Here is a 56577-nt window from a genome sequence, read left to right on the forward strand (position 1 = left end):
CGAGCGTTTCGGCGAGCGCAACGGCCTGAATCTTGAACTCATCGGTGTAGTTGCGGCGAGTGGTTGGGTACATGGCAACCTCCAAGATAGCGATGTAAGTATCGCTTCTTGGCGTCCGTTGTCACGGGGCAGGCCCACCAAAAAACGCTGCGCTCCCATCATCCGGCCCCTACGCTGCGCTCCGGGGTTCCCTCGCGCCGGTCTTGCTCCCGGGAGTACGCGCTGCAGGCCCCATCCATGGGGCCTCAGCGCTTGACGGGCATCCATGCCCGTCACCTCCCTCCGCAAGACCTCTGCTCGGCCTCCTGAAGTCGCGAAGATCAAGATCAAGATCAAGATCAAGATCAAGATCAAGATCAAGATCAAGATCAAGATCAAGATCAAGAGCCAAAGCGGGGGACTTGCCTGGGTTTCGGGTTACTTCACTTTGCATGCACCGTAATCGCCACCAACCGCACTACCACCGGCCTGACCATCAACACACATACGAACGCCACAGGCATCGCCAACTGGTACGCCTTCAGCACATTACCGAGATATTCGGGGTTGACCCCCGCATTCGCTGCCGTGATCACGAAACACATCAATAGCGCCATGATCGACGACATGTAGAAAGCAAAAACGTAGGGCGTGGCCCCCGGGTGCAATTTCCGTCGGCTGCGCGCCTGGGACAAGTTGCTCATGCGAACTCCTGGAAGGTGAGTAAAGGCGCAGGTTAGCAACGCACCGGGCAGTAGCTGTAGACCAGCCGTACTGAGTTCTTTATAAAGAGATTCTTACGAATCCAAGGGCTCGGCATGGACCTGCTCAATGCCATTCGCAGTTTCATCAAGGTGGTCGAAGCCGGCAGCATCGCCGCCGGTGCCCGCAACCTGGGCCTGAGCCCGGCCGCTGTCAGCCAGAACCTGGCACGCCTGGAAGGCCACTTGCAGGTTCGCCTGCTCAGCCGCACTACCCGCAGTATGGCGCTGACACCCGCCGGTACCCAGTATTACGAACGCGTCAGGCACATCGAGCGCGACCTGGCCCTGGCCGAACAGGCCGTCACCACACCCGACAGTGAACCCCAGGGGCGGCTGTGCATTGCCTCGACGTCCGCCTTCGGTCGCCACGTCCTGGCACCCTTGATACCCGCCTTCAGTGCTCGCTACCCACTGCTTTCGATAGAGTTGGTAACGACTGATCGCCGAGTCAACCATGCGCGGGAAGATGTGGATGTGAGCCTGCGCATTACCCCGCAACTGGAAGACCAATTGCTGGCCCGGCACATCGCCCGTATCCCGTTCATTTGCTGTGCTTCGCCCGGTTACCTGCAAAGCGCCGGCGTACCGGCCACGCCCGAAGCCTTGCGTGACCACCGTTGCCTGGTGTTCCGCTACCCGGTGGATGGGCGCTTCCTGCGTTGGGGGTTCGTGCGCGACGGGCTGCGGTTCGAGGCAGAGTTCGGCAGTGTCCTGATCAGCGACGACATCGATGCCCTGACCCAGATGGCACTGCACGATGGCGGCATCACCCGCCTGGCCGAGTTCATCGTGCGGCCGCACCTGGCCGCTGGAGCGCTGGTACCGTTGTTCGAATACAGCGATGACGGCCAGGCCTATGCCCAGACCGAACCGATGGATATCTACCTGTGCCTGGCCGACCGCTTCGCCATGACCGCTAAAGTGCGTGTGTTCATGGACTACCTGCGCGAATGCCTGGGCGACAGCTGGCAGGTACAGGCCTGAAAAAAACCGCCACGAGGGCGGTTTTTCAGGTAACGCGTACGTCTCAGAAACGGTAGGTGAGGGATGCACCGATACCGTGAGCGCTGTTCTCGTACTTGGTCTGGTAGGTGCCTTTGGTAGCGCTGGCCAGATTGACCTTGACGTCTTCTTCCCACAGGTAGGAGTAAGCGACGTCGATGGTCATGTCGTCGTTCGGGCTCCAGCCTGCACCCAGGCTGAAAATCCGGCGGTCGCCGGTCGGGATACGCGGCGAGCGGTCATGGTTGTTGGTTGGCGACTGGTCGACAGTGAAACCTGTACGCAGCACCCACTCCTTGTTGACCTTGTACGATGCACCAATGGCGTGAGCCCAGGTGTCATGCCAGTTCTGCTCTTCGGTAATGGTCTGGAACGCCGAACCTGCCAGTGGCGCCGGAACATCGTTTTGCACGGTGATATTTTCCAGGCGGCTCCAGCGCGTCCAGGTACTGCCTGCGTACAGGGTCCACTGGTCGTCCAGTTCGTGCGTGACCGAGAGGTCTACCGATTCCGGCGTCTTGATTTTCAGCGTGGCATCGAACTTGTTGCCGTTGAACGGCCCGATCAGCGGCGTGCTGACGCGGGTCTTGCCCTCGAGCTTGTAGTCGACCATCGAGTGGTAGGTCAGGCCGACACGGGTACGGTCGGTCGCCTGCACCAAGATACCGATGTTGTAACCAACGGCGGTATCGTCACCCTTGATCTTCACTTCGCCGTCATTGCGGCCTGGGGTGAACGGGTTGATCAGGTTCGAACCCAGTTCCCCTTCGATGCGGTTGATGGTCGGACCAAAACCGATCGAAACCTTGTCGTTGAAGGCATAGCTGACAGTCGGCTGGAACGTCACAACCTGTACGTGGCTCTTTTTGCCCCAGTAACGTGCGGCGTCATCGCTGCCGTAGTCGGTTACCAGGCCGAAAGGTACATAGACACCGAAGCCGACGCTCCAGTGGTCGTCGATCGGCTTGACGTAATAACCCATGGGTACGCCAACTACAGGCACCATGTCACCATCGGTTTCCCCCCCGAGATTGCTGCCCGGGCCCGAGATGTCGGTCTTGGCGATGACGGCTGCGCCGCCCACGGTGAACTGTTCGCGCTTGAGGCGGGACATGCCGGCCGGGTTGCCAAAGACGGTGCTGGCATCTTCGGCAGAGGAAGAACGTCCCGCGAAACCTGTCCCCATGCTGCTGATGCTCTGTTCGTTCAGCGCGAAGCCGCTGGCAAGCAGTTGGCTGGAAGCAAGTGCAACGGCTACGCCGAGGGAGGCTTTGAGCATTACTTTTTTCATTATTAGAAACTCCTTGGGATCTCCGGGGCGAAAAGCTACCAACAATTCACGCGCCGCGCTATAGCCGCAATCGCCGGAGATAGAGCGGTTTTGTAGGACAATCCGACCAAAATTCCCTTTTTTCCGGGTACTTTGTAGGACACGTCTCAAGATGCCTGCGGCAATCTCTGATCTATGCAGGTATGCCAGGCGTGGGTGAAGTCGCGCAGGCGACCCTGGGGGTTGAAAATCTGCCGCCAGATCCGTGCCAGCGCGAGCAGATCGTCAGCAGCAGGCAATGGCGTGGCCTGCTCTTCGACGAGCATCCAGGCGATGGCTGTGGAGTAGCGCAGGTTGACGGCGAGTTCCAGATGAGGCCCGCCCAGGAAGGCGTGTTGGCTGGCCAGGCCGCGGACCAGGCTGGCCAGGTCGGGGTCACGGGCGAGGTAGTCGTCCCAGATCGCCTGGTGTCGGTGTTCGCCGATGCGGTACAAGCCATGCCCTCGGCGGTCGTGCAGGGCCGACCCCAAGGCCGACTGGCTGGCGGCGATGCCCAGCAACAAGGCTTCGGCGCTGGCGCAGTGACGGTTCAGGTAGACCAGGGTGGGTCGTATCACATACTGACACAATTCATTCGCCGCGATACCCATGATGCCCTCGAGCAGGTAAGGGCCGGACGGGCGCTGGAGCTTGGCAGCTGGTGAATGATCAGGCCCGCCGGAAGCGGTAAGCACCGCTCGAGTTGAAGTGTAGTGTGATAATCGTGGTGTAAAGGGCTGTTTTTAAATCGATTACTGCCTGAGGTACCGGGCTATATGCCTTAAGGCAATTACGCCGGGAACGTTCAGGCAGGCTTGTGATGGGATGATTCAGCGCATGAATACCGCGGTATTCGCCGCTCACGCGGTGAGCGACTGGCGGGTTCGGGCGATGACCGCCTGCAACGGTTCGCTGCGGCTGTACTGTTCAGGGTACAGCCGCTCGGTGTGGCAGGCGACGCCGTGTTCGTCTACCAGGGTGAAGCTGAAGCTGCCCTTGCGAGGGGCAACGATAAGGCACTTCAACGGCGAGAAGGCCTGGGAGAGGGTGCCAATGGCAGCCTGAATCTGATGATGGGTTTGCATATTGTTGGAGGTTCCTGCTTTAAACACGGGGTTATGATCCGTGCATGATAGAAACGTTCCAGTGACGCCTTTATTAAGGGACGAACGAACCTGACTGGAACAGGGCAGCCAGAGGGAGCGCAATCAAAGGTGGGCGCGTGGGCTGACTGGTAGGTACTTCAGAAGGCAGGCAGCACATCGGGGCCAAGGTTCTAGGCCGTCGGGGTGGGATCCTGATCAATCTGTCACGTGATTCGTGCTTGAACAGCGCAGGGCTGGCGAGTGAATCATCGAATAGGCCGGTCCTGGTTTCAGCAGCACCACTCTTGGGAGGAGGGACTGCAAGGACGCTTGAGGCCAGAATTGACTTTCAGCTTGGTACTAACGAGGCGCACCTTACCGAAAAAAAAGGCGCTTGGCAAGCCTTTGATGTTGTTCAGATCAGCCGAATAGTATGGCGCGTATTTGCCCGACTGGGAAGAGGGGTGGAAAGGGCCGCAACCGGCCTTATGTACCGATTCAGTGCACTCAAATGAAGGTTCAGGGTGCACTTGTTCACATTTCGGGCAGCGCTTGTAACTGCTCGGCAACACGCCCCGGCAGCCTCGCCAATGCCTTGACTGGGCGGTTAAGTCAATGAAAAAAAACACTATTTTCAGCTGGTGAAAAAATCGTCAGTTTGACCGAAACCCCCAATTCACGGGGGTTTGCGGGGTATGAGAGGGGGTTGTCCACCGAGTTATCCACAGGAACTGTGGATTGTCCCGTGCGCTTGCTCTAGGACGGGCGTGCCAGCAATACGGCGAACTGTCCGACAATCGACATGCTCGGAGAGACCGGTTGGTCATCCACCTGAAAACGTCAAGAAAAGATCGTTGAAAATTTTTTCAATCCGCCAGAAATCGAAAGGCCAGTGCGCTAAAAAAAGGGTAGAGTGGCGCGCCTTTCGAGTTGCCAAACCTGTTGCCCATGAAGTTTCGCGGTAAACACCTCGCCAGCCCCACTGCATCGACGCCTGCGCCTCCCCCCGAACGTTTCTCCCTGAAAGTGGCCTTGTGGCTGCTCGACAACCCGCGCCTCGGTGACAAGCCGCAGGTCAAGCACCTGGCCGGGCACCTGTTGAAGCAGCCGGCGCGCCAGGGCGTGGTCGTGGCGCAAAGCCGCCTGGGCCAGATGTTGTGCCGCGATTGCGGCAATGCCCGTGACCGGCGCATTGGCCATGAACTGCTGCGCCAGGCCGCCCGCGCCGGTGATCGGCGAGCGCAGCTGGAGTATGCGCGGCTATGCCAGCACAACGCGCCGGAGCAGGCGCGGTACTGGCTGGAGCTAGCGGCGGGGCAGGGGTCGCAGGAGGCGCGGCGGCTTCTGAGGCAGTGGTTTCCTGCCTGAGTATGTTGCCTGTACGGGCCCTTTCGCGGGCAAGCCCGCTCCCACAGGTACTGCACAGACCTGAAGATAGAGGTAATCCTGTGGGAGGGGGGCTCCAAGGGCGAAGGTCCTCGCCCTCATTTTTCAGAAAACGGGACAGCAATCGAGCATCGGAAGGGTCAGTTTTAACCCGGCCTCCAACGCTTTTTCGGTAGTTGCTCAGTTGGAAGCCATCAATGACATAAACCTCGAAACCCAGGCTATGGGCCTGCTCAACCAAGTCCAGGTGGTAGACATTGGTCGCCTCAACAGCAATTGCAGTATTGAGGGGCTGCTGTTTCAGCCAGCGTTTGATTTCGAGTTTGGAGTTTTTCAGTCTGATAATTTCATCGCGATCATCGTGGTGGATAACCAGTTCAGCTTTCGCGACATCCGCACCCACGATCAACTTACCTGCCTGCATTGCCATGGGCGGCTCCTCACGTTATGGTTTTTCGGCTTGAAGGGGTTTCACCAAGAGGCGCTGGCTTGCTTCTATCGTCGCTTGCAAACGATGCATTCTTTATCGGCGCTTTGGTGGAAGGGGTGGGGCGATGTCTCCCACGGTCTGTACTGCTGCGAACAGTCAGAATCGGGCATTTAGTCCCACCACCCCTTCAAGTCTAACCATACAAGCGGGCTTGCCCGCGAAGAGGCCCGCACAGGCAACACGTCGCTTTGGCTGATAAGCTGCACCGCAATCATCAGGATCATTCGGGGTAAGCATGACAGTGGATCTGGCCAGCATTCTGCTGGGCTTGGTGGCAGGTGCATTACCTTGCCTGGGTTGGGTCATGCAGGTGCAGCGCCGCCAGGGCGTGCGGCAGGGCGAGCAGGCCTTGCTCGAAGAACGCCTCAATGCTGCCCTGCTGGCCCAGGCCGGCCTGCAGGCGCAACTGGACGCCAGCCGCGACGAGGTCAGCGACCTCAGCGAAGCCAATACGCTCAAGCAGACCCAGCTGGCCGCCCAGGGCCGTGAGCTGGAACTGCTGCAGATCGACCGCGACAATGCCCGTGATGCCGCCCATGCCTGGAGCATCGAGCGGGCCAGCCGCGAAGCCGAGTTGCGTCGGCTGGAGGCCCAGTCCGCGCGCCTGGAGGCCGAACTGCGCGAGCAGCAGGAAAACCACCAGCAGCGCCTGGAAGACCTGCAGGAAGCCCGCGACACCCTGCGCGCCCAGTTCGCCGACATGGCCACCAAGATCTTCGACGAGCGCGAGCAGCGCTTCGCCCAGACCAGCCAGCAGCATCTCGGCCAGTTGCTCGACCCGCTCAAGGAGCGTATCCAGGCCTTCGAAAAACGCGTGGAGGAAAGCTACCAGCAGGAAGCCCGCGAACGCTTCTCGCTGGGCAAGGAACTGGAGCGCCTGCAGCAGCTCAACCTGCGCCTGTCCGACGAAGCCACCAACCTGACCCAGGCGCTGAAAGGCCAGAAAACCCAGGGCAACTGGGGTGAGCTGATACTCGAGCGGGTATTGGAGCATGCCGGCCTGGAAAAGGGTCGCGAATACCAGACCCAGGTCAGCCTGAAAAGCGCCGACGGCGAGCGCTTCCAGCCTGATGTGCTGATCATGCTGCCCGGTGACAAGCAGGTGGTGGTGGATGCCAAGGTCAGCCTCACCGCCTACCAGCAGTTTGTCGCCGGTAATGACGAGGCCGCGCTCAAGCAGCACGTGCAGTCGCTGCGCAGCCATGTCAAAGGCCTCTCAAGCAAGGACTACAACCGCCTCGAAGGCCTGCACAGCCTGGATTTCGTGCTGCTGTTCGTGCCGATCGAGGCAGCCTTCTCGGCAGCCTTGCAGGCCGAGCCAAACCTGTTCCAGGAGGCTTTCGACCGGCAGATCGTGATCGTCAGCCCGACTACATTGCTGGCCACCCTGCGGGTCATCGACAGCCTGTGGAAGCAGGAACGCCAGGGCCAGAACGCCCGTGAGATCGCCGAGCGTGCCGGCTGGCTGTACGACAAGTTCGTGCTGTTCATCCAGGACCTCGACGAGCTGGGCAACCGCCTGCAGCAGGTGGACAAGGCCTATGCCGCCGCGCGCAACAAGCTGTGCGAAGGGCGCGGCAACCTGGTCAGCCGCAGCGAACAGCTGAAGCTGCTGGGCGCCCGCGCCAGCAAGAGCCTGTCGGCCGACCTGCTGGAGCGGGCGCTGTCCGACGAGGCGTTGGCGGATGAAGCGCTTACTGAACCAGGCTCAGATGGCGATTGAGCATGGCGCGCAGGGCCGCCGGCTTGACCGGCTTGGCCAGGTAGTCCAGGCCAGTGGCATGCACCATGGCGATGGTTTCCTTGCTGCCGTCGGCGCTGATCACCACGCCTGGTACCGGCTCACCCAGACGCGCGCGTAGCCAGCCCATCAGCCCGGTACCGGTCTCGCCGTCGTCCAGGTGGTAGTCCACCAGTGCCAGATGCGGGCGCATGCCCTCGGCCAGCAGGGCCTCGCATTCGACGCGGTTGCGCGCGGTCCACACCTGGCAGCCCCAGCGGCTGAGCAGGCTGTTCATGCCGATCAGGATGCTGTCTTCGTTGTCCACGCACAGAACCTGCAACCCGGCCAGTGGCTGGCCGCCCTGTTCCACCGGGGCGCTGGGCGCCGGGGCGGCCTGGCGGGCAATCGGTACGCTGACGCGGAACACCGTGCCCTTGCCAGGCCACGAGCGCACTTCCAGCTTGTGCCCTAGCACCCTGCACAGGCCGTCGGCGATCGCCAGGCCCAGGCCCAGGCCCTTCTCGGCACGGGTCTGGTGGCTGTCCAGGCGCTTGAACTCCTGGAAGATCTCCTGCAGCTTGTCGTCGGCGATGCCTGGGCCGCGGTCCCACACTTCAAGCCACAACTGTTCGCCCTGGCGCCGTGCGCCCAGCAGGATCGGGCTCTTGCCATAGCGCAGGGCGTTGGTCAGGAAGTTCTGCAGCACCCGGCGCAGCAGCTTCATGTCGCTGTCCACCCGCAGGCGGCTGCCGCGCAGGCGGAACTCCAGGCCTTTTTCGGCGGCCAGCACCTTGAATTCGGCGCCCAGGGTGTCGAACAGTTCGTTGAGGGCGAAGGGCTTGGCATCCGGGGTGATCTTGCCGTTTTCCAGGCGCGAGATGTCCAGCAGGTCGCTGATCAACTCTTCGGCCGAGCGCAGCGAGCTGTCCATGTGCTGCACCAACTGCCGGGCTTCTTCATTCATGCCCTCGGCCTGCTGCGACAACGCGGCGGAGAACAGCCGGGCGGCGTTCAGCGGCTGCATCAGGTCGTGGCTGACTGCGGCCAGAAAGCGGGTCTTGGACTGGCTCACCGCTTCGGCACGGCTTTTTGCTTCGGACAACGCCTGGTTCAGTTGCGACAGCTCTTGAGTGCGCTCCGCCACCCGTTGCTCCAGGCCTTCGTTGGCATCGCGCAGGGCCTGTTCGGCCTCGCGGAACGGCGTGATGTCGGTGAAGCTCATGACGAAACCGCCGCCGGGCATCGGGTTGCCGATCAGTTCGATTACCCGGCCATTGGGGAACAGGCGTTCGGAGGAGTGCGCACGGCCCTGGCGCATCCAGTGCAGGCGCCGCGCTACATGCACCTGCGCCTCGCCCGGGCCGCACAGGCCGCGCTCGGCGTTGTAGCGGATGATGTCGGCGATCGGTCGACCCACGCTGATCAGCCCGTCGGGGTAGTTGAACAGTTCCAGGTAACGGCGGTTCCAGGCCACCAGGTGCAGGTTCTGGTCGACCACGCTGATGCCCTGGTTGATATTCTCGATGGCCCCTTGCAGCAGGGCGCGGTTGAACTGCAGTACCTCGCTGGCTTCGTCGGCGATACGCACCACGTCTTCCAGCTGCATGTCGCGGCCTTCGATGGCGGCCTTGACCACGGCGCGGGTCGACGAGGTGCCGAGCACCCCGGCCAGCAGGCGTTCGGTATGTTCGATCCAGTCGCCGTCGGCGTTCTGGTTGGGGTTGAAGCCCTTGCCCTGGCGGTAGGCGAAGCGGATGAAGCTTTGCCTGGCGCGTTCTTCACCGACGAAACGCGAGGCCAGGGTCAGCAGGTCGTCGATCTGCACCGCCAGCAGCGGCTTGCTGCTGGGCCTGGCGCTGGTCTGCTGGCCGATGAAGCGGCCGGCCTGCCAATGCTCGGAAACCCGCGTGCGCGACAGCACCGAAACCCAGGCGAACAGGGTGAAGTTGCCCGCCAGTGATAGCACCACGCCCTGGGTCAGCGGGCTGATCGGCAGGTTCAGCGGGTTGCCGTGCAGCCACGCAAGCCCTGGGAACAGCTGCAGCGGCCAGCCCACGCTGTGCGCGGCAATCGGCAGCACCAGGGTGTAGAACCACAGGAAAATACCTGCGGCCAGGCCGGCGAACACACCACGGCGGTTGGCCTGCTTCCAGTACAGCGCCCCGAGCATGGCCGGTGTCAGCTGGGTCACGGCGGCGAAGGCGATCTGGCCGATGGTCGCCAGGCTGGCGGTGGAGCCCAGCAGGCGGTAGCTGACATAGGCCAGCAGCAGGATCACCACGATGGTCACCCGGCGTACCGAGAGCATCCAGTGGCGAAACGCTTCGAACGGCCGCTCGGCGTTGGTCCGGCGCAGCAGCCAGGGCAGCAGCATGTCGTTGGAGACCATGGTCGACAGCGCCACGGCCTCGACGATGACCATGCCGGTGGCCGCCGAGGCGCCACCGATGAATGCCAGCAAGGCCAGGCTCGGGTGGGCCTCGGCCAGCGGCAGACTGATGACGAACGAGTCGGAAATCACTGTGCCCGGCAGCAGCATCTGCCCGGCCAGGGCGATCGGCACCACGAACAGCGCGGCCAGCGCCAGGTACATCGGGAAAACCCAGCGTGCCAGGCGCATGTCCTGGGGCTCGATGTTCTCCACCACGGTGACGTGGAACTGCCGCGGCAGGCAGATGATTGCCATCATCGCCACGGCGGTCTGTACCACCATCGACGGCCAGTTGATGGTTTCCTGCCAATAGTCCTGCAGGTGGATCGACTGGCGGGCCTGGCTGAACAGGTCGTCGAAGCCGTCATACAGATTGAAGACAACGAATATGCCCACGGCCAGGAAGGCCAGCAGCTTGATCAGCGATTCGAAGGCAATCGCCAGGACCATGCCGCGGTGGTGTTCGGTCACGTCCAGGCTGCGGGTACCGAAGACGATGGCAAACAGTGCCAGCACCAGTGAAACAACCAGCGCGGTGTCCTGTACGCGGGTGCCAGTGGCGTCGGCATTGGCGCCGATCAGCAAGTTGACGCCGAGCACGATGCCCTTGAGCTGCAAGGCGATATACGGCAGCACGCCGACCAGGCAGATCAGCGCCACGACCACCGCCAGGGACTGCGACTTGCCGTAGCGCGCGGCGATGAAGTCGGCAATCGAGGTGATGTTCTGTTGTTTGCTGATCAGCACCATCTTCTGCAGCACCCAGGGCGCGAAGATCAGCAGCAGCACCGGGCCCAGGTAGATCGGCAGGAAGGCCCAGAGCTGTTCGGCGGCCTGGCCGACCGCGCCGAAGAAGGTCCAGCTGGTGCAGTACACGGCCAGCGACAGGCTGTACACCCAGGCACGCAGCTTCGGCGGCAACGGCGTGCTGCGGCGGTCGCCATAGAAGGCGATGGCGAACATGATGGCCATATAGGCCAGGGCGACCACGGCGATCAGCCCGCTGGACAACGACATGAAAACTCCGAAGCAAAAAGATAACGCGGTCCCGATCAATCAGTCTGGCACGCAGGTGCCGCTTCGTCAGCGCAGACGATGGTCGCAGTGGCAGGTGGTCGCAGGGGGCATCCTGTACCGGCCTCTTCGCGGGCGCGCCCGCTCCCACAGGTACGGCGCTGCCCTCAAGGCATGTGATATCCCTGTGGGGGGAGCGGGCATGCCCGCGAAGAGGCCGGTACAGCCAGCATCAATTAGTGCGGGTACCCAGCCAATAAAACACCCCTGCCAGTATCACCGACAACACCAGCAGGTAGAAGATCGCCCCCGGCCACAGGTGGACCAGGGCAAACCCCACCATCACCGGCCCCAGCGCCGCGCCGAGGTTGGACAGGTTCTGTGCACCGTAATACACCCCACGCAAGTGCTCCGGCGCGATCAGGTCAATGAACATGTACTCGGCCGGGATCACGATGATCTCGCCCAGGGTGAACACCAGCATCGCCAGGCACCAGGCCAGCGCCGAGCCGGCCAGGGCAAAGCCCAGCAGCCCGGCGATGAACAGGCCCATGCCGGCCAGCAGCCAGGGCATCAGGCGCTGGCGGCTGATACGGCGGCCGATCAGGTATTGCAAGGCAATCACCGTCACTGCGTTGGTGGTCACCAGGTAACCGATCAGGCGCGCCGCCTCGGCCGGGCTGCTGGTCACCACCAGGTACTGCGAAAGGTAGGCGGTGAACTGGCCGAACACCACCGCGCTCAGCACCCCGCCCAAGGTGAAGCATACCAGCCGCCGGTCACGGGCCAGCCTTAATGCCACCTGGCCAAAGCCGACCCCGGGCTTGTCCGGCACACTGGCCTGCAGGCTGCGGTCACCCAGGCGCCAGTAGGCCAGGCACATACCCAGGCCGAGCAGGGCGGAGGCGATGAACGGCATATGCTCATTCAGCTCCAGCATGGCCACGCCAAGCAGCGGGCCGGCGGCGTAGCCGACGTTGCTGAGGGTGTACTTGATGGCGAACACTTCGGCCCGTTCCTCCACCGGGAGCAACGCGCAGAAGCCCGCCTTGGCGGCGATGTCGACCACTGCCAGGGCCAGGTTGATCAGCACCAGGCAGAGAAAGAACAGCAGCGCCGAGTGGCTGGCGACTGCGCCGACGAAGGCCAGGGCAAACAGCAGGGTGCTGGCGCTGACCAGTGTGTGGTTGCGCAAGGTATCCACCAGGTGGCCGCCATACAGGCTCAGCAGCGAGGCGATGATCAGCGCGCCACCGATCAGCAGGCCGATCTGGCTGATCGGCAGCTGAAAGTTGTCGGCCAGGTACACCACCAGGTAGGGCAGGGTAAGGGCACGGGCGACGGTGAGGGTAAAGGTGGTGGTAAGCAGCAGGCGTACGGTGTGCGGGTAGCGTTTTATGGCGGCGAGCATTGCCACATCCTTGTTGTTCTGTTTTGCCGGGGGCCAGCATATGCCAACAGAGGCCTGCTGCGCAGGCCTTTCGCGGGCACGCCCGCTCCCACATGCCCTCAAGGCATGTGGGAGTGGGCGTGCCCGCGAAAGGGCCGGTACAGCCCTGCAAAGTCCTTGAGCGCTTGCCAGCCAGCGCATTTCCCATGCAGATTTGTGGCTTGTTGCGCCCGGCGCGCCTCCAATCGAAAAGCCCTCAGGACCAAGGACGATGAGTCACTCCTCGCAATTCACCTTGCTCGGCAAGCGGCGTTTCCTGCCGTTTTTCATCACCCAGTCGCTGGGTGCCTTCAACGACAACCTGTTCAAGCAGTCGCTGATTCTGGCGATCCTGTTCAAACTCAGCCTGGGCGACGGTGATCGTTCGATCTGGGTCAACCTGTGCGCCTTGCTGTTCATCCTGCCGTTCTTCCTGTTTTCGGCGCTGGGCGGGCAGTTTGGCGAGAAGTTCGCCAAAGATGCGCTGATCCGGGCGATAAAGCTGGCCGAGATCGCGATCATGGCGGTAGGCGCGCTCGGCTTCATCACCAATCACCTGGCGCTGATGCTGGTGGCGCTGTTCGGCATGGGAACCCACTCGGCGCTGTTCGGCCCGGTGAAGTACTCGATCCTGCCGCAGGCCCTGCGCGAAGAAGAACTGGTCGGCGGCAACGGGCTGGTGGAAACCGGTACCTTCCTGGCGATCCTCGCCGGCACTATCGGCGCAGGAGTGATGATGTCCAGCGAAAGTTATGCCGCCGTGGTGGCCGGTGGCGTGGTCGGCACTGCCGTGCTCGGCTACCTGGCCAGCCGCTGGATCCCGCGGGCCGCTGCTGCGTCACCGCAAATGCCGCTGGACTGGAACATCTTCAAGCAGTCGTGGGCGATCCTGCGCATGGGTCTGGGGCAGCCCCCGGCAGTGTCGCGCTCGATCGTCGGCAACTCGTGGTTCTGGTTCGTCGGCGCCATCTACCTCACGCAGATCCCGGCCTACGCCAAGGACTGGCTGCACGGTGATGGCACGGTGGTGACCCTGGTACTGACCTTGTTTTCGGTGGGGATTGCCCTGGGTTCGCTGCTATGCGAGCGGCTGAGCGGGCGCAAGGTGGAAATCGGCCTGGTGCCGTTCGGCTCGTTCGGCCTGAGCCTGTTCGGCCTGCTGTGGTGGTGGCACTCCGGCGATGTACCCGCTGCGGCGGCGCCGCACGATTGGCTGGCGCTGCTGGGCATGGGCCAGGCCTGGTGGATCCTGCTGTCGATCGTCGGTCTTGGGGTTTTCGGCGGCTTCTACATCGTACCGCTGTATGCACTGATCCAGGCCCGCACGGCCGAAGACCAGCGCGCACGGGTGATTGCTGCCAACAACATCCTCAATGCCCTGTTCATGGTGGTGTCGGCAGTGCTCACCATTATCCTGCTGGGCCTGGCCGATTTGAGCATCCCGCAGCTGTTCCTGGTGGTGTCGCTGCTCAATATCGCGGTCAACGCTTATATCTTCAGGATCGTGCCCGAGTTCACCATGCGCTTCCTGATCTGGCTGCTCAGCCATTCGATGTACCGCGTGCAGCACCGCGACCTTGAGCGCATTCCCGACGAAGGCGCGGCGCTGCTGGTGTGCAACCACGTGTCGTTCGTCGATGCGCTGCTGCTGGGCGGGGCGATCCGGCGGCCGATACGCTTTGTCATGTATTACAAGATCTATAACCTGCCGGTGCTCAATTTCGTGTTCCGCACCGCAGGCGCCATCCCGATTGCCGGGCGCAACGAAGACCTGGCCATCTATGAACGTGCTTTCGCGCGCATTGCCGAATACCTGGCCGATGGCGAGCTGGTATGCATCTTCCCGGAGGGCAAGCTGACCGGGGACGGCGAAATCGATGTGTTCAAGGGCGGCGTCAACCGCATCCTCGAAGAAACCCCGGTGCCGGTCATTCCGCTGGCCTTGCAGGGGCTATGGGGCAGCTTCTTCAGCCGTGACCCGGCCAAGGGCTTTTTCAAGCGCCTGTGGTCGCGGGTGACCATCGTGGCAGGCGCCGCCATCCCGGTGGAGGCGGCGCAGCCAGAAGCGTTGCGTGAGCAGGTCAGCCGCCTGCGCGGTAACCTGCGCTAGTGGCAAGGGGTTAGCTGGCGCTGACTTTCAGGCCGACCAGGCCTGTAATGATCAGCGCCACGCTGACCAGGCGTACCAAGGCCATGGACTCGCCGAACAGGATGATGCCGGCGATCACCGTGCCGACGGCGCCGACGCCGGTCCAGATGGCATAGGCGGTGCCCAGCGGCAGCTCTTTCATGGCCAGGCCCAGCAGGCCCAGGCTGATGGCCATGGCGGCGACGGTGAGGACGGTGGGCAGTGGCTTGCTGAAGCCGTCGGTGTATTTCAGGCCGACGGCCCAGCCGACCTCGAACAGGCCGGCGAAGAACAGGATGATCCAGGACATGGTGCGTCTCCATCGTTGTGAAGGATGGGGCCGTCCCCGGAATGGTCACGCGGTGCGTCGTGAGGTCGTCCTCACAGTGGAATGCCATGGTGCACATATGCAGCCCTCTGGGCAAGCCTGTGCGGGCGGCTTCGCGGGTAAACCCGCTGCCACAGGGATCTCCACAGTTTTCAGACCTGTGCGGTACCTGTGGGAGCGGGTTCACCCGCGAAAGGGCCGGTGCAGGCGAAAAATGATTTTCAGGCCAGCACCGGCATTTCAGACCACTCAAACCCCTTGCGGAATCTCTTCCCCGCCCAGCGCCTCGAACAGCACCGGCAGGAATTCGGCAAAGGTCATCATCATCAACTGGAAGCTGGCATCGAACTGCTGGGCAGCCTCATCGCCACCGTCCTGTTCGGCCTGCTCCTGCAGCAGTTCTTCGAACTTCAGGCGCTTGATCACCATCTTGTCATCCAGAATGAACGACAGCTTGTCCTGCCAGGCAAGGGCCAACTGGGTGACCACCTTGCCAGTGCTCAGGTGCAGCTGGATTTCCTCGCCGGTCAGGTCCTGCCGCTTGCAGCGTACGATGCCGCCGTCTTCGGCGGTGTCGCGCAGTTCGCATTCGTCCAGCACATAGAAGCCTTCGGCAGCTTGCTGCGACTTGACCCACTCGGTCATGGTAGCGACCGGTGCGATTTTCACGGTGGCCGGGCGCACCGGCAGCGAGCCCATCACTTCACGCAGGGTCGACAGCAGGTCTTCGGCACGCTTGGCGCTGGCGGAATTGACCAGGACCATGCCCAGGCGCGGGGCGATGGCGGCGAAGATCATCGAGCGGCGGATGAACGCGCGCGGCAGGAAGGCCTGGATGATCTCGTCCTTGATCTGGTCGCGTTCCTTTTTATAGACCTTGCGCATCTGCTCGGTCTCGATCTCTTCGACCTTTTCCTTCACCGCGTCATTGACCACGCTGCTGGGCAGGATGCGTTCTTCCTTGCGCGCGGCAATCAGCAGGTACTCGCCGCTGACATGTACCAGGGGAGCGTCTTCGCCTTTGCCGAACGGCGCGACGAAACCATAGGTGGTCAGCTCCTGGCTGGCGCAGGGGCGGGCCGGCTTGCTGGCCAGGGCCGCTTCCAGCGCTTCAGGCTCGAACGGGACATCCTGGGTCAGGCGGTAGGTCAGCAGGTTCTTGAACCACATGAGGGGCAATCTCTCCTTAATGCATAAGGCGCGCATTATTCTCCGAGCGGCGGTCTCAGGCCAGCCCTGTCGGAGTGCCAGTAGCCGTTGTTGGATGCAAAGATGCACGAGGGAACGCTAGGTCTTTGAAAGGCCTGAGTTTTTTTTTGAAAAAAGTTTAAAAAGTGCTTGCCAGTGTACGGAGCCGTCCGTAGAATGCGCGCCACACCGAGACGAAGGGTGATTAGCTCAGCCGGGAGAGCATCTGCCTTACAAGCAGAGGGTCGGCGGTTCGATCCCGTCATCACCCACCACTCGATGTTTAGCGCAGCGGTAGTTCAGTCGGTTAGAATACCGGCCTGTCACGCCGGGGGTCGCGGGTTCGAGTCCCGTCCGCTGCGCCATATTTCACTTCCAGGGCCTACTGAACACCCGGGAGTAACAGAGAAAGCGACCTCATGGTCGCTTTTTTTGTGCCTGCGATTTGGTGTTTCAGCGAAATTTGCAAAAAGTTCGATAAGAGCTTGCCAGAGCGCCAAGTCGCCCGTAGAATGCGCGCCACACCGAGAGACATGGGTGATTAGCTCAGCCGGGAGAGCATCTGCCTTACAAGCAGAGGGTCGGCGGTTCGATCCCGTCATCACCCACCACTCGATGTTTAGCGCAGCGGTAGTTCAGTCGGTTAGAATACCGGCCTGTCACGCCGGGGGTCGCGGGTTCGAGTCCCGTCCGCTGCGCCATATTCCGCTTCCAGGGCCTACTGAACACCCGGAAGTCACAGAGAAAGCGACCTTAGGGTCGCTTTTTTTGTTTCTACATTGAGCAAAAAACTATCTTCTATTGCCTGTCAGGGCCTCATCGCCGGCAAGCCAGCTTCCACCTCGACCGCGTTGATCTCAAGCCATGCGCTATCCCTGTGGGAGCTGGCTTGCCGGCGAATGGGCTGCAAAGCAGCCCCGGCAATCTCAGCTGCGACGCTCTTCTTCCCGCAACGTCAGCACTTCAAAACCCTCCTCGGTCACCGCCACCGTATGCTCCCACTGAGCCGACAAGCTGTGGTCACGGGTTATCACTGTCCAACCATCTTTCAAGGTGCGCGTCCCGCGCCCGCCCTGGTTGATCATCGGTTCGATGGTGAACACCATCCCCGGCTGCAACTTCAGGCCCATCCCGCGCTGGCCAATGTGCAGTACCTCCGGCCCTTCATGCATCTGCTGGCCAATGCCATGCCCGCAATACTCACGCACGACGCTGTAGCCGGCCGCTTCGGCATGGGTCTGGATGGCATGGCCGACATCGCCCAGCCTTGCCCCGGGGCGTACCTGTTCGATGCCTTTCCATAGCGCGTCATAGGTGGTGTCGACCAAGCGCTGCGCCTCATCGCTGATCGGCCCGACGCTGTACATCTTCGACGAGTCGGCGATATAGCCGTTCTGTTCCAGGGTGATGTCGACGTTGATGATCGAGCCTTCCTTCAGCACTTCATCGACCTTGGGCATGCCATGGCACACCACATGGTCCACCGAGGTGTTGAGCGAATAGGGGAACCCGTACTGGCCCTTGCTCGCCGGGCGGGCCTTGAGCGTGCCGATGATGAACGCCTCGGCGCGGTCGTTGATCTGCATGGTGGTCACGCCAGGGCGGATGAAGCTGTCGAGGTCCGCGAACACCTGGGCCAGCAGCTGGCCGGCGCGGCGCATCAGGTCGAGTTGGGCGGGGGTCTTGATAATCACCTGGGACATGGTGGAGTGCAGTGGCTCGTGCTGGAATGTGCCCCAGCATAGCGCCATGGGGTGTGGGGTTGCCATCGCATGGTGCACAGCCTGTACCGGCCACTTCGCGGGCACGCCCGCTCCCACAGGTACAGCACTGCCCTCAGGCCTTGCGATATCCCCGTGGGAGCGGGCATGCCCGCGAAAGGGCCGGCACAGCTGGCCCATTAATTGCTGATCTACCGCTACCCAGGGCTATCAACGTCGACAGCCCACAAAAACCTCACGACAAAGGCGCCGTGTTGCCCCGCTTGCCCAGCAAGCAGGGGCAGCCGGCGCCTTTTTGCGTTCCCTACAGGAGCCCGCCCATGGTCAATAGCGAAGTGCGCAGCGTCTGCCCCTACTGCGGCGTCGGTTGCGGCATCGTCATGAGCGTTGCCGATGGCAAGGTCGGCAAGATCAGCGGCGACAAGCAGCACCCCAGCAACTTCGGCCGCCTGTGCACAAAAGGTCTCACCGCACACCTGCCGCTGACCGCCGCCGGGCGCATGGAAGATGCCTATGTGCGCCAGCAGCGCAGCCAGCAGCCAGCGCGAACCGGCATCGACCAGGCCATCGCCGCCGCCGCTGCGCGCCTGCGCGGCATCATCGACCAGCACGGCCCCGACGCCGTGGCACTGTACGTGTCCGGGCAGATGTCGCTGGAGGCACAGTACCTGGCCAACAAGCTGGCCAAGGGTTTTATCCGCACCCGTCACATCGAGTCCAACTCGCGCCTGTGCATGGCCAGTGCCGGCAGCGGCTACAAATTGTCGCTCGGCGCCGACGGCCCGCCCGGCAGCTACCAGGACTTCGAGCACGCCGATGTATTCCTGGTGATCGGCGCCAACATGGCCGACTGCCACCCGATCCTGTTCCTGCGGCTGCTCGACCGGGTCAAGGCGGGGGCCAAGCTGATCGTCGTCGACCCGCGGCGCAGTGCTACCGCCGACAAGGCCGACCTGTTCCTGCAGGTGCGCCCCGGCAGCGACCTGGCCCTGCTCAACGGCCTGCTGCACCTGCTGCTGCGTAACGGCCACACCGACCCCGGCTTCATCGCCCGCCACACCGAAGGCTGGGACGAACTGCCGGCCTTTCTCGATGCTTACACCCCTGACCGCGTGGCCGCTATCACCGGGCTGGCCGAGGCCGACCTCATCAGGGCTGCCGAATGGATCGGCAGCGCCAGCAACTGGATGAGCTGCTGGACCATGGGCCTGAACCAGAGCATCCATGGCACCTGGCACACCAATGCAGTCTGCAACCTGCACCTGGCCACGGGAGCCATCTGCCGCCCCGGCAGCGGGCCGTTCTCGCTGACCGGCCAGCCCAATGCCATGGGCGGTCGCGAGATGGGCTACATGGGCCCCGGCCTGCCAGGGCAGCGCTCGGCGCTGGTGGCGCAAGACCGCGCCTTCGTCGAGCAGCAGTGGCAATTGGCGCCAGGCAGCCTGCGCAGCGAAGGCGGCGAGGGCACAGTGGCGCTGTTCGAGCAGATGAAAAGCGGTGCGGTCAAGGCCTGCTGGGTCATCTGCAGCAACCCGGTGGCCAGTGTCGCCAACCGCCAGCAGGTGATTGACGGCCTGCGCCAGGCCGAACTGGTGATTACCCAGGATGCCTTCCTCGACACCGAAACCAACCGTTACGCCGACATCCTCCTGCCGGCCGCACTGTGGGCCGAAGGCGAGGGCGTGATGATCAACAGCGAGCGCAACCTCACCCTGATGCCGCGCGCCGTCGAAGCGCCAGGGCAGAGCCTGCCTGACTGGCAGATCATCGCCCGGGTCGCCTGCGCCATGGGCTACGCCGACGCCTTCGACTACCCCGATGCCGAAGCGGTATACGAGGAGATTCGCCGTTTCCATAACCCGGCCACTGGCTACGACCTGCGGGGTATCGGCTATGCCGAACTGCGCGAGCAGCCGCGCCAGTGGCCCTGCGCCCCGGGCCGCGAAAACCCGCGCAGCCCGCTGCGCTACCGCAACGACGGCAGTAGCCAGGCGCTGTTGTACGACGCCCAGGGCGAATGCCCGGCGTTAGCCTTCCCGACCGCCAGCGGCAAGGCCCGCTTCTTCGCCCGGCCCTGGTTGCCGGCAGCGGAGCTGCCGGATGCCGATTACCCCCTGGTGCTGAATACCGGACGCGTACAGCACCAGTGGCACACCCTGACCAAGACCGGCAAGGTGCCGGCGCTGAACAAGCTCGAGCCTGGCCCCTTCGTGGAAATCCACCGCGACGATGCTGCCCGCCTGGGCATCGCCGAAAAGGACCAGGTTGCCATTCGCTCGCGCCGCGGGCAGGCCGTGCTGCCCGCGCGCATCAGTGACCGGGTAAAGCCGGGCAACTGCTTTGCCCCGTTCCACTGGAACGACCTGATCGGCGAGCAACTGGCGATCAACGCCGTGACCTGCGATGCGGTCGACCCGCTGTCGCTGCAGCCGGCGTTCAAGCACTGTGCCGTGGCCCTTGAGCGGGTTGCAGGCGAGCGTATCGAAGCCGTTGATCTGAACACTGCCCTTCCGGAGCCAACCCGCATGCCCACCGCCACCCTGTCCCGACTGCTTGGCCTGGACACCTTGCCAGCCCCGGTACTGGCCGAGGAAGAGCGCCATTACCTGCAAGGTTTCCTGCTGGGGCTGGACCAGGCCCGCGCCGAGGGCGTGCCCTGCCTGCCGGCCAGTGCGCCGTTGGCTGCCAACCGCCGGCTGTTCGTCGATGGCTTGCTGGCCGGGCTGTTCGCCCAGCCGGCGGTACTGCCTGATGCGGCACTGGCGGCGCCACGGCACCAGGTTCTGTGGGCCTCGCAGACCGGCAACGGCGAGCTGCTGGCCGAACGCTGTGCCGAGCACCTGCGGAGCGCTGGCCTCGATGTACGGCTCAGTTGCATGGACGCGGTCAGCCCCCGTCAGTTGCAGGGCGCCGCCAGCGTGGTGCTGATCGCCAGCACCTTTGGCGATGGCGACGCGCCCGACAGCGCGGCGGCGTTCTGGCAGGCCTTGCAGGGCGAGGAGGGAGCCCACTGCGCCGAACTGCCTTTTGCCGTGCTGGCCCTGGGCGACTCCAGTTACGACCAGTTCTGCGGCTTTGGCCGAAAACTCGACCAGCGCCTGGCCGAGCTGGGGGGGAGGCGCCTGCTGCAGCGGGTGGACTGCGAACCGGACTTCGACGACGCCTTCGCCGCCTGGCTGGATGCGCTGCTGCCCACGCTAGGCAGCGCCGCGGCACCGCAACCGGTCACCGAGCCATTGCCAGTGGCGGCCTACGGCAAGCAACAACCCTGGGCCGCAACGCTGCTGGAGAACCGCTTGCTCAACGGACCGGGTGCCAGCAAGGAAACCCGTCAACTGGTATTCGACCTGAGCGGCAGCGGCTTCACCTATGCCGCAGGTGATGCCCTGGGCGTGTGGCCGCGTAACTGTCCGGCCCTGGTCGACGAACTGCTGGCGCTGATGCAGCTTGATGGCCAGACCCTGGTCGAACTGAAAGGGCAGCCCGCCATGCCGCTGACCGAAGCCCTGCAAGCGCACCTGGAGATCGCCAAGGTCACCACACAGCAGTTGCAGGCTTTCGCCGTCAATGCCCCGGACCTGCAGCGCCTGCTGCAGCCCGAGTGCAAGTCCGAGCTGCAGGACTGGTTGTGGGGCCGGCAACTGGTCGATGTGCTGTGCGCCTTCCCCCAGCAACTGCCGCTGGCCAGCTGGCTGGAGCTGCTCAAGCCATTGCAGCCGCGCCTGTATTCGATCAGCTCCAGCCCGCTGGCGCACCCGGAGCAGGTGCACCTGACCGTTTCCACGGTGCGCTATGGCGCGCGCAAAGGGGTGTGTTCGAGCTTTCTTGCCGACCGTGCGCAGGCACTGAAGGTGGCCATCTTCCCGCAGGCATCGAAGCACTTCCGCCTGCCCGAGGACGATAGCGTGCCGGTGATCATGGTCGGCCCCGGCACCGGCATTGCGCCGTTCAGGGCCTTCCTTGAGGAGCGAGAGGCACGTGGAGCGAAAGGGGATAACTGGCTGTTCTTTGGCGAGCAGTACGCGGCCACCGATTTCTATTACCGGGAGCAGCTGCAGGCCTGGCAGGCGACAGGACACTTGCGCCTGGACACAGCGTTCTCGCGCGACCAGGCCGAGAAGGTCTACGTGCAGCAGCGCATGCTCGATCACGGCGCGCAGTTGTGGCAGTGGCTGGAGGCGGGCGCGTACTTCTATGTGTGTGGCGATGCGCAGCGCATGGCCAAGGATGTGGATGCGGCGTTGCGGGCCATCGTCGCCGAGCATGGCGGCATGGATGCAGCGGCGGCTGCGGCTTATGTCGAAGCGCTGGGCAAGGCCAGGCGGTATCGGCGGGATGTGTATTGATGTGCACCAGGACGGGGAGTGATGCACTTGGAATGTGCATTTGCTGTGCTGGCCTCTTCGCGGGCATGCCCGCTCCCACAGGTACTGCACAGGTCTGAATAAACGTGGAGAACCCTGTGGGAGCGGGCGTGCCCGCGAAGAGGCCGGCACAGGAAACAGGGTTGGCACACTCCCTGCTTTACCCCAGCTACAACAAAGCCCACTGATCAACGGCGATCAACCCGGGCCCCCTACCGTGATGAATACAGGCAAAGGCGCCTGGAGCTTCGGCTCCAGGCGCTTTTTTTTTGATCGAGGATCGGCTTATGAAGGCAACAGCGAGCAGCGGGCAACGAGAGCGACTGGTCATCGTCGGCAACGGCATGGTCGGCCACCATTGCGTCGAACAACTGGTCAGCCGTGGCGCCTTGCAGCGCTTCGAAGTGCATGTGTTCGGCGAAGAGCGCCAGCGTGCCTACGACCGCGTGCACCTGTCCGAGTACTTCGGCGGCAGCTGTGCCGAAACCCTGGCCCTGTGCGGGCAGGACTTCTACGGCGCCAGCGGTGTGCACCTGCACCTCGGCGAAGCGGTGCTGGAAATCGACCGTGAGCGCTTTGAAGTGGTCACTGCCCAGGGGCGCTACGGTTACGACCAACTGGTGCTGGCCACAGGTTCCTACCCCTTCGTGCCACCGATCGAAGGCTCCAGCGGCAATGCCCGCCTGGTCTACCGCACCCTCGACGACCTCGATGCCATCCGCGCTGCCGCAGCCAGTGCCCGCCGTGGTGTGGTCGTGGGCGGTGGCCTGCTCGGCCTGGAAGCGGCCAACGCGCTCAAGTCGCTGGGCCTGGAAGCCCACGTGGTGGAATTCGCCCCACGGCTGATGCCGGTGCAGCTGGACGGCGAGGGCGGTGCCGCGCTCAAGGCACAGATCGAAGCGCTGGGCGTTGGCGTGCATCTGTCGCGCGCCACCCAGTCGATCAGTGAGGGTGAAGACTACCGCTACCGCATGAACTTCGATGGCGGCGAGCACCTGGAAACCGACCTGATCGTGTTCTCTGCGGGTATTCGCCCGCAGGATGCCCTGGGCCGTGCCTGTGGCCTGGACATCGCCGCGCGTGGCGGCGTGGTGATCGACAACCACTGCCGCAGCAGCGACCCACGCATCTTCGCCATCGGCGAGTGTGCCTCGTGGAACGGCAGTGTGTTCGGCCTGGTCGCCCCAGGCTACAGCATGGCGCGCAACCTGGCAGCATTGCTGATGGGTGAAACCGCTGGCGAATTCACCGGTGCCGACATGTCGACCAAGCTCAAGTTGCTGGGCGTGGATGTCGGCTCCATCGGCGATGCCCATGGCGCCACCCCGGGCGCACGCAGCTACCGCTTCATCGACGAAGCCAACAGCGCCTACCGCCGGCTGGTGGTGGACGCCAGCGGCAAGCGCGTGCTCGGTGCGGTGCTGGTTGGCGACAACAGCTACTACGACACCCTGCTGCAATACGCCCAGAACGGCATTGCCCTGCCGGCCGACCCGGCGGCACTTATCCTGCCGCAAGGCGGCGGGGCTCCGGCCCTGGGTGCTGATGCACTGCCCGACAGCGCGACCATCTGCTCGTGCCACAACGTCAACAAGGGCGCGGTCTGCGCCGCCATCGACAGCGGCTGCGGCGACCTTGCCGCAGTCAAGGGCTGCACCAAGGCGGCCACCGGTTGTGGTGGCTGCGCGGCCCTGCTCAAGCAGGTGTTCGAGCACGAACTGACCGCCCGTGGCGTGGCGGTGGACAAGCGCCTGTGCGAGCACTTCGCCTACACCCGCCAGGAGCTGTACGGGCTGGTGCGGGTGGAGGGTATCCGCACCTTCAATGAACTGCTCGAACGCCACGGCAAGGGCCACGTTGGCTGCGACATCTGCAAGCCGGCGGTGGGCAGTATCCTCGCCTCGTGCTGGAACCAGCCGATCATGGACCCGGCGCTGGTGCCGCTGCAGGACACCAACGACACCTTCATGGCCAACATGCAGAAGAACGGCACCTACTCGGTGGTGCCGCGCATCCCCGGTGGTGAAATCACCCCCGACAAGCTCATCGTGATAGGCCAGGTAGCGAAAAAGTACGACCTGTACACCAAGATCACCGGGGGCCAGCGCATCGACCTGTTCGGCGCCCAGTTGCACGAGCTGCCGCTGATCTGGGGCGAACTGATCGAGGCCGGCTTCGAAACCGGCCATGCCTACGGCAAGTCGACCCGCACGGTCAAATCATGCGTCGGCAGTACCTGGTGCCGATACGGTGTGCAGGACAGCGTCGGCATGGCCCTGCGCCTGGAAGACCGCTACAAAGGCCTGCGCAGCCCGCACAAGCTCAAGTTCGCCGTGTCTGGCTGCACCCGCGAATGTGCCGAGGCACAGAGCAAGGACATCGGCGTGATCGCTACCGACAAGGGCTGGAACCTGTACGTGTGTGGCAACGGCGGTATGCGCCCGCGGCACGCCGAACTGTTTGCCACCGACCTGGACGACGAAACCCTGGTGCGCCTGATCGACCGCGTGCTGATGTTCTACATCCGCACCGCCGACAAGCTGCAGCGCACCTCGGTGTGGCGCGAGAACCTGGAAGGCGGGCTGGACTACCTGAAGCAGGTGGTCATCGATGACAGCCTGGGCCTGGCCAGCGAGCTGGAAGCGCAGATGCAGCATGTGGTCGACCAGTATGAATGCGAATGGGCCAACGCCCTCGGCGACCCCGAGAAGCTCAAGCGCTTCCGTACTTTCGTCAACGACCGCCGCGCCGACCCGGACGTGCACTTCGTGCGCGAACGCGAACAGCGCCGGCCTGCTGCGCCGCTGCACCTGATCCCAACCGTCGAGGAGGCTGTCTGATGAACCTGTCCAATGCTGCTGTGAAAACCCACGAGAACTGGCAGGCCGTGTGCCAGGCGGATGACCTGGTGGCGGATTCAGGGGTGGTGGTGTGGTTCGACGGTGCCCAGGTGGCGCTGTTCTACCTGCCGGGGCAGGCGCAACCGCTATACGCGGTGGACAACCGCGACCCGCGCTCCGGCGCCAACATAATCGGCCGCGGGCTGGTGGGCAGTGTACAGGGCGAACTGGTGGTGGCGGCGCCGTTGTACAAGCAGCACTTCAGCCTGCAGAGTGGGGAATGCCTGGAGGATAGCGGGCAGCGACTGCGGGTGTGGCCGGTACGCTTGAACGGGGAGGCGGTGGAGCTGGCTGTGGCCTGATATCCATCTGCCGCTTGTACCGGCCTCTTCGCGGGCACGCCCGCTCCCACAGGTACTGCACATGTCTTGAGAACCGTGCAGATCCCTGTGGGAGCGGGCGTGCCCGCGAAAGGGCCGGTGCAGGCCACCTGCATAATCAGCCCCGACAATGCGGTAAGCTTGAGCCCATGAACCTCGACACCCGCATCAAGTACCGCCATCTGCTGTGCTTCCTGGAGATTGCCCGGCAGGGCAGCCTGGCCAGGGCTGCCGACATCCTGGCAATCAGCCAGCCGGCCATCTCCAAGACCCTCAAGGAACTCGAAGACCTGCTGCAAACGCGGCTGTTCGCGCGCAGCCGCCAGGGCGTCGAGCTGACCCCGGCCGGGGCGCGTTTCATGCGTTATGCCGGGCCCAGCGTGCAGGCCCTGCGCGATGGCGTCAGCAGCCTGCGTGGCGAGGCGAAGGCGCCGTCGCAAGTGCGCATCGGCGTGCTGTCCACGGTCGAGGGCCTGCTCATGCCCGAGGTGCTGTGCCGCCTGCACCAGCGGCATGACGCGCTGGTAGTCAGTGTGGTCACCGGGGTCAGCGCGCAGCTGCTCGGCCAGTTGCGCCTGGGCGAACTGGAACTGGTGGTCGGTCGCATGACTGACAGCCCGCAGATCCAGGGCTTGTCGTTCGAGCATCTTTACAGCGAGTCGATGAGCCTGGTGGTGCGGCCCGGCCACCCGTTGCTGGCCGGCACGCCGGTGGAGCGATTGCAGGTGGGGCGTTACCCGTTGGTATTGCCGCCTGCAGGCACCACCATCCGCCAGCATGCCGACAGCCTGTTCGTACAATGTGGCATCCAGATGCCGGCCCAGCGCCTGGAAACCCTGTCGCTGGCGCTAAGCCGGCGCTACTTGCTGGGCAGCGATGCAGTGTGGGTGGCGCCGCGCGATGCGGTGCTGCTCGATTTGCGCCGTGGCGAATTGGTCGAACTCGACCTGGGCTTGCGCGAACCCGGCGGTTCGGTCGGCATCTGTCGCAATGCCGCCTTGCCGCAGAGCCTGGCGGGGCAGTGGGTGTGCGAAGTGCTGCGCGAGGTGGCAGGGCAGTACCGTGAGGGCAATTACCCCTGAGCGCAGGTTCGGCCCTATCGCCGGCAAGCCAGCTTCCACAGGATTAGCACCTGCTTCGGGCCTGTGGCCAACCTGTGGGAGCTGGCTTGCCGGCGATAGGGCCAGTGCATGCTTCTCAGCATTCAGCAAAAATAAATATCCCGCAAAACTGCGCGAAAGCGGCACAACCGGTCAATACTGGCCAATGGCTGCACATCCTTTGATGAATAACCTTTTAACTACTGAACTTCCTTACCAAAACCCGCTCCTATGCCGGTAGCCATTGGTCATGGCCGCCTGCTAAGCTCGCGGCTTTACCCTGATTGCCCTTTTGGCGCATGAACAAGGAAATAGCATGAAACAGCATCGTTTGGCGGCTGCGGTTGCCCTGGTAGGCCTGGTACTGGCTGGCTGTGATCAACAGACCAGCAGCCCCGAGCTGAAGACTCCGGCACAGAAAGCCTCCTACGGTATCGGCCTGAACATGGGCAAGAGCCTGGCTCAGGAAGGCATGGAAGACCTTGATTCGAAAGCAGTAGCCCTCGGCATCGAAGACGCCGTTGGCAAGAAGGAACAGCGCATCAAGGACGAAGAGCTGGTAGAGGCCTTCACTGCGCTGCAGAAACGTGCCGAAGAGCGCCTGGCCAAGGCCAGCGAAGAAGCCGCCTCGGCCGGCAAGAAATTCCTCGAGGAAAACGCCAAGAAGCCAGGCGTGGTCACCACTGCCTCGGGCCTGCAGTACGAAGTGGTCAAGAAGGCCGACGGCCCGCAGCCCAAGCCGACCGACGTGGTCACCGTCCACTACGAAGGCAAGCTGATCGATGGCAAGGTGTTCGACAGCTCCGTCGAGCGCGGCAGCCCGATCGACCTGCCGGTCAGTGGCGTGATCCCGGGTTGGGTCGAAGGCCTGCAGCTGATGCACGTCGGCGAGAAATACAAGCTGTTCATCCCGGCTGAACTGGCCTACGGTGCACAAAGCCCAAGCCCGCTGATCCCGGCCAACTCGGTACTGGTATTCGACCTGGAACTGATCGCCATCAAGGATCCTGCCCAGCTGCAAGGCGCCGAGCCAGAAGCGGAAGCACCTGCTGAGGCCCCGGCCGAAGCGCCTGCCAAGTAACACTGGCTGGCCCACGCAAAACGCCCCGTCCTGACGGGGCGTTTTCGTTTGTGCCGGATAGTTGGACGAACCTGCAACTACTGATACTGTCCGAGGAAATGCAGCGTAAAGAAGCAAGATGCTTCTGATGCAATTCGTTTGCGGCGGACGCAGCCATGGTGTGAAACGACTGTGTAAAAAACGCCCGATCTGACCGGGGCCCTTGCCTGGCAGGCACCCGGGGTCACAAACGTCGCCCTGTTCACAAGGTTATCCACAATAAATGTGGATAACCTTTCCACTTGGAGGCTCCATGAGCGCACCTTGGAATTTCGCCCGTTTCCTGCCCTTGGCCGAGCGCCTGCTCAGCCGTGGCCGGTTGCCCGCCTTGCTGTTTGCGGTAGCTCGCAAAGGCCCGCGGATTGGCCAGCTGCGTGAAGACGTGAAAGTACTGCAGTCGCTGTGCCTGGCCTGGTGGCGTGGCGAGTACCGCGCCATCAGCCCCAAGGCTCTGGTCACCATCGTCGCCGGGCTGCTGTATTTCGTCAGCCCCATCGACGCCATCCCCGACTGGTTGCTGGGTGTGGGTTTCCTCGACGACATCGCGGTGCTGGGGTGGGTGCTGAAGACTGTGGCTGATGAACTGGCGCGCTTCAAGGCCTGGCGCGACAGCCAGGCCCCCGAGCGGCTGCGGGTGGTCGAGCGCCTGCCAGCCACCCCCGAAGCGCTGCGTCTGGAGCGCAACACGCAGTGAAACCCGCCTGAGCGACACCTCAACTGCACAGACCCCGGAGTTGGTAATATAATTGGCATAAGGGTTATGCCTACGGATTACATGCTGTAATCCTTTCTAAAGGGGTTTGTAATGGGTATTCAGGTAATCAGCCGGGACGGTCAGCCCGAGTACGCCGTCGTTCCCTGGGAGCAGTACCAGGCACTGCTCAAGGCTGCCGGGCAGGCGCCTGTCGAGGTGGTTGCCAGTGAGGCGAGTAGCGCCGCTGCCAGTGCGCCATTGCCAGCATTCAGCGAAGTTGCGCAAATTCGCCAGGCCAAGGGCATTGCCCCTGAGCAACTGGCGCGCAATGTCGGGGTAAGCCCGGCTTATCTGGCCATGATCGAATCGGGCGAGCGCCAGCCGGATGCTGCCATCCGCCGAGCCCTGGCCTGGCATCTGGGGGTGGCTGGCTGGAGCGAGCCATCATGAGCCAGGTCAGGATCAGCCGTCAGCACTGGGATAACCTGCTGGGCGAGCTTGACCTGGCCCGTCGTCAACGTCACTTGCTGACGTACCGAGCGCTGATCGAGCGCTTGCAGTTGCCCAGCCCGGCCATGCAGACACTCACTGCCGCGCTGGAATACCTGGCAGTGCTGGATGCCCGCGCCGAGCAGCCCTTGCGCAGCTCACTGGTGATCAGTCAGGGCGCCAGCCGTTTGCCGCGTACCGGCTTTTTCGAGTGCGTAGAGCGGCTGGGGCGCTTCTCCGGGCCGGTAGACGGCATGGAGGCGGCATCGTGGCATGCCTCCGAAGTCGTCCGGGTGTTCGAATACAGCTACCCCGAAACAGCCTGATTCGCGTCCACAGGTACAACACAAGGCTCAAGAGCTGTGTGAACCTGTGGGAGCGGGCGCGCCGTATTCCTGAAAATGAAAGGGCCGAGCGTTTCCACGCCCGGCCCCTCTGTTTCACGACAGTGCAAAGACTGTTTGATGACAAGTCACATTAACTTGCCATCATTGGCGCAGCGCCTTACTTCTTGGCCACCTTGGTGCTCGCACTCAGGTAGTCGATCAGGATGCGCCCGGTTTCAGACAGGTAGGCATCGTCTTCCGGCTTGGTGTTTTCATCCTCGGTCGGCAGCGCGTCCTCGTCCTCTTTTTTCAGCTCTTTCAGCGGTTCTTCACCCTTGGCCTTGCGGCGGATGTTCTCCAGCGCCAATTGCTTGGCCTCGATCTCATCGTGGCGTGCACGGCGGTCCTGCTCGTTGAGGCTGACGGTCTTCTCGTTCATCAGCTTCTGGGTCAGGGCCAGGCGGTCGCGGATGTAGGTGAACTCCGCGTCCTTGTCGCTGCGGGCTTCATGCTGGGCTTTCAGCTGGGCCAGGAACGGTTTGAACGGGTCGGCCGCCGGTTTGACCACCGGGCGGATGGTGTCCCACGGCATGGCCTCGGGCAGGGCGCTCTCGCCAATTTCCTTGGTGTCGATGATCGACGGGTAATCGATGTCCGGCAGCACGCCCTGGTGCTGGGTGCTCTGCCCGGATACCCGGTAGAACTTGGCCAGGGTCAGCTTCAGCTCGCCATGGTTGAGTGGCTGGATGGTCTGTACGGTGCCTTTGCCGAAGGTCTGGCCACCGATGATCAGCGCCCGGTGGTAGTCCTGCATGGCACCGGCGAAGATCTCCGAAGCCGAGGCCGACAGGCGGTTGACCAGCAACGCCAGCGGGCCCTTGTAGAAGGCACCAGGGTTTTCGTCTTCCAGCACGTCGACGCGGCCGTCGCTGTTGCGTACCAGCACGGTCGGGCCTTTTTCGATGAACAGGCTGGTCAGTTCGGTGGCTTCCTGCAGCGAGCCGCCGCCGTTGTTGCGCAGGTCGATGACCACGCCGTCGACTTTTTCCTTTTGCAGCTCGGTGAGCAGTTTCTTAACGTCACGCGTCGTGCTCTTGTACTCCGGATCACCGGCGCGGTAGGCCTTGAAGTCCAGGTAGAAGGCCGGGATCTCGATGATACCCAGCTTGTAGTCGCGCCCGTCCTGCTTGAGCTTGAGCACCGACTTTTTCGCCGCCTGCTCTTCGAGTTTCACCGCTTCACGGGTTATGGACACGATCTTGCTGGTCTGGTCGCTAGGCGCGTTGCTGGCCGGGATGATCTCCAGGCGCACCACCGAGCCTTTCGGGCCGCGGATCAGCTTGACCACTTCGTCCAGGCGCCAGCCGACCACGTCGACCATTTCCTTGTTGCCCTGGGCCACACCAATGATCTTGTCCGCCGGCGCCACCTGCTTGGTCTTGGCCGCCGGGCCTGCCGGCACCAGACGCACGATCTTGACCTGGTCGTTGTCGCTTTGCAGCACCGCACCAATGCCTTCGAGCGAAAGGCTCATGTTGATGTCGAAGTTCTCGGCGTTGTCCGGCGACAGGTAGTTGGTGTGCGGGTCGTAGGACTGGGCGAAGGTGTTGATGTAGGCCTGGAAGATGTCCTCGGCACGGGTCTGGTCCAGGCGCGCCAGCTGGTTCTTGTAACGCTTGGTCAGGGTTTCCTGGATCTGCTTGGGTTCCTTGCCGGCGATCTTCTGGCGCAGCACTTCGTCTTTGACGCGTTTGCGCCACAAATCGTCGAGCTCGGCCTGGTCCTTCATCCACGGGGCATCCTTGCGGTCGATCAGCAAGGTTTCCTTGGCGTTGAAGTCGATCTTGTCCACGCCTTTGTTCAGCTCGGCCAGGGCGAAGTCCAGGCGTTGCTTGACGCGGTCCAGGTAGCGCTTGTAGATGGTGAAGCCCGGGTCGAGGTTACCGCTCTTGAGGAAATCGTCGAATTGCGTTTTCCATTTGTCGAATTCGGCAATGTCGGCAGCGGTGAAGTAGCTGCGTGCCGGGTCCAGCAGCTTGATGTAGCTGTCATAGATGATGACCGAACGGGCGTCATCCAGCGGCGGCTTGCTGTAGTGGTGGCGCTTGAGCAATTCCACCACGTTGAGGCTGGCGACGATCTCGTCGCGGTCCGGCTGCAGGCTGTCCCACTTGTTGGCGGCCGCCGCATTGCCGCCGAGCGTGAGGCTGCCCAGGCCGATCATCAGGGCCAGGGCGGTGCTTGGGAGGAAATGCTTCATGCTGATTCGACGTGGAGGCAATTGATCACGCATAGTAGGCCGTCTTTTCCGTTCGCCGGTTCCATGGGAGCCGGGCGCATACTGCAAAAAGCCTGGGACATAGCGATCCCAGGCTCGGTCATATGATTCAACTATGGAGGCACTGTGAAGGCATTGCAAGGCGTTGACGGACATGTGGCCTGGGTCGAGGCCGAACGCCCGGCCTGCGACGCTGGCCAGGTACGTATCCGCGTGGCCGCAGCGGGGTTGAACCGCGCCGATCTGCTGCAGATGAAAGGTTTGTACCCGCCACCACCCGGTGCCAGCCCGTACATGGGCCTGGAGTGCGCCGGAGTGATCGAGGAAGTGGGTGCCGGTGCCGACTGGCGGGTGGGGGACAGGGTGTGCGCACTGCTGGCCAGCGGTGCCATGGCCGAGGAAGTGGTGGTCGATGCCCGCCACGTGCTGCCCGTGCCTGAAGGGCTGAGCCTGCACGAAGCGGCGGCGTTGCCGGAGGTGTATGCCACTGCCTGGCTGAACATCTTCCAGCTGGGTGGCGTGAAAGCTGGCGAGAAGGTGCTGGTGCACGCTGGCGCCAGCGGCGTTGGCTCGGCCGCCATCCAGCTGTGCAAGGCGTTCGGCAGCCCGGTGTGGGTCAGTGTCGGTTCGCAGGACCGCCTGGCCTACTGCGAGGCGCTGGGTGCCGCCGGTGGCGTGGTACGTAACGAGAACCTCGAGGCGCTGGAGGGTGTCGGCCCGTTCGACGTGATTCTCGACCCGGTGGGCGCCAGCTACGGCGAGCTCAACCTCAAGCTGCTGGCCCGTGACGGGCGCTGGGTGATCATCGGCCTGATGGGCGGGCGCAAGTTCGAGCTGGACCTGGCACAGGTACTGGGCAAGCGCCTGGAGATTACCGGTTCCACGCTGCGCAACCGCGATGACGGTTTCAAGGCCGAGTTGCTGAGCGAGTTGCAGCAACAGGTGTGGCCGCTGTTTGCCGAAGGGCGCCTGTCGCCGCAGCTGGTGGATACCTACCCGGTGGAGTTTGCCCAGGCGGCGTATGCCGAGCTTGAGACCAACCAGGTGTCGGGCAAGCTGGTGATGGTGATCGACCCGAGCCTGGTGTAAGCAGGCCTGGCCCTTTCGCGGGCACGCCCGCTCCCACAGGGACCGCACAACACTCAAGTTTGTGGTAATTCCTGTGGGAGCGGGCGTGCCCGCGAAGAGGCCCACACAAATCTTCAGCTCCAGCTCAGAATCGGCCAGCCATTGGTCTCGGCATGCTCGCGCAACACCGCATCCGGGTTCACCACATGCGGATGATCCACCTTCAGCAACAACGGCAGGTCATTGCGCGAGTCGGAATAGAAACTAGCCCCCTCCAGATTCTCCTGCTCCTGGTCCAGCCATTCCAGCAACCGCGTGATCTTGCCTTCGCGATACGTCAGCACCCCATGGGTCTTGCCGGTATACACCCCGTTCACCGCCTCCAGTTCGATCGCCAGGTACTCGTCCACTCCCAGCCGCGCCGCTATCGGCCCGACCAGGTGCGTACCCGACGCCGAAATGATCAGGATGCGATCGCCACGCTTGCGGTGCTCGGCAATGCAGCGGCACGCGTCGCCGTAGATGATCGGCTCGATCACATCTTCGACCCACGGCTGCACCAGGTGCTCGACCTCTTCCAGGGTACGCCCGGCAATCGGCTCCAGGCTGAAGGCCATGTAGTCCTCCATCTGCAGGTGGCCTCTGCCGTAGGCTTCCATCAATTCATGGTCGCGGCGCAGGAATTCCTTGCCGTCGACCCAGCCCAGGCGGGCCATCTGCTCGCTCCACAGCGACGCGCAGTCGCCGTGGATCAGGGTTTCGTCCAGATCGAAAATTGCCAGTGCCATGCTGTTGATTCTCCTTAGGCCACTTCCCGTAGCGCCGTGGGGTCGATCGACACGCTTACCCGTTGCCCGTCCGCATGCAGGTCGGCCGGTGAGCGGTTGAGCACGTCGACCACCAGTTCCACGTCGCGCACCTGCACCCGGTAGCGGATCACGTTGCCCAGCAGGCTGTGGCTGCGCACCTCGGCGTCCAGTTCGCCGTTGATACCCAGGGTGATCGACTCGGGGCGGATCGCCAGGCGGCTGGTGACCGGGCGCTGCAGCAGGCGGCTGGCGCTGTCGGCGTCGAGCAGGTTGTAGTTGCCGATGAAGCCGGCGGCAAACAGGTCCACCGGCGCGGTGTAGAGGGTTTCGGCATCGCCGCTCTGGACAATGCGCCCCTGGTTCATCAGGAAGATGCGGTCGGACAGGGTCAGCGCCTCTTCCTGGTCGTGGGTGACGAAGATGGTGGTCAGCCCCAGCTCGCGCTGGATGGCGCGGATCTGCTCGCGCAGGTGCTTGCGGATACGTGCATCCAGCGCCGATAGCGGCTCGTCGAGCAGCAGCAGGCGCGGGCGGGTAACCAGCGAGCGGGCCAGGGCCACGCGCTGGCACTGGCCGCCAGACAACTGGTGCGGGTAGCGCCCGGCGAAGTTGCCCAGCTCCACCAGCTCCAGCGCTTCGCGCACCCGGGCCTGGCTTTCGTCGGTCTTGACCTTCTGCATGCGCAGGCCGAAGGCGACGTTCTGCTGCACGGTCATGTTGGGGAACAGGGCGTAGCTCTGGAACACCATGCCGATGCCACGCTTTTGCGGGCTCAGCGGCACGATGTCATGGCCATCGAGCAGGATCTGCCCGCTGTCCACCGGGGTCAGCCCGGCGATGCAGCGCAGCAGCGTGGACTTGCCGCAACCGGACGGGCCAAGCAGGGTAACGAACTCGCCACGCTCGATACGGCAGTCGATGTTCTCGAACACCGGGCTGCCGGCGTAGCTTTTGTGCAGTTTCTGTACGCTGACGAAGCTCATGTCAGGTCTTGTCCTTGTTCAGGCGGTTGGCGACCCAGGTCAGTACCAGCACGAAGGCGAAGTACGAGATTACCAGTGCGCTGTTGAAGTGGCCGCTGCTGTTGCGCATGTTGTTCAGGTACACCTGCAGGGTCTCGTAGCGGGTGCCGACCAGCAGGTTGGCGAACACGAACTCGCCGAACAGGAACGAGAACGACAGCAGCAGTGCAACCATCAGGCCCTTGCGCAGGTTCGGCAGCACCACCAGCAGCGCCGCCTGCCAGGTGTTGGCGCCGAGCAGCTGGGCGGCGTCCATCAGGTCGCGCAGGTTGATCGCCTGCAGGTTGTTGGTGATGGCCCGGTACATGAACGGCAGGGCGATGGTGAAGTAGCAGCCGATCAGGATCCATGGTGTGCCGACCATGGCCATGGGCCCGCTGCCGTACAGCTGCAGCAGCCCCACCGACGACACCACCGGCGGCACCGCGAACGGCAGCAGTATGAGAATGTTCATCAGTGCATCGAGCCTGGGGAAGTGGTAGTGCACCACGAACAGCAGCGGCAGGATCAGCACCACCGACAGGATCAGGGAGCCCACGCACACCAGCAGCGACTGGCCGAAGGCCGCCAGGAACCGCGGCTCGCTCCACAGTGCGATGTACCATTTGAAGGTCAGGCCGCTGGGTAGCAGGCTGGCCGACCAGCTGGTGGCCAGCGAGTAGAGCAGGGTGCCGGCCAGCGGCAGCAGCAGTATGAGGAACAGCAGGTAGACCACGGCGCGGTGGTACCAGCCTCCGGAACGGGCGTCAGCGTGCATGGTAGCTCCGTTTCAGCAGCCATTGATGCACCACCGTGACCAGCGTCATCAGCCCCACCAGGACCATTGCCAGGGCGCTGGCCAGGTTGGGGTCGAGGCTGATGTCGCCGGCCACCAGGCCGGCGATGCGGATCGGCAGTACGTTGAAGTTGCCGGTGGTCAGCGCGTAGACAGTGGCATAGGCACCGAGGGCGTTGGCCAGCAGGATGACGAAGGTGCCCAGCAGTGCCGGGGCCAGCACCGGCAAGCCGATGTGCCGCCAGAATTGCCAGTGGCTGGCGCCCAGCAGCGCGGCCGACTCGCGCCAGTCTTCGCGCAGGGCGTCGAATGCGGGGTACAGCAGCAACACGCCAAGCGGGATCTGGAAGTAGGTGTACACCAGGATCAGCCCGCTCTTGGAATAGATGCTGAAGTCTTCCAGCAGGCCGACCTGCTTCAGCAACAGGGTCAGCGCGCCGTTGAAGCCGAGCAGGATAATGAAGGCGAAGGCCAGCGGCACCCCGGCGAAGTTGCTGGTCATGTTGGCGAAGGCGCTGACGAAGTCGCGCAGCTTCGAGTCCACCTGGCGCAGCGAGTAGGCGCCGAGGGTGGCGATGACGATGCCGAACAGGCTCGACCAGAAGCTGATCTCCAGGCTGCGTTGCAGGGCCTGCAGGTAGAACTTCGAGGCGAATACCTTGCTGAAGTTGTCCACGCCCCAGCCCGCTTCCGATTGCAGGCTGTTGATCGCCACCCAAGCCAGCGGGGCGATCTGGAAGATGACGAAGCACACGGCGAACGGTAACAGGCAGAGCAGGGCCAGGTAGCGGCCACGGGCGCTGCTGCTCTTGGGGGCGGTCACTTCAGCAGCTCCCGGCAGACGCTCTTGTCATGCGGCGCGCCGAGCAGCTCGCAGATAGTCCCGCACAGCTCGGTCTGCAGCGGTTTGGCCGCAGGGTCGAGGCTGAACGCATCACCGAAGACGAACAGCGGCACTTCGCGCTCCTCGGTCAGCAGGCCATTGTGCGAGCGGTCGTTGTTCATGCCGTGGTCGGCGGTGACCAGTACCTGGTAACCCTCTTCGAGCCAGCCCGGCAGGTAGTCGGCCAGCAGGATGTCGGCGCTGCGCGCGGCGTTGCGGTACTGGCTGCTGTCCAGGCCGTGGTGGTGGCCGACATCGTCGATACTCATCGGGTGCACCAGCAGGAAGTTGGGGGCGTGGCGGCGGCGCAGGTATTCGCCGTCGGCCAGCAGGTGCGAATCGGGGTAGCGGTCGTCCCAGTAGAACAGCCCATGCTGGATCGGCAGTTTCGGTGCGTGGGTATGGCGGTCGCGCTGCGGGTCGAAGGGCGAGCGGTTGTACAGCTCGCTCATCCAGTGATAGGCCGCCGCGGCAGTGCCAAGGTTGGCCTCGCGGGCGTAGTGGAACACGCTGCGCTGGTTGGACAGGCGGTTGACGTTGTTGTGCACGATACCGCTGTCGATCGGCGGTACACCGGTGAGGATGCACTCGTACAGCGGCCGCGACAGCGACGGCAGTTCGCATTCCACGCGGTACAGCGCGGCGCGGTCGGCTTCGACGTAGGCGTGCAGGTGGCCCATGGCGTGGTGGGCGACCTGGTAGTTGAGGCCGTCGAGCAGGACCAGGATGACGTTGTGTTGCATGGTGGCTCCAGTCATGAACTGCGTTGGCTTCTTCGCGGGCTCGCCCGCTCCCACAGGGTCGTGCGCCAGCCTCGAGGTGCGCGCGGTACCTGTGGGAGCGGGCGAGCCTGCGAAGAGGCCCGTCCAGGCGCTAGCTAAGCTAGCCCCTTACTCCATCTCGATGATCACCTGCTCCTGCCACATCTGCGGCAGCTTCTTCGAAGTCATTTCCCAGGCTTCGGCATTCTTGATCGGCTGCGCAGCCTTGTACTGTTCGTTGGGCAGCAGCTTGGCCTGCACGTCGTCCGGCAGCTTCAGGTGCTCGGCACGGATCGGCCGCGCATGCCCCTTGGCCAGGTTGATCTGCCCGGCATCGCTGAAGATGTACTCACGCGTCAGCTTGGCCGCGTTCGGGTGCTTGGCGTACTTGTTGATGACGGTGGTATAGCCGGAGATCACCGACCCGTCCGACGGGATCAGCACTTCGAAACGCTTGGGGTCGATCTGCTCACGGTAGCTCAGGCCGTTGAAGTCCCATACCACGCCGACTTCCACCTCACCCTTCTCCAGGGTCTGGATGGTCGGGTTGGCCAGCGACAGGCGCTTCTGCTGGGCCAGCTTGGTGAACAGTTGCAGGCCCGGTGCCAGGTTGGTCTCGTCGCCCTTGTAGGCGATCGCTGCAGCCAGCACGCCGTTGGCGGCCTGGGCAGCGGTGCCGACGTCACCGATGGCGACCTTGTACTTGCCTTTCTCCAGGTCGTGCCAGGTTGTTGGCCGCTCGTCTTTCTTGACCAGGTCCTTGTTGATGATGAAGGCGATGGTGCCGGTATAGGCCAGCGCCCAGTGGCCGTCCTTGTCCTTGGCCCACTCCGGTACCTGGTCCCAGGTGCTCGGCTTGTAAGGCTGGCTCACACCCTTGCTCACGGCGATCGGGCCAAAGGCAGCGCCCACGTCGCCGATGTCGGCACTGGCGTTGTCCTTCTCGGCTTCGAACTTGGCGATTTCCTGGGCCGAACTCATGTCGGTGTCGCTGTGCTTGAGGCCGTACTTGCTGGCCAGGTCTTCCCAGGTGCCTTTCCAGTTGGCCCAGGCATCAGGCATGCCGACGCTGTTGATGTTACCTTCCTTGCGGGCGGCGTCTTCCAGGGCCTTGAGGTCGGGGCCGGCGGCCATGGCCGAGGTGCACAGGGCAATAGCCGAGCCGAGCAGTGACGCCATGAACAACTTTTTCATCCGAAGCTCCTTGGGTGGGTGCCTTTAGTGATGTTGTTATGAGTGAAGCCGTTGTCTGGTGACCGTTGGTCTAGGTCAGCAAACCTCGAGCCAAGGTAGGCTGCTTGCGTGACAGTTTGATGTAGGCAAGGGCCGGCGAAGGCCCTGAAGCTACAGCGTAGACCACGGAACCGCCCCGGTTCTGCTGGCTTGGCGCGTTTCTGGCAGTATCTGGCCAAAGCCTGTGTCACAGGATGTTCATCAGCCCTGCCTAGGCTTGCTCTATTCTCCAAGTGCCCTGTCATGGGGCTGGACTATTCCAGATAGGTAACATTTGATGCAGTCGATGCCACCGCGTGCGGTAACAGCCATTTGCCATGCCCTGCAGGAGCAGATCGAGCACGGCCTGCTGGCGCCGGGCGGCAAGCTGCCAGCCGAGCGCAGGCTCAGTGAAGTGTTCGACACCACGCGCATTACCCTGCGCGAGGCGCTGGTGCAACTGGAGGCCCAGGGGCTGATCTACCGCGAAGAGCGTCGCGGCTGGTTCGTCGCACCCGAACGGCTGACCTACGACCTGATCGAACGCAGCCACTTCCATGCCATGGTCCGCGAGCAGGGGCGGGAGCCCGCTACCGAATTGTTGTCGGCGCGGCTGCAGCCGGCCTCGGCGGCTATCTGTGCGCGCTTGCAGCTGCCGGCGTTGTCCAGCGTGGTACGCATCTGCCGGTTGCGGCGGATCGACGGGCGCGCAGTGCTTTATGCCGAGCACTACCTCAACCCCCGGTACTTCCCGGAGATTCTCGAACAGGACCTGGCCCAGTCGCTGACCGAGATTTATGGGCGGGTGTATGGCATCCAGTACGGGCAGGTGTGCTTCGAGATCTTGCCGACGGCGTTGCCGGTGGAGGCGGCCAGTGCCCTGAAGGTGTCGGCGGGAAGCCCTGGGTTGCATATCACCCGGGTCAACAGTGACCAGCATGGGCACCTGATCGACTGTGACCTTGAGTACTGGCGGCATGATGCCATCCGCATCCGCGCCCAGGCTGGATGAAGTGTTGGCTTCTTCGCGGGTAAACCCGCTCCCACAGGGGCCGCACAGGTTTCAGCCTTTGCACAGTACTTGTGGGAGCGGGTTCACCCGCGAAGAGGCACTAACTGGCGGAACCGGCAGTCACTACCTGCACTGACAACCTTGGCGTTGCCAAATCCAGCCCGGCCTCGTCCAGCTGCCGTTTCAACGCCAGATTGAACGCCCGCGAAACCTCCCACTGCTTGATCGGCGCGGTCTTGAACCGCGCCCGCAAGATTGCCGACCCCGACTCGAAGCTTTCCACCCCCTGCAGCTCCAGCGGCGACCAGATGTTGCGGCGCATCAGCGGGTCGTTGCGCAGCTTCTGCCCCACTTCGCGAATCAGCGTGATTGCCTGGTCGATGTTCATGCTGTGCGGGATCGCCACGCGGAAAATCGCGTAGCCGAACTCGCGGGAGTAGTTCTTGATGCTCTTGATTTCGCTGAACGGGATGGTATGCACGATGCCGTCGATATCACGCAGGCGCACGGTACGGATGGTAAGCCCCTCCACCGTGCCCAGGTGCCCGCCCACGTCCACGTAGTCGTCAATGGCCAGCGAGTCCTCGATGATGATGAACAACCCGGTTATCAGGTCGGCCACCAGCGACTGCGCACCAAAGCCGATGGCCAGGCCGATCACACCGGCACCGGCCAGCAACGGGGTGACGTTCATGCCCATGTTGGCCAGGGCAACGATCACTGCGATGATGAAGATGACCACGAACATCACGTTGCGGATCAACGGCATCATGGTTTGCGCGCGGGCGTTGGCCAGGCCCCGGCGCGAACGCACCAGGGCGTGGTGCACGGCGGTGTCGGCCAGGATCCACACCAGCCAGGCGACGATCAGCGTGCCGGCCAGGCCCAGCAGGCGCACGCTTATGTCGTGGCCGTCGCCCTCGGCGAAGCTGATCATCGACAGGCCCCACACGCGCAGCCCCAGTTCGATGAACACCAGCCAGATGAACAGGTGCACCAGCAGGTAGCCGAAGTTGCGCAAGCGCTCCGCGTACACCGCCTGGCGCTTGTTGGCGCGCTTGGGGTTGGCGGCGTGGCGGCGCACCAGGCCGTTGAGCACCATGCACACCACCACCAGCACCGTGCACATCAGTGACTGGCGCAGAGCAGTGCTGGTGTCACCGGCCGAGATGAAGGTAGCGAACAGCGAAATCGCCACCAGGATCAATGCCGGCACGAACCAGAAGCTGCCGAGGATTTCGATGGTGTCGCTGAGGGTGCGCCGGGTCAGGCGCCGTGACAGGGGCTGGTTGCGGATCAGGTGGGCGATCGGGCGGCGGAAGCGCAGGATGAACAACCCGGTGCACAGCGCCGCAATTACATTGGCGAGGGTAGCCAGAGCATGGGCCAGGTGGGTGCCCAGGGCGACTGTCAGGCGGGGGTCGCTCATCGCCTCGCCAAACGCGGCGAAGCTGCCGATCAGCCACAGCGGGCGGAACGCCTGGTGGCGCAGAATGTGCAGGGCGCGGTGGCGGTGGGGGCCGTCGAGCAGCGAGAAGGCGATCACGCAGATGGCCGAGAAGCAGGTGCCGACCACCAGCGCGTAGGCCAGCACCATGGCCAGCGACTTGCCCAGTGACGGCGGCAGCACGACGCTCAGGTACACGGTGAATACCAGCGCCACCAGCCACGGGCCCAGCTTGCGCAGGGCAAAGCGCACCAGGTCCCAGGTACGCGGGTGCTGCGGCAGCTCTTCGCTCAGGCCAAAACGCAGGCGCACCCGGTGCCCGACCCAGTTGAAGGCATAGGCCAGCACGCTCCAGACGGCGATGACGGCGGCAAAGCCGAACAGGATGGCCGGCCACTGGTGCACCGGTACTATCAATTCGCTCAGTTCGACCTGGGCCTGTTCGATCTCGGCAGCCCAGCGATGGAACGGGCTGGCCTCGCCGCTGAACTGTTTCTCGAAGTCATGCAGGGCACCGCCGATCAGGCCTAGCACGCCCTGTTCGACGGTGGGTTGCGACTGCCTGGTGGCGTCGCGCAGCTTTTTCAGGTCGGCCAGCAGCTTGGCTCGCTGCTGGTCGTTTTCCAGGTTCTTGATCACCTCGTCCAGCGACTTGCCCAGCGGTTCGGTCGCTTCCGGCTGTGCGGGCGCACTGCCACCAAGCAGGCCGGGCAGGCCCGCCGCCTGTACCGGGGTGACAAACAGGAATAGCAGCAGGAACAGGCAACGCAGAAGGGCAGGCACTGGCAAAACTACCTCAGGTCAAACGATTGACCGAGTGTAGAGGTTCACGACGGCAGTTGCTCCAGGATTTTCCAGCAGGTGAGGCCGAAGATACCCAGCGTGCCGACCCACATCATGACCACGCCAATGTTGCGCTCGCGCAGGCTGAAGCCGACGGTCAGCAACAACAGGAACAGAAACACAGGCACGAACAGGGAGAGGAACGGGGACATGAACAGCAATCCTTTTGCAGTGGGGCGGTGTAACAAGCATAGCGGGTAGCGAGCGAAGCGGGATTGACCTTGGGCAGGTCTGGCCTCTTCGCGGGCATGCCCGCTCCCACAGGTCCCTACAATGCCCGGGCCTGTGGAGATCCTGTGGGAGCGGGCAAGCCCGCGAAGAGGCCAGGCCTGCCTGCATCAAAGCATCAAGGCAGCTCGCGGCAACGGTAGAAGGCGCTCAGCACCTTCACCAGGTGCGCCAGGTCATGGCTGCCGCACAGCTCGCGAATGGAATGCATGGCAAAGGTCGGCAAGCCGATGTCCACCGTACGCACACCCAGGTGGCTGGCCGCAATCGGCCCGATAGTCGAACCACAGCCCATGTCGCTGCGCACCACGAAGCTCTGCACTGGCACTTCCTCGGCCATGCACAGGTGGCGGAAGAACCCGGCGGTTTCGCTGTTGGTGGCGTAACGCTGGTTGTTGTTCACCTTGATGACCGGCCCGGCGTTAAGCTTGGGCCCGTGGTTGCCGTCGTGCTTGTCGGCGTAGTTGGGGTGCACGCCGTGGGCGTTGTCGGCCGACACCATCAGCGAACGCTGAATGGTGCGCACATAGGCATCGCCATCCGGCAGCAGGCGCTGCAGGGTCTGCTCCAGCATCGGGCCGTCGGCGCCACAGGCCGAGCAGCTGCCGACTTCTTCGTGGTCGTTGCACACCAACACACAGGTTTCATCGCTGTCGGCGGCCAGCAGGGCCTGCAGGCCGGCATAGCACGACAGCAGGTTGTCCAGGCGGGCACCGGCGATGAAGTCGCCGTTCAGGCCGACCAGCGCGGCGTCCTGGGTGTCGTAGAAGCTCAGCTCGTAATCCAGCACCACATCGGCGATCAGCTCGTGCTCGCGGGCCAGTTGCTCGGTGAGCAGGGCGCGGAAGTCGATGCGCTCATCACCCGCCACCTGGGCCAGGATTGGCGGCAGCTCGTGCTGCGGGTTGATCGCCCAGCCTTCGTTGGCGGTGCGGTTGAGATGGATGGCCAGGTTGGGGATGACCGCGATTGGCAGCTTGAAGTCGATCAGCTGGCTTTCGACCTTGCCGTCACGGCGGTAGGTTACCCGGCCGGCCAGCGACAGGTCGCGGTCGAACCAGGGCGCCAGCAGGGCGCCGCCATACACTTCGACGCCCAGTTGCAGGAAGCCTTGGCGCTGCAGTTCTGGCTGCGGCTTGACCCGCAGGCACGGGCTGTCGGTATGGGCGCCGACCATGCGGATACCGTTTAGCAGCGGGGCTTGCTTGCCCAGCTTGATGGCGATGATCGACGAGTCGTTACGGGTGACGTAATAGCGGCCGCCAGGCACCGTGGCCCAGCTGTCGCGCTCGTCCAGGCGCTGGTAGCCGGCAGCTTCCAGGCGCTGGGCCAGGCTGGCGGTGGCGTGGAAGGGCGTTGGGGAGGCCTTGAGAAAGTCGATAAGGCCAGAATTCAGTGCGTCGCGCATAGCTCACTCCAGACAGCAGTGGCGCGAGTTTAGCGTATTGGGTCGACAAATTGTGTCTGCCTCTTCGCGGGCTCGCCCGCTCCCACAGGTACTGCACAGATTTCGAATGCAGTGTTATTCCTGTGGGAGCGGGCAAGCCCGCGAAGAGGCCAGTACAGGCAATACAAATTCAGAAAGGAGCAGGGCACTCGAACTTCAATCGCTCCCCGGTCATCGGGTGGGTAAAGCTCAGCATCGACGCATGCAGGCACAGCCGCTCATGGGCCGCCAGTGCTTCGGGGTTGGCATACAGCCGGTCGCCCAGCAGCGGGTGGCCGATCGACAGCATGTGCACGCGCAACTGGTGCGAACGCCCGGTAATCGGTGTCAGCTCTACCCGGCAGTAGTCACCGCAGCGCTCGACGATACGCCAGAAGGTCAACGCATGCTTGCCCTGCTCGTGGTCCACCACATGCCGTGGCTTGGTTGGCGGGTCGTAGCGCAGCGGCAGGTCGATGCTGCCGCTGTCCAGTGTCGGCTGGCCCCAGCACAGCGCGGTGTAGGCCTTTTCGGTTTCGCGGTCATGGAACTGGCGTGACAGCTCGCGGTGGCTGTCGGCATCCCGGGCCAGCAGGATGATGCCGGAAGTTTCCCAGTCCAGGCGGTGCACGATCAACGCGTCGGGGTAGCCGTTTTCCTGCAGGCGGGTGATCAGGCAGTCCTTGTTGTCCTCGGCGCGGCCGGGTACCGACAGCAACAGGGTCGGTTTGTTGATCACCAGGATGGCGGCGTCTTCGTGCAGGATCTGGATATTGGACAGCGGCATTGCTTGGTCTCGGTTATATCGGGGAAAACACTGGGGCCGCTTTGCGGCCCATCGCCGGCAAGCCAGCTCCCACAGGTATAGCGCGGACCCTGTGGGAGCTGGCTTGCCGGCGATGGGCTGCAAAGCAGCCCCAATGATTCAGGCCTGGTCGCGAAATCAGCGATCCGGCAAGGTGATGTTCAGCTCCAGAATCGAGCAGCTACCCTGGTTTTCCAGCTCGATATGCACGTCATCGTTGCCGATGTTCACATACTTGCGGATCACTTCAAGCAGTTCTTTCTGCAGTGCGGGCAGGTAGTCCGGTTCGCTGCGTTGGCCGCGCTCGTGCGCCACGATGATCTGTAGACGCTCTTTCGCTACCGACGCGCTGGTCTGTTTCTGTCTGCCACGAAAGAAGTCAAAAAGGTTCATGGTTTACTTGCCTCCAAACAGGCGCGCGAAGAATCCTTGCTTCGGCACTTCGATGAACCGCAGGGGCTTTTCTTTGCCCAGCAGACGGTCGACGGTATCGCTATAGGCCTGGCCGGCGTCGCTCTGGTCGTCGAGGATGACCGGGATACCCTGGTTGGAAGCCTTGAGCACTGCCTGGCTTTCGGGGATCACACCCTTGAGCTTGATCGCCAGGATCTCTTCGACGTCGGCGATGCTCAGCATTTCGCCCTTTTCCACGCGCTCCGGGTGGTAGCGGGTGATCAGCAGGTGTTCCTTGATCGGCTCTTCGCCGTTCTCGGAGCGGCGCGACTTGCTCGACAGGATGCCCAGCATGCGGTCGGAGTCACGTACCGAGGACACCTCGGGGTTGGTCACCACGACGGCTTCGTCGGCGAAGTACATGGCCAGGTGTGCGCCTTTCTCGATACCGGCCGGCGAGTCGCAGATGACGAAGTCGAAGTCTTTCTTCAGCTCCATCAGCACTTTTTCCACGCCTTCCTGGGTCAGCGCGTCCTTGTCACGGGTCTGGCTGGCGGCCAGCACGTACAGGTTCTCGAGGCGCTTGTCCTTGATCAGGGCCTGTTGCAGGTTGGCTTCGCCGTTGACCACGTTGACGAAGTCGTACACCACGCGGCGTTCGCAGCCCATGATCAGGTCGAGGTTACGCAGGCCCACGTCGAAGTCGACGATGACGGTCTTGTGGCCACGCAGTGCGAGGCCGGTACCAATGGCGGCGCTGGTGGTGGTCTTGCCCACACCCCCCTTGCCGGAAGTAACCACGATAATCTTGGCCAAGGTGTTTCACCCCTAAAATAATCGGGACACAAGTCCCTGCAAAAAATACAAACAAATGGCAACGTCAAGAAAAGTTGCACTAAAAATGCTGGCAAGTATCCGTTAAAGACGGGTGATGTTCAACACGTCGCCAGACAGGCTGACTTGCACGCCGGTGCCCCACAGCGGGTCGCGGCGCAGGTCTTCGCAGACCTTGTACTGGCCGGCGATGGAGACCATTTCGGCGGTCATCTGCTGGCAGAAGATACGTGCCTTGGTATTGCCTTTGATGCCGGCCAGGGCGCGGCCGCGCATGGCGCCGTACACATGGATGTTGCCATCGGCCAGAAGTTCCGCGCCCGGGCTGACCGAACCGGTCACGACCAGGTCGCCGCCCTGGGCGTAGATTTGCTGGCCGCCACGTACTGGCGAAGTGATGATGCGGGTTGGGCGCACCTCGGGTTCAAGAATCGGTGGCGGGACCGGAGCCGGCTCGGGTTTCTTCACCTCCGGCTCGGGCTCCAGCGGCCGTTCGCGGGCGCCGGATGGCGGCAGCACCGGCAGGTCGATGGCGATGGCGGCGGCGATGTCCTCGATGCGGTTGGCGCGGATCGCCAAGGTACGCAGGCCGTGGTGGCGGCAGATCCGCATCAAGCCCGGCAGGTCGATTGCGCCCTCGCCGGCCGGCAGCTTGTCCAGCGCCAGCACCAGCGGCGTGTTGCTGAAGAAGTTCGGTGCCTGGGCGACTTTGGCCGCCAGTTGGCGGTCGAGGGCCTCAAGGTCATTGCGCGCCAGTTCCAGCACGGTAATGGCGAGCATGCTGCCCTTGAGCTGGAACACGGAGGCGGTGTCGGGTGTGTGGTTTGGGCTCATGGTCTGCATAGACGGCTTGTTGCGAAAAAAGTGCCCTGACTTATAACGATAAGACCGGTTGCCCGCAACATGCGCTGATCCGTTGTAGAATGCGCGGCCTTTGTCTTTCCGGAAGCATCAATGGAACGCCCGCGTTTTCGTCCCTATTTCCTTCACCCACGTTTCTGGGGCCTGTGGCTGGGCCTGGGCCTGCTGTGGCTGGTGGTCCAGTTGCCGTACCGGGTTCTGTTGAAGGTCGGTGCCGCGCTGGGAGCGGTGATGTACCGCTTTGCCGGTGAGCGGCGGCGCATTGCCGCGCGCAACCTGGAGCTGTGCTTCCCGGAGCTGTCGGTCGACGAACGGCAGCGCCTGCTCAAGGCCAATTTCGCCTCCACCGGTATTGCTTTCTTTGAAATGGCCATGAGCTGGTGGTGGCCCAAGGCCCGGCTGGCGCGCCTGGCCCATGTCGAGGGGCTGGAGCACTTGCAGGCCGCCCAGCAGGCCGGGCAGGGGGCCATCCTGATGGCGGTGCACTTCACCACCCTGGAAATTGGCGCCGCGCTGCTGGGGCAGCAGCACACCATCGACGGCATGTACCGCGAGCACGGCAACCCGTTGTTCGACTTCATCCAGCGCAGCGGCCGCGAGCGGCATAACCTCGACTCGCTGGCGGTGGAGCGCGAGGATGTGCGCGGGATGCTCAAGCTGCTGCGTTCGGGCCGGGCGATCTGGTACGCCCCCGACCAGGACTACGGCGCCAAGCAGAGCCTGTTCGTGCCGCTGTTCGGCATCCCGGCGGCGACGGTGACGGCCACCACCAAGTTTGCGCGCTTGGGCAAGGCGCAGGTGATTCCGTTCACCCAGAAGCGCCTGGAGGATGGCAGCGGCTATCGTCTGGTGATCCACCCGCCGTTGGCGGACTTCCCTGGGGAGAGCGAAGAGGCTGACTGCCTGCGCATCAACCAGTGGGTGGAAAGCGTGTTGCGCGAATGCCCCGAGCAGTACCTGTGGGCGCATCGCCGGTTCAAGTCACGGCCCGAAGGGGCGCCGCGGCTGTACGACAAGAGAAAGCGCTGAATCTTGTTTTGTCTGTGCCGGCCTATTCGCGGGTGAACCCGCTCCCACAGGTTTTCCGCAGACCCTGAAGGCTGTGCAATACCTGTGGGAGCGGGTTTACCCGCGAAAGGGCCTGCACTGACCGCACATCAACCCCAGGAAGGACTCCTATGGCCCCACCCCCGGTAACCGGTCTTATCCTTTCTGGCGGCGGCGCCCGTGCCGCCTACCAGGTCGGTGTGCTGGCCGGCATTGCCGAGCTGTTGCCCGCCGGCACGCATAACCCGTTCCCGGTCATTGTCGGCACCTCCGCCGGCGCCATCAACGCCGTCACCCTGGCCAGCGGCGCCACCCATTTCAGCGATGCCGTACAGCGGCTCACCGCCTTCTGGCAGAACTTCCGCAGCCATCTGGTCATTCGCAGCGACTGGCCCGGTGTGGTCCGCCAGGCCAGCCGCTTTGTCGCCCATAACCTGCTGGGCGTGGGTGGCCCGGCGCCAGTGGCACTGCTGGACAGCAGCCCGTTGCGCGGCTTGCTACAGGCGCACCTGAACCTGGAGGGTATCGACCACTCCCTGGCCGCCGAACAACTGCGCGCCGTCGCGGTGACCGCCTTTGGCTACGAGTCCGGCCAGGCGGTGACCTTCTACCAGGGGCGCGGCACCATCGAGGCCTGGTTGCGCCACCGCCGCATCGGCATGCCCACGTCGTTGACCATAGACCATTTGCTGGCCAGCGCGGCCATCCCGCTGCTGTTCGCCCCGGTGCGGCTGGGCGACGAATATTTCGGCGATGGCGCGGTACGCCAGTCGGCGCCGATCAGCCCGGCACTGCACCTGGGCGCCAGCCGGGTACTGGTGGTCGGGGTCAGCGGCAACCCGCAGCGGCCGGCGCCACCGTTGCCGACCCAGCGGGTGTTCAGCGGGCAGCAGCCGAGCCTGGCGCAGATCGGCGGGCACATGCTCAACAGCACCTTCATTGACAGCCTGGAAGACGACATCGAGCTGCTGCAACGCCTGAACCACCTGAGCCACCTGTTGCCGGCGCACCTGGATGCCCGGCGCCTGGGCCTGGCGCCAATCGACGTGTTGGTGGTAGCGCCCAGCCAGCCGCTGGACGAGATTGCCGCGCGGCACCGGCGCGAGTTGCCGACGGCGTTGCGTGTGTTCCTGCGCGGGCCGGGGGCGACGCGTACCAGCGGGGCGGGGGTGTTGAGCTATTTGCTGTTCGAGGCCAGTTATTGCAGCGAGCTGATTGAACTGGGGCGAAAGGACGCCTTGGCCAAGAAACGCGAGCTGTGCCAGTTCCTGGGGATTTGAGGTTGTCTGTGCCGGCCCTTTCGCGGGCACGCCCGCTCCCACAGGGTCATCACAGGACCAGTGGGAGCGGGCAAGCCCGCGAATAGGCCGGAACAGGTTTACTCGGCTATTTGCAGTTTGCGCGCCTGGGTATACACATACCGCACCTTCTCGTACTCGAACGGCGAGTTGAGCTGGCCATAGCGGAATTTGGTGCTGTAGCGCTTGTCCACCACACGCAACACGGAGATTTCCGGGTGGTCGCTGCTGGCTTCGGCCACGTTCAGGTAGTTGATCGCCTGTTCGCCTGCATAGTCCACCACCAGCCCGGTGGTATCGCGCAGGTTCGACGGCCCCAGCACCGGCAGCATCAGGTATGGTCCGTCCGGTACGCCATAGAAGCCCAAGGTCTGGCCGAAATCTTCACTTTGCCGCGGCAGGCCCATCCTGGTCGCCGGGTCCCACAGCCCGCCCACGCCGATGATGGTATTGAACATCAGCCGCGCGGTGATCTCCGCCGAGCGCTTGGCCTTCAACTGCAACACGCTGTTGAACAGGTTCGGCACGTCGCCCAGGTTGTTGAAGAAGTTGGTTACCCCTGTGCGCACGAAGCGCGGGGTGACGTACTGGTAGCCGCTTACCAGCGGCAGCAGCACCCATTGGTCCAGGCGGTAGTTGAAGTGATAGACGCGCCGGTTGATCGATTCCAGCGGGTCGTACACGTTCAGCGCCTGCAGGGTAGAGCGCTCGAACTCGCGTTGGTCGAGCCCCGGGTTGAATTTCAGTTCGCGCAGCGGGTCGACGAAACCATCCGCCTCGGGTGCCAGTGGCGCTTCGGTGACTTGCGGGTCGGCCTCGATCACGCTGGCCCGGGGGGCGGTTTCGGCGGCCAGGGCCTGGCCGGCGGCGAGCAATGCAGTGGCGAAGAGGAGTTTGTTAACCACGGAAGAACTCCAGCATGGCGTCACTGTTGACGCGGTAATTGAGGTTGCCGCAATGGCCGCCGTGAGGGTAGAGCGTCAGGCGCTCCCCAAACACCTTGCGCAGGAATCCGATGTCGCCGGGGCCGAGGATGACGTCATCGGCGTTGTGCATCACGGCGATCTTGTCGCTGCGGCTGAGGTAGTCTTCCAGCGCATACAGGCTGACCTGGTTGACCAGTTGCAGGATGCTGTTGCCGTCGGTGCGGGCGCGCCACATCGGGATGACCTGTTCGGTCATGTAGCAGTCGAAATCGCACTGCAGGGCACGCTTGAAGAACGGCGTGAGGCTGCTGCCCTCGGTGATCGGGAACTTCGGCGGAATGATCAGGCCGCGGCGGTTGATCAGGTCGGAGGTGAAGGCGATATCGGCCGCCGAGAAGCGGAACGAGGTGCCGATCAGCATGGCCATCTGCTCGTTGGACAGGTGCTGGCGCGACTGCTGGAAGTCGTACAGCAGCGCTTCATTGAGGTCGATGTAGCCCTTTTCCTGGAAGTAGCGGGTCAGCTTGGCCAGCATCAGCTCGTAGAAGGTGGTGCTGCGGTCGATGCCCTTGACTTGGGTCTGCACCAGCTTGTCGAGGTTGTTGATAGAGGTGTACAGGTTGACCGGTGGGTTCAGCAGCAGCACGCGCTTGAAGTTGAAGCTGCGGCGGGTTTCGTCCAGGTGGCTGACGAACGCCGCGTCGAGTGCGCCCAGGCTGTAGCCAGTGAGGTAGAACTCGCTGATCGGCAGGCGCGGGTGCTGGGCGCGCACGGCCTGCATCACCCGGTACATGTCTTCGGCATCCTCCTGGCTGACGCCTGGGGTGGCGAAGCGCGAGGCGGCGCTCATGAAATCGTAGCTGGTGGGCGAGGACAGCTGTACCACGTGGAAGCCGGCCTGGTAGAACAGCTTTTTCAGGTATTCATTGATGCTGCTGGTATAGGGCGCACCGGTACCGGCGATGATGAAGATCAGCGGTGCCTCGTGGTCCTGGCGGGCCAGGCGGTACTTGAGTTTTTTTACTGCCCAGAAGTTGTCGGGCAAGGTGAACTCACGGTCCGGGCGCAGGTTGAGGCTGTAGTCGGACTGACTGATTTCGTCGTCGTCCGGCAAGGTGGGGCGCTGCTCCGGCGGCGTGGTGGCGATGGTGGCCTCGAACGGGTTGGTCAAGGGGTAGCCATAGCTTGCGGCGTCGATATCCCGCGCCGAAGCGGCCACAGCCATGAGCAGGCTGCCGAGCAAGGCAGCGAGGCGCAAAGATCGAAGCATGTAATCCCCCAAAAGAACGCAAGGTCGAGCCGTGTGCAGGCTAGGACCACAGCGGGCCGGGCAAAGTTGCCAGGTGCGGTGGTCTTTGGTGTGCTTGTTATCTGCAACATAGCTGCAGGGTTGTGATTTTGCCTTACAACCGTGCATAAGCGATCATGGATGCTTTCGATTACCGCTATTGGAGAACCGGATGTCTCGTTCGCTGCCGGCTGCACTGCTTGTGCTGTTCCTGGGGCTTTGGCTTGCTGCCAGTTATGGCGTGCGCTACGGGCTGATGGAGGATGGGCAGTGGGTGGGGCTGTGCACGATGCCGGCTGCGTACTGGCAATGTGAGGTGCGCTCGTTGCTGGGGCTGGGCATTCATCATCAGGTGCTGGCCTGGGGCGGGCTCGGGCTGGCACTGCTGGCGCAGGTAGTTGCCGGCCGCAGCGGCTGGTGGCTGGCGGTGGTGGCGCTGGTGTTCGCGGTGCCGGCGCTGGTGCTGTATACCGCCAGCATTGCCGTGTTCGCGCTGGTGCTGGCGGGGTTGCGGCTGGTCAGGCAACCGCAGTGAAGCTGGCAGGGGCCGCTGCGCGCCCCATCGCCGGCAAGCCAGCTCCCACATTGACCGCGCTGCCTTTCAGAACTTGAGCAAAGACATTGGCCCCCACAGGTACTGCCCAAAACTCGGAGCTGATGCGGTCGGTGTGGGAGCTGGCTTGCCGGCGATGGGGCGCGTAGCGGCCCCGGGGACATCAAGCCGGTCGCAGGCGCAAGCTCCGCCACAAGGCCGCGGTCATCAGCACACTGACTACTGCCCACCCCCAGGCCTGTTGGTTCTCCAAACCCTCCACAAACAACTGCGGCGCCACCCCGGCACCGACAATGAACGCCAGCAGCGCCACCTGCGCCCGTCGCGCCCGCACCGGCCACAGTGCGAACACCAGCGCCGGCAACGCCAGTGCTGCGCTGGGGAAGCTGCGATAGCGTGGGTCGAACACCATCGCCAGCATGCTCACCGCTGCGGCAAAACCCGCCGCCAGCAACAGCCAGCCGGCTCGCGCCTGCAGCCAGGCGAACAGCCGCTCGCGCCAGCCCGTGCGCCTCGCCAGGGCCAGTACGGCATGGGCCAGCACCAGCAGGTTCAAACCCGCCAGCAGCAGCGCCCACAGCCACTCGCCGGCAAAGCGTGCGTGGGTGCGCATCAGCTCGCCCCAAAGCCCCAGGCAACCGGCGCCAAACGCCGCCAGCAGCGGCAACCATATGGCCGTTGTCGGGGTGGCGGGGCGCCCGGCAAGCATCAGCATCAGTAGCATCAGCACGGCACTGGCCAGCAGCCACTGCAGCCAGTCAGGCAGGTTGCTTACCGGCCCTTCAAGAACGCCCTTGTCCTGCCGGTCGGCATCGTAAAGCCCCCAGTAACCGCCGACCGCCCCCTCGTTGGCGCGCTTCCATGGCTGATCGAACGCCTCGATCAGGTTGTAGCGCCAGCCGTTGTGCTCGGCCAGGGTGACAAAGCCACGAATGAAACGCGCCTCGTTGACCCGGCTGGGCGTGGCGGTCTCGCGCTGGCGGCCTTCGCTGGGCCAGCCGGTTTCTCCGATCAGGATGTCCTTGGGCGCGAAGCGCGTGCCGAACACCTGGCGCACATCGGCAACGTGGGCCAGCGCCTCGTCGATGCCGCGCGGGTCGTCTTCCCAGTAGGGCAGCAGGTGAATGGTCAGGAAGTCCACCGCAGGCGCCACCTGCGGGTGCTGCAACCAGAACTCCCACACATCGGCGTAGGTCACCGGCACCTTGACCTGGCTTTTCACCCGGGCGATCAGCGTGGCCAGGTGCGCGCCGGTCATCTCCTTGCGCAGCAACGTCTCGTTGCCAACGATCACCGCACTGACCACGTCTGGGTTGGCGTTGGCGGCGGCGATCAGCAGGTCGATCTCCCGGTCGGTGTCGGCCGGGTGGGCGTTGACCCAGGCGCCGAGCATCACCTTCAGGCCATGCTTGCGCGCCAGCGCCGGGATCGCCTCGAGACCGGTCATGGAGTAGGTGCGAATGCACTGGAAACGCGCAGCCAGCAAGGCCAGATCGGCATCCATGCGTGCCGGGCGCAGGCGGAACGGCTGGTCGTAGGGCGACTGGTCCTTGTCGAACGGGGTATACGAAGCGCATTGCAGCTTGTGCGTCGGGCTGGCCGCGTCCGGCAGCTGCACCGGCTTGCCAAGCCCGTACCAGAGCCCTCCGAGCCCGAGCAGGGCAAGCAGGCAGGCAAGCAGGTACAACGGTAGCAGCAGGCGGGCAGAACTGGGCATCGGGCGGTCCATCGTCAGGCGCAAAAGGATAGATAGTAGCCCGGCGCCAAACCTTTGGCATGCAAGGATCGCGCAGGTCGGCGCAGGGCGATGGCGCTAATGGCATAGTGCTGTCGCATATGGGGCACATACAGGTCGTAGCTGGAGCAGGTCGACTATCGTTGCAGGACGATGATGCAAATTCCGAGACCTGACGAGGGGATGCTTTGATGGCTGCTATTACAAAAATGCGACGTTTCCTGGGTGTGGGCACCGCCATGGTACTGGCCATGAGTGCGGCACAGGCAATGGCCAAAGAAGTCAGCATTGGTTACGTGGATGGTTGGGCTGACAGCGTGGCGACCACCAACGTGGCCGCCGAAGTGATCAAGCAGAAACTCGGTTACGACGTGAAGTTGCAGGCCGTCGCCACCGGGATCATGTGGCAGGGCGTGGCAACCGGCAAGCTCGATGCCATGTTGTCGGCCTGGCTGCCGGTGACCCATGGCGAGTACTGGGCCAAGAACAAGGACAACGTGGTCGACTACGGCCCGAACTTCAAGGACGCCAAGATCGGCCTGATCGTCCCCGAGTACGTCAAGGCGGTGAGCATTGCCGACCTCAAGACCGATGACACCTTCAAGCAGAAGATCGTCGGCATCGACGCCGGCTCCGGCGTGATGCTGAAAACCGAGCAGGCCATCAAGGACTACGACCTGACCGGTTACAAGCTGCAAGCCAGCTCCGGTGCGGCAATGACGGCAGAACTGGGCCGTGCCTATAACAAGCAGCAGTCGATTGCGGTGACCGGCTGGGTGCCGCACTGGATGTTCGCCAAGTGGAAGCTGAAGTTCCTCGAAGACCCGAAAGGCGTGTATGGCGCCGCGGAAACCGTGAACAGCATCGGTAGCAAGGAACTGGCGACCAAGGCGCCGGAAGTGGCGGAGTTCCTGAAGAAGTTCAACTGGCAGTCGAAGGACGAGATTGGCGAGGTGATGCTGGCGATTCAGGAAGGTGCCAAGCCTGAAGCGGCGGCCAAGGACTGGGTCGCGAAGCACCCCGAGCGCGTGAAGGAGTGGACCGGCAAGTAACAACCCGTTACGGCCAATTTTGCTGCTTCGCGGGCGCGCCCGCTCCCACAGGAACTGCACCGACTTCAAGGGCAGCGAAAATCCTGTGGGAGCGGGCGTGCCCGCGAATGGGCCTTCACTTTGTTACGCAACGGGTAAAACACTGTTGCATCTAAGACTAAGGTCGTCTGGTTGGCGTCTGATAGCCGCATAAAGTAAGGGTCGTGGGTTCCACCCCTATCTGTGCTGCTAGGACAAAAACAATGAACGACAGCATTTACCTCTCGATACAAAACAGCCCCCGCTTCAAGGAGCTGGTCACCAAACGCGAACGGTTCGCCTGGATTCTCTCGGCGATCATGCTCGGCCTGTACTGCGCATTCATCCTCCTGATCGCCTACGGTCCTCAGATTCTGGGCGCCAAGCTCAGCCCTGGGTCATCGATTACCTGGGGCATTCCCCTGGGCGTCGGCCTGATCGTCTCGGCATTCGTCCTGACCGCCATCTACGTACGCCGCGCCAACGGCGAATTCGATGAGCTGAACAAGGCCATCCTGAAGGAGGCGCAACAATGATTCGCCACGCCAAAGCCCTGGCCGTACTGGCCTGCGGAGCCTTCGCACCCGCCGTGTGGGCCGCCGATGCCCTGACCGGCGAGGTGCAGAAGCAACCGCTGAACGTTTCCGCGATCGCCATGTTCGTGGCCTTCGTCGCCTTCACCCTCGGCATCACCTACTGGGCCTCCAAGCGCAACAAGTCGGCGTCGGACTACTACGCCGCCGGTGGCAAGATCACAGGCTTCCAGAACGGCCTGGCGATCGCCGGTGACTACATGTCGGCTGCCTCGTTCCTGGGTATTTCCGCGCTCGTGTTCACCTCCGGCTACGACGGCCTGATCTACTCGATCGGCTTCCTGGTCGGCTGGCCGATCATCCTCTTCCTGATCGCCGAACGCTTGCGCAACCTGGGCAAATACACCTTCGCCGACGTGGCCTCGTATCGCCTCGGGCAGAAGGAGATCCGCACCCTGTCGGCCTCCGGCTCGCTGGTGGTTGTGGCCTTCTACCTGATCGCCCAGATGGTCGGTGCCGGCAAGCTGATCGAGCTGCTGTTCGGCCTGGACTACCATGTGGCGGTGATCCTGGTCGGTATCCTGATGTGCCTGTACGTACTGTTCGGCGGCATGCTGGCCACCACCTGGGTACAGATCATCAAGGCCGTACTGTTGCTGTCCGGTGCCAGCTTCATGGCGCTGATGGTGATGAAGCACGTAGGCTTCGACTTCAACACCCTGTTCTCCGAAGCGATCAAGGTGCATGCCAAGGGCGAGGCGATCATGAGCCCGGGTGGCCTGGTCAAGGACCCGATCTCGGCGTTCTCGCTGGGCCTGGCGCTGATGTTCGGTACCGCCGGCCTGCCGCACATCCTGATGCGCTTCTTCACCGTCAGTGATGCCAAGGAAGCGCGCAAGAGCGTGCTGTACGCCACCGGCTTCATCGGCTACTTCTACATCCTCACCTTCATCATCGGTTTTGGCGCCATCCTGCTGGTCAGCACCAACCCGGACTTCAAGGACGCCGCTGGCGCCTTGCTGGGCGGTAACAACATGGCGGCGGTGCACCTGGCCAATGCCGTGGGTGGCAGTGTATTCCTCGGCTTCATCTCGGCTGTTGCCTTCGCCACCATCCTGGCGGTGGTTGCCGGCCTGACCCTGGCCGGTGCCTCGGCGGTGTCCCATGACCTGTACGCCAGTGTATGGCGCAAGGGCAAGGCCAACGACAAGGACGAGATCCGCGTGTCGAAGATCACCACCGTCGCCCTGGGCGTACTGGCGATCGGCCTGGGCATCCTGTTCGAGAAGCAAAACATCGCCTTCATGGTCGGCCTGGCGTTCTCCATCGCCGCCAGCTGCAACTTCCCGGTACTGCTGCTTTCGATGTACTGGAAGAAGCTGACCACCCGCGGCGCCATGATCGGCGGCTGGCTGGGTCTGGTGAGCGCGGTGACGCTGATGGTCCTCGGCCCGACCATCTGGGTACAGATCCTCGGTCACGAGAAGCCGATCTACCCGTACGAGTACCCGGCACTGTTCTCCATGGCCATTGCCTTCGTCAGCATCTGGTTCTTCTCGGTCACCGACAAGTCCAAGGCTGCTGAAGACGAGCGGGCGCTGTTCTTCCCGCAGTTCGTGCGTTCGCAGACTGGCCTGGGGGCATCGGGGGCTGTTTCGCACTGATCCTTCCGGCAATAAAAAAAACCGCGCTTCGGCGCGGTTTTTTTATTTTTGCCGCTAGATCATGCCTAGTAGCAACAACACCAACAGGATCACCAGCACCACGCCGATGATGCCGGACGGGCCATAGCCCCAGCTGCGCGAGTGCGGGAAGACCGGTAAGCCGCCAATCAGCAGAAGGATCAGGATGATGATGAGGATCGTGGTCATGACGGAGTCCTTGCGTGGTTGAGGGTCAAGGGCCTCGGACTGCTGGCCTCTTGTAAATAAGGACTGCCGGAGTTTGTGAAAGATTCCATTTGTGTGCACCTGTACTGGCCTCTTCGCGGGCTTGCCCGCTCCCACAGGATCACCACAGGCCTGAGGTCAGCGCCCTACCTGTGGGAGCGGGCAAGCCCGCGAAGAGGCCAGTGCAGGCTAACCAGATGGTCATGCCCACCCATTCACTACCCTGATTAACCCTGCTGCTACCCAGGCCCTTGTTTAGACTCCTTTCACCAGTCATCAGAACAAGGCCAG

At 63.3% G+C, this 56577-nt stretch carries 48 protein-coding genes, 4 tRNA genes and 1 pseudogene; 25 read left to right on the forward strand and 28 right to left on the reverse strand.

Going from position 1 to position 56577, the window contains the following annotated elements:
- Positions 1 to 265: 265 nt before the first annotated feature.
- Positions 266 to 442 carry a hypothetical protein gene (locus CAF70_RS27730; RefSeq protein ID WP_178076398.1) on the forward strand — a complete coding sequence of 59 codons (177 nt, stop codon included), beginning with the start codon at positions 266 to 268 and terminating at the stop codon, positions 440 to 442.
- On the opposite strand, the gene CAF70_RS18295 is transcribed toward CAF70_RS27730, so the two are convergent.
- Positions 423 to 683, reverse strand: a complete 261-nt coding sequence (locus tag CAF70_RS18295) for a DUF2798 domain-containing protein (protein WP_063911565.1) — start codon at positions 681 to 683, stop codon at positions 423 to 425. The genes CAF70_RS27730 and CAF70_RS18295 overlap by 20 nt on opposite strands.
- 114 nt (positions 684 to 797) lie before the next feature.
- Here CAF70_RS18295 and CAF70_RS18300 point away from each other — a divergent pair, with 114 nt between their 5' ends.
- Positions 798 to 1727 (forward strand): LysR family transcriptional regulator, encoded by a 930-nt coding sequence (locus CAF70_RS18300; RefSeq protein WP_085626282.1) that lies wholly within the window; start codon positions 798 to 800, stop codon positions 1725 to 1727.
- 43 nt (positions 1728 to 1770) lie between these two features.
- Here the strand turns inward: CAF70_RS18300 and CAF70_RS18305 are convergent, their stop codons facing one another.
- The 3 genes from CAF70_RS18305 to CAF70_RS18315 all read right to left on the reverse strand — a co-directional run bounded on the left by CAF70_RS18305 (position 1771) and on the right by CAF70_RS18315 (position 4139).
- A complete protein-coding gene (locus CAF70_RS18305) occupies positions 1771 to 3036 on the reverse strand; it encodes an OmpP1/FadL family transporter (RefSeq protein WP_085626283.1) in 1266 nt (421 codons plus the stop codon).
- 146 nt (positions 3037 to 3182) lie between these two features.
- Entirely contained in the window at positions 3183 to 3665 is a 483-nt protein-coding gene (locus tag CAF70_RS18310) for a hypothetical protein (RefSeq protein WP_085626284.1), read from the reverse strand.
- A gap of 249 nt (positions 3666 to 3914) precedes the next feature.
- Positions 3915 to 4139 (reverse strand): hypothetical protein, encoded by a 225-nt coding sequence (locus CAF70_RS18315; protein ID WP_003257337.1) that lies wholly within the window; start codon positions 4137 to 4139, stop codon positions 3915 to 3917.
- A gap of 948 nt (positions 4140 to 5087) precedes the next feature.
- On the opposite strand from CAF70_RS18315, the gene CAF70_RS18320 reads away from it, so the two are divergent.
- Entirely contained in the window at positions 5088 to 5507 is a 420-nt protein-coding gene (locus tag CAF70_RS18320; RefSeq protein WP_085626285.1) for a tetratricopeptide repeat protein, read from the forward strand.
- A gap of 82 nt (positions 5508 to 5589) precedes the next feature.
- Here the strand turns inward: CAF70_RS18320 and CAF70_RS18325 are convergent.
- Positions 5590 to 5955, reverse strand: a pseudogene (locus CAF70_RS18325) (transposase); the annotation flags it as partial.
- A 409-nt stretch (positions 5956 to 6364) separates the two neighbouring features.
- Between CAF70_RS18325 and rmuC the strand changes: the two are divergent.
- Positions 6365 to 7738: a DNA recombination protein RmuC gene (rmuC, locus tag CAF70_RS18330; protein WP_178076403.1), complete on the forward strand. Its 1374-nt coding sequence runs from the start codon at positions 6365 to 6367 to the stop codon at positions 7736 to 7738.
- On the opposite strand, the gene CAF70_RS18335 is transcribed toward rmuC, so the two are convergent.
- Both CAF70_RS18335 and CAF70_RS18340 read right to left on the reverse strand, forming a co-directional pair.
- A complete protein-coding gene (locus CAF70_RS18335) occupies positions 7710 to 11186 on the reverse strand; it encodes a hybrid sensor histidine kinase/response regulator (RefSeq protein ID WP_085626287.1) in 3477 nt (1158 codons plus the stop codon). The genes rmuC and CAF70_RS18335 overlap by 29 nt on opposite strands.
- 229 nt (positions 11187 to 11415) lie before the next feature.
- Positions 11416 to 12594 carry an MFS transporter gene (locus CAF70_RS18340; RefSeq protein WP_085626288.1) on the reverse strand — a complete coding sequence of 393 codons (1179 nt, stop codon included), beginning with the start codon at positions 12592 to 12594 and terminating at the stop codon, positions 11416 to 11418.
- A gap of 250 nt (positions 12595 to 12844) precedes the next feature.
- Here CAF70_RS18340 and CAF70_RS18345 point away from each other — a divergent pair, with 250 nt between their 5' ends.
- Positions 12845 to 14722: a 1-acyl-sn-glycerol-3-phosphate acyltransferase gene (locus CAF70_RS18345; protein WP_085626289.1), complete on the forward strand. Its 1878-nt coding sequence runs from the start codon at positions 12845 to 12847 to the stop codon at positions 14720 to 14722.
- 10 nt (positions 14723 to 14732) lie between these two features.
- On the opposite strand, the gene sugE is transcribed toward CAF70_RS18345, so the two are convergent.
- Together sugE and rdgC are read right to left on the reverse strand one after the other, a co-directional pair.
- A complete protein-coding gene (gene sugE, locus CAF70_RS18350; protein WP_009686221.1) occupies positions 14733 to 15050 on the reverse strand; it encodes a quaternary ammonium compound efflux SMR transporter SugE in 318 nt (105 codons plus the stop codon).
- A 267-nt stretch (positions 15051 to 15317) separates the two neighbouring features.
- Entirely contained in the window at positions 15318 to 16238 is a 921-nt protein-coding gene (gene rdgC, locus CAF70_RS18355; protein WP_085626290.1) for a recombination-associated protein RdgC, read from the reverse strand.
- A 217-nt stretch (positions 16239 to 16455) separates the two neighbouring features.
- Between rdgC and CAF70_RS18360 the strand changes: the two genes are divergently transcribed.
- From CAF70_RS18360 to CAF70_RS18375, 4 genes are all read left to right on the forward strand, one after another.
- Positions 16456 to 16531, forward strand: a tRNA-Val gene (locus CAF70_RS18360).
- Between the two features lie 13 nt (positions 16532 to 16544).
- Positions 16545 to 16621: transfer RNA gene (locus CAF70_RS18365), tRNA-Asp, on the forward strand.
- Between the two features lie 170 nt (positions 16622 to 16791).
- Positions 16792 to 16867, forward strand: a tRNA-Val gene (locus tag CAF70_RS18370).
- Between the two features lie 13 nt (positions 16868 to 16880).
- A tRNA-Asp gene (locus CAF70_RS18375) sits at positions 16881 to 16957 on the forward strand.
- Between the two features lie 225 nt (positions 16958 to 17182).
- Here the strand turns inward: CAF70_RS18375 and map are convergent.
- Positions 17183 to 17959, reverse strand: a complete 777-nt coding sequence (gene map, locus CAF70_RS18380; RefSeq protein ID WP_085626291.1) for a type I methionyl aminopeptidase — start codon at positions 17957 to 17959, stop codon at positions 17183 to 17185.
- A 338-nt stretch (positions 17960 to 18297) separates the two neighbouring features.
- Here map and CAF70_RS18385 point away from each other — a divergent pair, with 338 nt between their 5' ends.
- The 8 genes from CAF70_RS18385 to CAF70_RS18420 all read left to right on the forward strand — a co-directional run bounded on the left by CAF70_RS18385 (position 18298) and on the right by CAF70_RS18420 (position 29290).
- A complete protein-coding gene (locus CAF70_RS18385) occupies positions 18298 to 22323 on the forward strand; it encodes a bifunctional nitrate reductase/sulfite reductase flavoprotein subunit alpha (protein ID WP_085626292.1) in 4026 nt (1341 codons plus the stop codon).
- Positions 22324 to 22628: 305 nt separating this feature from the next.
- Positions 22629 to 25181 carry a nitrite reductase large subunit NirB gene (gene nirB, locus CAF70_RS18390; RefSeq protein ID WP_085626293.1) on the forward strand — a complete coding sequence of 851 codons (2553 nt, stop codon included), beginning with the start codon at positions 22629 to 22631 and terminating at the stop codon, positions 25179 to 25181.
- Positions 25181 to 25543, forward strand: coding sequence for a nitrite reductase small subunit NirD (gene nirD, locus CAF70_RS18395; protein ID WP_085626294.1), 363 nt, complete (start codon positions 25181 to 25183; stop codon positions 25541 to 25543). The genes nirB and nirD overlap by 1 nt, the downstream gene beginning before the upstream one ends.
- A 167-nt stretch (positions 25544 to 25710) precedes the next feature.
- Positions 25711 to 26643 (forward strand): pca operon transcription factor PcaQ, encoded by a 933-nt coding sequence (gene pcaQ, locus CAF70_RS18400; RefSeq protein WP_085626295.1) that lies wholly within the window; start codon positions 25711 to 25713, stop codon positions 26641 to 26643.
- A gap of 334 nt (positions 26644 to 26977) precedes the next feature.
- On the forward strand, positions 26978 to 27742 hold the full coding sequence (locus CAF70_RS18405) for an FKBP-type peptidyl-prolyl cis-trans isomerase (RefSeq protein WP_085626296.1): 765 nt from the start codon (positions 26978 to 26980) through the stop codon (positions 27740 to 27742).
- A gap of 292 nt (positions 27743 to 28034) precedes the next feature.
- A complete protein-coding gene (locus CAF70_RS18410) occupies positions 28035 to 28475 on the forward strand; it encodes a YkvA family protein (protein ID WP_085626297.1) in 441 nt (146 codons plus the stop codon).
- A 111-nt stretch (positions 28476 to 28586) separates the two neighbouring features.
- A complete protein-coding gene (locus CAF70_RS18415) occupies positions 28587 to 28925 on the forward strand; it encodes a helix-turn-helix transcriptional regulator (protein WP_085626298.1) in 339 nt (112 codons plus the stop codon).
- Positions 28922 to 29290 carry a hypothetical protein gene (locus tag CAF70_RS18420; RefSeq protein WP_013971408.1) on the forward strand — a complete coding sequence of 123 codons (369 nt, stop codon included), beginning with the start codon at positions 28922 to 28924 and terminating at the stop codon, positions 29288 to 29290. The genes CAF70_RS18415 and CAF70_RS18420 overlap by 4 nt, the downstream gene beginning before the upstream one ends.
- A 178-nt stretch (positions 29291 to 29468) precedes the next feature.
- On the opposite strand, the gene CAF70_RS18425 is transcribed toward CAF70_RS18420, so the two are convergent.
- Positions 29469 to 31550, reverse strand: coding sequence for a carboxy terminal-processing peptidase (locus CAF70_RS18425; protein WP_178076399.1), 2082 nt, complete (start codon positions 31548 to 31550; stop codon positions 29469 to 29471).
- A gap of 144 nt (positions 31551 to 31694) precedes the next feature.
- On the opposite strand from CAF70_RS18425, the gene CAF70_RS18430 reads away from it, so the two are divergent.
- Complete coding sequence (locus CAF70_RS18430) at positions 31695 to 32657, forward strand: NAD(P)H-quinone oxidoreductase (RefSeq protein ID WP_085626300.1); 963 nt, start codon at positions 31695 to 31697, stop codon at positions 32655 to 32657.
- A 113-nt stretch (positions 32658 to 32770) separates the two neighbouring features.
- Here the strand turns inward: CAF70_RS18430 and CAF70_RS18435 are convergent, their stop codons facing one another.
- From CAF70_RS18435 to CAF70_RS18460, 6 genes are all read right to left on the reverse strand, one after another.
- Entirely contained in the window at positions 32771 to 33424 is a 654-nt protein-coding gene (locus CAF70_RS18435; RefSeq protein ID WP_085626301.1) for an HAD family phosphatase, read from the reverse strand.
- A gap of 14 nt (positions 33425 to 33438) precedes the next feature.
- The gene (locus tag CAF70_RS18440) at positions 33439 to 34428 is read right to left on the reverse strand and encodes an ABC transporter ATP-binding protein (RefSeq protein WP_085626302.1); all 990 of its coding nucleotides are present in this window, start codon (positions 34426 to 34428) and stop codon (positions 33439 to 33441) included.
- 1 nt (position 34429) lies between these two features.
- Positions 34430 to 35224 carry an ABC transporter permease gene (locus tag CAF70_RS18445; RefSeq protein ID WP_085626303.1) on the reverse strand — a complete coding sequence of 265 codons (795 nt, stop codon included), beginning with the start codon at positions 35222 to 35224 and terminating at the stop codon, positions 34430 to 34432.
- Entirely contained in the window at positions 35214 to 36065 is an 852-nt protein-coding gene (locus tag CAF70_RS18450; RefSeq protein ID WP_085626304.1) for an ABC transporter permease subunit, read from the reverse strand. Before CAF70_RS18450 ends, CAF70_RS18445 begins: the two co-directional genes overlap by 11 nt.
- Positions 36062 to 36868 (reverse strand): alkaline phosphatase family protein, encoded by an 807-nt coding sequence (locus CAF70_RS18455; RefSeq protein WP_025338062.1) that lies wholly within the window; start codon positions 36866 to 36868, stop codon positions 36062 to 36064. The genes CAF70_RS18450 and CAF70_RS18455 overlap by 4 nt, the downstream gene beginning before the upstream one ends.
- Positions 36869 to 37015: 147 nt before the next feature.
- Positions 37016 to 38080 carry an ABC transporter substrate-binding protein gene (locus tag CAF70_RS18460; protein ID WP_085626305.1) on the reverse strand — a complete coding sequence of 355 codons (1065 nt, stop codon included), beginning with the start codon at positions 38078 to 38080 and terminating at the stop codon, positions 37016 to 37018.
- A 316-nt stretch (positions 38081 to 38396) separates the two neighbouring features.
- Here CAF70_RS18460 and phnR point away from each other — a divergent pair, with 316 nt between their 5' ends.
- Positions 38397 to 39110, forward strand: a complete 714-nt coding sequence (phnR, locus tag CAF70_RS18465) for a phosphonate utilization transcriptional regulator PhnR (RefSeq protein ID WP_085626306.1) — start codon at positions 38397 to 38399, stop codon at positions 39108 to 39110.
- A 100-nt stretch (positions 39111 to 39210) separates the two neighbouring features.
- On the opposite strand, the gene CAF70_RS18470 is transcribed toward phnR, so the two are convergent.
- The 7 genes from CAF70_RS18470 to minC form a co-directional block, all read right to left on the reverse strand.
- On the reverse strand, positions 39211 to 41340 hold the full coding sequence (locus tag CAF70_RS18470) for a mechanosensitive ion channel family protein (protein WP_085626380.1): 2130 nt from the start codon (positions 41338 to 41340) through the stop codon (positions 39211 to 39213).
- Between the two features lie 44 nt (positions 41341 to 41384).
- Entirely contained in the window at positions 41385 to 41552 is a 168-nt protein-coding gene (locus CAF70_RS27735) for a hypothetical protein (protein WP_178076400.1), read from the reverse strand.
- 194 nt (positions 41553 to 41746) lie between these two features.
- Positions 41747 to 43036: a M18 family aminopeptidase gene (locus tag CAF70_RS18475; RefSeq protein ID WP_085626307.1), complete on the reverse strand. Its 1290-nt coding sequence runs from the start codon at positions 43034 to 43036 to the stop codon at positions 41747 to 41749.
- Between the two features lie 169 nt (positions 43037 to 43205).
- Positions 43206 to 43841, reverse strand: a complete 636-nt coding sequence (locus CAF70_RS18480; protein WP_085626308.1) for an RluA family pseudouridine synthase — start codon at positions 43839 to 43841, stop codon at positions 43206 to 43208.
- A 156-nt stretch (positions 43842 to 43997) separates the two neighbouring features.
- Positions 43998 to 44252, reverse strand: coding sequence for a cell division topological specificity factor MinE (gene minE / locus CAF70_RS18485; RefSeq protein ID WP_003252572.1), 255 nt, complete (start codon positions 44250 to 44252; stop codon positions 43998 to 44000).
- A 3-nt stretch (positions 44253 to 44255) separates the two neighbouring features.
- Positions 44256 to 45068 (reverse strand): septum site-determining protein MinD, encoded by an 813-nt coding sequence (minD, locus tag CAF70_RS18490; RefSeq protein ID WP_013971423.1) that lies wholly within the window; start codon positions 45066 to 45068, stop codon positions 44256 to 44258.
- A gap of 102 nt (positions 45069 to 45170) precedes the next feature.
- Positions 45171 to 45929: a septum site-determining protein MinC gene (gene minC / locus CAF70_RS18495; RefSeq protein ID WP_085626309.1), complete on the reverse strand. Its 759-nt coding sequence runs from the start codon at positions 45927 to 45929 to the stop codon at positions 45171 to 45173.
- Between the two features lie 111 nt (positions 45930 to 46040).
- Here minC and CAF70_RS18500 point away from each other — a divergent pair, with 111 nt between their 5' ends.
- Together CAF70_RS18500 and CAF70_RS18505 are read left to right on the forward strand one after the other, a co-directional pair.
- Positions 46041 to 46976 carry a lipid A biosynthesis lauroyl acyltransferase gene (locus CAF70_RS18500; RefSeq protein WP_085626310.1) on the forward strand — a complete coding sequence of 312 codons (936 nt, stop codon included), beginning with the start codon at positions 46041 to 46043 and terminating at the stop codon, positions 46974 to 46976.
- Between the two features lie 149 nt (positions 46977 to 47125).
- Positions 47126 to 48274, forward strand: coding sequence for a patatin-like phospholipase family protein (locus tag CAF70_RS18505; RefSeq protein ID WP_085626311.1), 1149 nt, complete (start codon positions 47126 to 47128; stop codon positions 48272 to 48274).
- Positions 48275 to 48372: 98 nt separating this feature from the next.
- Here the strand turns inward: CAF70_RS18505 and CAF70_RS18510 are convergent, their stop codons facing one another.
- Both CAF70_RS18510 and CAF70_RS18515 read right to left on the reverse strand, forming a co-directional pair.
- A complete protein-coding gene (locus CAF70_RS18510; RefSeq protein ID WP_085626312.1) occupies positions 48373 to 49197 on the reverse strand; it encodes a VacJ family lipoprotein in 825 nt (274 codons plus the stop codon).
- Positions 49190 to 50488, reverse strand: a complete 1299-nt coding sequence (locus CAF70_RS18515; protein ID WP_085626313.1) for a serine/threonine protein kinase — start codon at positions 50486 to 50488, stop codon at positions 49190 to 49192. Before CAF70_RS18515 ends, CAF70_RS18510 begins: the two co-directional genes overlap by 8 nt.
- Before the next feature lie 190 nt (positions 50489 to 50678).
- On the opposite strand from CAF70_RS18515, the gene CAF70_RS18520 reads away from it, so the two are divergent.
- Positions 50679 to 51041, forward strand: a complete 363-nt coding sequence (locus tag CAF70_RS18520) for a hypothetical protein (RefSeq protein ID WP_085626314.1) — start codon at positions 50679 to 50681, stop codon at positions 51039 to 51041.
- A gap of 181 nt (positions 51042 to 51222) precedes the next feature.
- Here CAF70_RS18520 and CAF70_RS18525 read toward each other — a convergent pair whose 3' ends face one another.
- Complete coding sequence (locus CAF70_RS18525) at positions 51223 to 52788, reverse strand: beta (1-6) glucans synthase (RefSeq protein ID WP_085626315.1); 1566 nt, start codon at positions 52786 to 52788, stop codon at positions 51223 to 51225.
- Between the two features lie 197 nt (positions 52789 to 52985).
- Here CAF70_RS18525 and CAF70_RS18530 point away from each other — a divergent pair, with 197 nt between their 5' ends.
- The 3 genes from CAF70_RS18530 to CAF70_RS18540 all read left to right on the forward strand — a co-directional run bounded on the left by CAF70_RS18530 (position 52986) and on the right by CAF70_RS18540 (position 56061).
- The gene (locus CAF70_RS18530; protein ID WP_085626316.1) at positions 52986 to 53846 is read left to right on the forward strand and encodes a glycine betaine ABC transporter substrate-binding protein; all 861 of its coding nucleotides are present in this window, start codon (positions 52986 to 52988) and stop codon (positions 53844 to 53846) included.
- Between the two features lie 242 nt (positions 53847 to 54088).
- On the forward strand, positions 54089 to 54400 hold the full coding sequence (locus tag CAF70_RS18535) for a DUF485 domain-containing protein (RefSeq protein WP_085626317.1): 312 nt from the start codon (positions 54089 to 54091) through the stop codon (positions 54398 to 54400).
- Positions 54397 to 56061, forward strand: a complete 1665-nt coding sequence (locus tag CAF70_RS18540) for a cation acetate symporter (protein ID WP_085626318.1) — start codon at positions 54397 to 54399, stop codon at positions 56059 to 56061. Before CAF70_RS18535 ends, CAF70_RS18540 begins: the two co-directional genes overlap by 4 nt.
- A gap of 54 nt (positions 56062 to 56115) precedes the next feature.
- On the opposite strand, the gene CAF70_RS18545 is transcribed toward CAF70_RS18540, so the two are convergent.
- Complete coding sequence (locus CAF70_RS18545) at positions 56116 to 56268, reverse strand: DUF3309 family protein (protein ID WP_003252624.1); 153 nt, start codon at positions 56266 to 56268, stop codon at positions 56116 to 56118.
- Positions 56269 to 56577: the final 309 nt, after the last annotated feature.

This window comes from Pseudomonas sp. B19(2017) (assembly GCF_002113165.1).
GTDB lineage: Bacteria > Pseudomonadota > Gammaproteobacteria > Pseudomonadales > Pseudomonadaceae > Aquipseudomonas.

Coding starts and splice junctions, on each gene's coding strand:
- CAF70_RS18460 (WP_085626305.1), bottom strand. CDS start 38,080: ATGAAAAAGTTGTTCATGGCGTCACTGCTCGGCTCGGCTATTGCCCTG.
- nirD (WP_085626294.1), top strand. CDS start 25,181: ATGAACCTGTCCAATGCTGCTGTGAAAACCCACGAGAACTGGCAGGCC.
- CAF70_RS18295 (WP_063911565.1), bottom strand. CDS start 683: ATGAGCAACTTGTCCCAGGCGCGCAGCCGACGGAAATTGCACCCGGGG.
- CAF70_RS18320 (WP_085626285.1), top strand. CDS start 5,088: ATGAAGTTTCGCGGTAAACACCTCGCCAGCCCCACTGCATCGACGCCT.
- CAF70_RS18310 (WP_085626284.1), bottom strand. CDS start 3,665: ATGGGTATCGCGGCGAATGAATTGTGTCAGTATGTGATACGACCCACC.
- CAF70_RS18505 (WP_085626311.1), top strand. CDS start 47,126: ATGGCCCCACCCCCGGTAACCGGTCTTATCCTTTCTGGCGGCGGCGCC.
- CAF70_RS27735 (WP_178076400.1), bottom strand. CDS start 41,552: ATGTCCCCGTTCCTCTCCCTGTTCGTGCCTGTGTTTCTGTTCCTGTTG.
- CAF70_RS18300 (WP_085626282.1), top strand. CDS start 798: ATGGACCTGCTCAATGCCATTCGCAGTTTCATCAAGGTGGTCGAAGCC.
- CAF70_RS18405 (WP_085626296.1), top strand. CDS start 26,978: ATGAAACAGCATCGTTTGGCGGCTGCGGTTGCCCTGGTAGGCCTGGTA.
- CAF70_RS18455 (WP_025338062.1), bottom strand. CDS start 36,868: ATGCAACACAACGTCATCCTGGTCCTGCTCGACGGCCTCAACTACCAG.
- CAF70_RS18415 (WP_085626298.1), top strand. CDS start 28,587: ATGGGTATTCAGGTAATCAGCCGGGACGGTCAGCCCGAGTACGCCGTC.
- phnR (WP_085626306.1), top strand. CDS start 38,397: ATGCAGTCGATGCCACCGCGTGCGGTAACAGCCATTTGCCATGCCCTG.
- CAF70_RS18435 (WP_085626301.1), bottom strand. CDS start 33,424: ATGGCACTGGCAATTTTCGATCTGGACGAAACCCTGATCCACGGCGAC.
- CAF70_RS18440 (WP_085626302.1), bottom strand. CDS start 34,428: ATGAGCTTCGTCAGCGTACAGAAACTGCACAAAAGCTACGCCGGCAGC.
- CAF70_RS18535 (WP_085626317.1), top strand. CDS start 54,089: ATGAACGACAGCATTTACCTCTCGATACAAAACAGCCCCCGCTTCAAG.
- rdgC (WP_085626290.1), bottom strand. CDS start 16,238: ATGTGGTTCAAGAACCTGCTGACCTACCGCCTGACCCAGGATGTCCCG.
- CAF70_RS18410 (WP_085626297.1), top strand. CDS start 28,035: ATGAGCGCACCTTGGAATTTCGCCCGTTTCCTGCCCTTGGCCGAGCGC.
- CAF70_RS18425 (WP_178076399.1), bottom strand. CDS start 31,550: ATGAAGCATTTCCTCCCAAGCACCGCCCTGGCCCTGATGATCGGCCTG.
- minC (WP_085626309.1), bottom strand. CDS start 45,929: ATGCAGACCATGAGCCCAAACCACACACCCGACACCGCCTCCGTGTTC.
- sugE (WP_009686221.1), bottom strand. CDS start 15,050: ATGTCCTGGATCATCCTGTTCTTCGCCGGCCTGTTCGAGGTCGGCTGG.
- CAF70_RS18315 (WP_003257337.1), bottom strand. CDS start 4,139: ATGCAAACCCATCATCAGATTCAGGCTGCCATTGGCACCCTCTCCCAG.
- CAF70_RS18385 (WP_085626292.1), top strand. CDS start 18,298: ATGGTCAATAGCGAAGTGCGCAGCGTCTGCCCCTACTGCGGCGTCGGT.
- CAF70_RS18345 (WP_085626289.1), top strand. CDS start 12,845: ATGAGTCACTCCTCGCAATTCACCTTGCTCGGCAAGCGGCGTTTCCTG.
- CAF70_RS18515 (WP_085626313.1), bottom strand. CDS start 50,488: ATGCTTCGATCTTTGCGCCTCGCTGCCTTGCTCGGCAGCCTGCTCATG.
- pcaQ (WP_085626295.1), top strand. CDS start 25,711: ATGAACCTCGACACCCGCATCAAGTACCGCCATCTGCTGTGCTTCCTG.
- nirB (WP_085626293.1), top strand. CDS start 22,629: ATGAAGGCAACAGCGAGCAGCGGGCAACGAGAGCGACTGGTCATCGTC.
- CAF70_RS18340 (WP_085626288.1), bottom strand. CDS start 12,594: ATGCTCGCCGCCATAAAACGCTACCCGCACACCGTACGCCTGCTGCTT.
- CAF70_RS18500 (WP_085626310.1), top strand. CDS start 46,041: ATGGAACGCCCGCGTTTTCGTCCCTATTTCCTTCACCCACGTTTCTGG.
- CAF70_RS18480 (WP_085626308.1), bottom strand. CDS start 43,841: ATGCCGCTGTCCAATATCCAGATCCTGCACGAAGACGCCGCCATCCTG.
- minE (WP_003252572.1), bottom strand. CDS start 44,252: ATGAACCTTTTTGACTTCTTTCGTGGCAGACAGAAACAGACCAGCGCG.
- CAF70_RS18475 (WP_085626307.1), bottom strand. CDS start 43,036: ATGCGCGACGCACTGAATTCTGGCCTTATCGACTTTCTCAAGGCCTCC.
- map (WP_085626291.1), bottom strand. CDS start 17,959: ATGTCCCAGGTGATTATCAAGACCCCCGCCCAACTCGACCTGATGCGC.
- CAF70_RS18540 (WP_085626318.1), top strand. CDS start 54,397: ATGATTCGCCACGCCAAAGCCCTGGCCGTACTGGCCTGCGGAGCCTTC.
- CAF70_RS18445 (WP_085626303.1), bottom strand. CDS start 35,224: ATGCACGCTGACGCCCGTTCCGGAGGCTGGTACCACCGCGCCGTGGTC.
- CAF70_RS18335 (WP_085626287.1), bottom strand. CDS start 11,186: ATGTCGTTGTCCAGCGGGCTGATCGCCGTGGTCGCCCTGGCCTATATG.
- CAF70_RS18545 (WP_003252624.1), bottom strand. CDS start 56,268: ATGACCACGATCCTCATCATCATCCTGATCCTTCTGCTGATTGGCGGC.
- CAF70_RS18420 (WP_013971408.1), top strand. CDS start 28,922: ATGAGCCAGGTCAGGATCAGCCGTCAGCACTGGGATAACCTGCTGGGC.
- CAF70_RS18525 (WP_085626315.1), bottom strand. CDS start 52,788: ATGGACCGCCCGATGCCCAGTTCTGCCCGCCTGCTGCTACCGTTGTAC.
- CAF70_RS27730 (WP_178076398.1), top strand. CDS start 266: ATGCCCGTCACCTCCCTCCGCAAGACCTCTGCTCGGCCTCCTGAAGTC.
- CAF70_RS18530 (WP_085626316.1), top strand. CDS start 52,986: ATGGCTGCTATTACAAAAATGCGACGTTTCCTGGGTGTGGGCACCGCC.
- CAF70_RS18520 (WP_085626314.1), top strand. CDS start 50,679: ATGTCTCGTTCGCTGCCGGCTGCACTGCTTGTGCTGTTCCTGGGGCTT.
- CAF70_RS18305 (WP_085626283.1), bottom strand. CDS start 3,036: ATGAAAAAAGTAATGCTCAAAGCCTCCCTCGGCGTAGCCGTTGCACTT.